The sequence below is a fragment of the Aureimonas sp. Leaf427 genome, from assembly GCF_001425485.1.
Lineage (GTDB): Bacteria > Pseudomonadota > Alphaproteobacteria > Rhizobiales > Rhizobiaceae > Plantimonas.
On the sequence record NZ_LMQW01000005.1, the window covers coordinates 1 to 54,694 of the forward strand.

The window sequence follows — 54,694 nt, forward strand, 5'->3', positions numbered from 1 at the left end:
CGAACGCGTCCCGACATCGCGAAGCGACGTCAATGCTTCGACGAACCGATCCCGGAAAACGGCGCTGTCGGCGACCGTGCCGAATATGTCGCGCTCCTCTAGAAACGACAGCGGTTCATCCCGCGAGCGCAAAGCCGCCGCGTGCAGACGGTCCGCGTTCACGTCGTTGAAAACGATCTCCCGGCCGCTGTCCGAAACACCTTCGAAATAGCGGCACCACAAGGCGGATAAGCTCAAGACGGAGGCATGCGCCAGATCTGCCGGCGTCTCATATCGAGTTCAACCGACGTTAGCCGCGGGCCGGGACGATCGTGATCAACTCGTCGTTCGGATAGACGGATTCGTAGAGAACGCCGTCGCCCGGCGCGAATTCGAGGATCGTCGCGCCGTCGCGGTCCGCCATGACCAGCGTGCCGTCGGCCCCCGATCGCCATTGGGCGATGCGGGAGAGGGAGGGGGAGGTCTTGCAGTCGCGGCCGAGCGGGACGTCGGTGAAGGTCGCACCAGCCGAACCCGCACCGTCGGCCTTGCAGGTCGTGCCGCTGCGAAGATCGATGAGCCGAAGCCCGTCTGGTCGCGTGCCCGTTGCAGAACCGATGCTCCCCGTCTCCACCGCGTCGAGATCATCGGACGTCAATGCGTTCGCCGCCAGCATGGGGGCGGCTTCGGCGACGGACGACGAGAGCGAGCCCTGCAGGTTGGATGCGAAGAACGAGCCGACGAGGCCGGTGGCGAGGGCAATGGTTGCGAAGCGCATGAGGGTTTCGACCTTTCTCCGGTGAGCGGCCCACATCCGGGCGGACCCGGTTGGACGACGCCGCGTCTTGAGCGGGCCGGATCGGTCTTGGTGGCCATCGGCCAGTCGCGATGCGCTCCGAACCTTCAACGATTCTCCTTCAGCCTATTCGTCCGGGATGGATCGAAGCTGACGTCGCGCGGGTCGATGGAAGCTGCATTCCAAAGCGCAGGATCGAGCAGCGCGCATTGAGAGCATCTCTCGGGAGATCGACCGGACTCGTCGAAGCGAAAGAGATGGATACTGATATCGAAGGCAGAAACGTCGCTGTTGCGCGAATGCCGTCGCTTCGCAGCCGACGGGTGAGGCTGAACCGAGCCGGAATCCCGTCGCCGCGTCGCGAGCGGGCGCCCGAGGGGCGACGTTGGCTGTGCCCACGTGGCCGGAAACCGCGCTTAGATAACCCGACCCTCGGGAAAATACGGGCGAAGGGTAGAGAAGGTTCGATCTGCCAAGCCGGAACCGCGGCCGAACCACCTTTTCCGTCGTATCAGCGCCACACGTCAGTTGCAGCCCGATCCGATCAGTCCGGGCTCGGCGACCCGCAGGATTGGCGGATCTTCAGCTCGGGGGTGATCAGTTCGAGCCGTCCCTCCGCGGGTTCGCCGCCGAGGCGCTTCAGGAGGGAGTCCGCGGCGCGACGGCCGACTTCGCTCTGGCCGTTGGCCACCGTCGTCAAGGGCGGCATGGCGATGACGGCCTCGTCGATATCGTCGTAGCCGGTGACGGCGACGTCGATGCCGGCGCGAAGGCCCGCGCGGCTGAGGCCGTACATGAAGCCGAGCGCGACGAGGTCCGAGAAGCAGGCGACGGCGGTCGGGCGGTCGGGCAGGGCGAGGAAATCCGCCGCCGCGTCGAAGCCGGAATGGCGACTGCGCGGGCCTGAAATCCGCCATTCCGGTTTCGGCTCGATGCCGGCTTCGAGGAGCGCCCGCCGATAGCCGGTCGCCCGGTCGCGGCCCGTGGAGGTCGTCTCGGCCCCGCCGACCATCGCGATCTTGCGATGGCCGAGCGAGAGAAGATGGCGAACGGCAAGACTCATTCCATAGGCGTCGTCGCCGCGAAAGCTGGTCACGCCCGCGCCCTCGACGCTGCGGGCGATGAGGACGACGGGAAGATCGTTCTCCTCGGCCAGACGAATGTCGCTCGCCGGCGTGCCGATGGCGGGCGACATGATCAGCCCGTCCGCGCCGAGCTGCAGCATCGTGTCGACGAAGGAACGCTGTTTGGTCAGATCGTCGTAGTGGTTGCAGAGGACGAAGGTCTGGCGGTGCCGATCCAGTTCGTTCTCGATCGACTTCAGGATTTCGCCGAAGAACGGGTTCATGATGTCGTGCACGCAGACGCCGACGATCCCCGAGCGCGAGGTGCGAAGGCTCGCGGCGCGGCGATTGTAGATATAGCCGGAGCTGCGCGCCTGCTCCTTGATGCGCTCGCGCGTGACCTCGGCGACGAGAGGGCTGTCGCGCAAGGCCAGCGAGACGGTGGCGGTGGAGAGCCCGAGCGCTTCGGCGATGGTGGAAAGCTTGACCTTCTGCGCCATCGGATCAGGCGCTCCGGCGCGAGCGGGGAAGAATGCGGGGCAAGCGCGAGGGACTCCGTCTGGTCGAAAAGGGCGAGCGGGCAGCGGCCATTCGGGTCACGCCGTCTCCGGTAGGTCGTCTGTGTCGTCGACCTCCGAGCCGAGATTGCGCTCCACCCGCTGCAGGAGCTTGCGCAGCGACTTGCGCTCCTTGTCGCTCAGCCCCTTCAGGGCCTCGCGTTCCACCGCCTTCTGCGCGATGCGCACCTCCTGCAGGAGAGCCAGACCCTTTTCCGTGAGAAAGGCGTGGCTCTGCCGGGCGTCGGTGGGGGAGGGCCGCTTTTCCAGGATGTCCTGCGAGGCGAGCCGGGCGACCGTCTTGGTGATGGTCGGCGGGCGCACGCTCAGCCGATCCGCCAGATCGCGCAGCGACAGCCCGTCCTCGGCGCCGAGAGCGAGAAGAACGGCATCCTGGCCGGGATAGACGTCGATCGCAGCCAGATGCGCGGAAAGCGCCGTACGGCTCGCCCGGGCGGAAAGGACGAGCTGCGTCATCGTCGATCGCTTGCGCTTGCGTCCTGCTGTCATGTCACCCGGTTCCGCCTCGGCGCCAAGATGAAGAAGAGGCCTTGCATTGTCCACCCGAGCAGCCGACCAACACGGGGGTGGAGGGCGTGTTTCGCCCCGGTTTTCGCCCGATGGGCCGGAGGTTTCCATGCATCGCCGCTTCGAGGAGCTGACGACGGTCGATCTTCGCGTGCTCGGCGCCTCGCTCGCCGGTGTCGTCGCGGTGCTTCCGGTCGCCGCGGTGGAGCAGCACGGGCCCCATCTGCCGCTCGGAACGGATGCGATGATCGCGGAGGGCATGATCGCCAAGCTCCTGGAGAAACTGGACGAGGCGGCGCCCGTCACCGTCCTGGAGCCGCTGCGGATCGGCGCCTCGATCGAGCACTCGAACTTCCCCGGCACGCTCGATCTCGGCTTCGCGCCGATGTCGGAGGCGATCGTCGCCATCGGCCGCTCGCTTCATGCGGCGGGGTTCCGGCGGCTGGCGGTGGTCAGCTCGCATGGCGGAAACACGCCCTCGGTCGATGCGGCGGCCCTCGTGCTGCGCCGCTCGCTCGGCCTCCTCGTGGCGACGGCGAGCTGGATGCGCTTCGGCGTGCCGGAGGGGCTTCTTCCCGCGGAGGAACTGGCGCACGGCATTCACGGCGGCGCGGTCGAGACCGCGCTCATGCTGCATTTCAGGCCCGATCTCGTGCGGTCCGATCGCATCGCGCCGGCGCCCTCGCTTCAGGCGCGACTGGAGCGGGACAACCTGCACCTGCGCGCCCATGGGCGGCTCGGCTTCGGCTGGATGGCGAGCGATCTCAATGCCTCCGGCGTGGTGGGGAACGCCGGGCTCGGCACGGCCGAGATGGGCCGGCGCATCGCCGAGCATCAGGCGGCCCGCTTCGCCGAGTTCCTCGGCGACGCCGCCCGCTTCGATCTCGCCGTCTTCGACTGAAGGGGCTGCGGCTCCCCCCGTGCATTTCGTCGCCGCGGCGCTTATATGCGGCCGACCATCAAGGAGACAGCTATGTCTGACACCTCTCGCGCTTCGGATGCCCAGATCCCCGTCACCGTTCTCACCGGCTATCTCGGCGCCGGCAAGACGACGCTGCTCAACCGGATTCTCTCCGAGAATCACGGCAAGCGCTACGCGGTCATCGTCAACGAGTTCGGCGAGATCGGCATCGACAACGATCTCATCGTGGAATCCGACGAGGAGATCTACGAGATGAACAATGGCTGCGTCTGTTGCACGGTGCGCGGCGATCTCGTGCGCGTGGTGGAAGGGCTGACCAAGCGTCCCGGCCGCTTCGACGCGATCATCGTGGAGACGACGGGCCTTGCCGATCCCGTGCCGGTCGCCCAGACCTTCTTCATGGACGAGGACGTGCGCGCCAAGACGCGGCTCGACGCCGTGGTCGCGCTGGTCGATGCCAAGCACCTGCCGCTGCGGCTGAAGGATTCGCGCGAGGCCGAGGATCAGATCGCGTTCGCCGACGTCATCATCCTCAACAAGACCGATCTCGTGACGCCGGAAGAACTCGCCAAGGTCGAGGCGACCGTGCGCGCCATCAATCCCGTCGCCCGCATCCACCGCACGACCCGGGCCGGCGTCGCGATCGACCGCGTTCTCGACCAGGGCGCCTTCGACCTCTCGCGCGTGCTCGATGCCGATCCGGAGTTCCTGAAGGAGGCCGAACAGGCGCATGACGAGCATGTCTGCGGCCCCGACTGCGACCACGACCATCATCATCACGACCATGCGCATCATGCGCACGATCACGATCACCGCCACGATCATGGCGGTCACGACCACCATGGCCATGATCACCACGGCCACGATCATCATGGGCATGACCATGCCCATCACGACGCGGCCTCGCCGATCCACGACGTGACGGTCGTCTCGATCTCGCTGCGGGCGGGCGAGATGGACCAGCGGCGCTTCTTCCCCTGGATTCAGACCCTGACGCAGGAGCAGGGGCCGAAGATCCTGCGCCTCAAGGGGATTATCGCCTTCGCCGGCGACGACGACCGCTATGTCGTGCAGGGCGTCCACATGATCGTGGAGGGCGACCACCAGCGGCCCTGGCGGGAAGGCGAGGCGCGCGAGAGCCGGCTCGTCTTCATCGGGCGCGATCTCGACGCTGCGGCTCTGAAGACGGAGTTCGAGGCCTGTATCGCCAAGGAGCGCCAGAAGGCCGACGCTTGATGCCATCGATCGCACCTTATGATTTCGGCGCTTACGTCGAATGGGCCGGCTTCCTTTCGGGGGAGCCGGTCTTCGCATTGGCCGACGGCACCGTTCGCTTTCCCGCAGGCGGCGAGCGCGTGGTCGAGGCCCATCGCGGCGGCCTTCTCACGGCGCGCTTCGATGCGGGCGCCGGCCGTCTTCTGACGGGCGGCGAGGATGGCCGGGTCGTCGCCATCGCCGGCGACGGGCCGGCGAAGGAACTCGCCTCGATCGGCCGCAAGTGGATCGGCGCCGTCGCGCCCGGACCCGGCGGCGCGGTGGGCTTCGCCTCCGGGCGAACCGCCTATGTCCTGCCGGCCTCCGGCCCGCTGCGGGAGTTCGTGCACCAGCGCTCGGTGGAGGACATCGCCTTCGCGCCGAAGGGCCTGCGCATCGCGACCGCGCGCTACGACGGCGCCTCGCTCTATTTCGCAGGGACCGACAGCCCGCCGGCCCATCTCGAATGGAAGGGCGCGCATATCGGCATCGCCTTCTCGCCGGACGGGCGCTTCCTCGTCACGCGCATGCAGGAGAACGCGCTTCACGGCTGGCGCGTCGAGGACGGCAAGCACATGAAGATGACGGGCTATCCCGCCAAGGTGAAGTCCTGGTCCTGGTCCGCCAAGGGCAAGTTCCTGGCGACCTCGGGCGCGCCGGCTGCGATCCTCTGGCCCTTCTCCGCCAAGGACGGCCCGATGGGCAAGGCTCCGCTGGAGCTCGGCACGCGCGGCACCATGCAGGTGACGGCCGTCTCCTGCCACCCCGCCGAGGATATGGTGGCGATCGGCTATGGCGACGGCATGATCCTCGCCGTCCGCTTCTCCGACGCGCGCGAGGCGCTGCTGCGGCGCGCGGGCAAGGGCGCGATCACGGCGCTCGGCTGGGACAAGCCCGGTGCCCGCCTCTCCTTCGGCGCGGAGGAGGGCGAGGCCGGGGTCATCGACATCGCGGGGTAAAGCGCCGGGCGAATGCTGCCGTCTTGCGGCCGGGGCCGGGGCCCCGTCGCAAGCGGCGGCTGCGGTCTTGCGGAGAGACCCGGCTTTTCCGCGCCTCGAAGGCTCCCGTCGTTCGAGGCGATTGACGGCGGGAAGCATCCTGTGGCAACACTTGGCTCGTGCTCCCGCACATCACGTCGTAAGCGTTAACGTCATGCAACGCGCCATCGAACCGCCGATATCATCGGCCGTTCGCACGACGGAGTCCGGGCATGATCGCCTTTCGCAAGCTTCCCTCTCGTTACAACGGCATCGTCCTGCCGTTCTTTCTGTCCCTGATGATGTGCTGCATCGTCTCCGGCATCTCCACGATGCGGGCGGTCGGGCTCGCCCCCGACCTCGCCGAGCAATGGCTGCGCGGCTGGGCGCTCTCCTGGCCCGTGGCCTTCCCCGTCCTCCTGCTGGTCATGCCCTTCGTGCGGCGCCTGACAGGATGGTTCGTGGAAGCGCCCAAGCGCTGAAACCAAGCAACGCCTTGCGTGCGATCCGTCCGCGCAAGGCGTTCTTTTGAGTGCCTGCAGCAATTCACCTCTCGAAAAACGGCAGCGAACCGAAATCGGCATCACCCGATCACGGGTTCTCCGCCATCGTCGTGGAGCGGGGCGTCGATGCGGCAGACGACGCCGGTCGGGTGGTAGTCGATCTGAACTTCGCCGCCGAACTCCATGGCGAGAGACTGTTCGATCAGGCGTGAGCCGAAGCCGCGCTTGGAGGGCGCCTGGACCGGCGGTCCGCCGCTCTCGCGCCATTCGAAGACGAGACGCGGGAGGCTTCCGCCTTCGATACGCCAGTCGATCTCGACCCGGCCTTCGTCGCCGGACAGCGCGCCGTATTTGGCCGCATTGGTCGCAAGCTCGTGCAGCGCCAGCGCGAGGGCGAGGCTCTGCTTGGCGTTCAGCCGAATATCGGGACCCGACCAGACGAAGCGCGTGCCGTCTTCCAGGCGGTGGCTTTCGAGGGACTGGGCGACGATCGCGCCGATCGGGGCGCTCGTCCAGGAGGTCTGCGTCAGGATATCGTGGGCATGGCTGAGCGCGATCAGCCGCGCAGAAAAGGCGGCGAGACCGTCCTGCACGTTGGCGGCGCGGCGCAGCGTCTGGTTGGCCAGCGCATTGACCATGGCGAGCGTGTTCTTCACGCGGTGCTGAAGCTCGCGCGTCAGGAGCAGCTGGCGCTCCTCGGCCTGCTTTTCTTCCGTGACGTCGCGCACCGCGCCGACGAAGCGCACGGTCTGGCCGGCGCGCACCACGGTCTGGCCGCTCGCATGGACATGGCGAAGCTTGCCGTCCTCGCGCCCGATCGTGCGGTAGACCGAGTCGAATTCGCCGGTGCCCGCGGGGTCGAGCGCGAGCGCGACTTCGGAGACCACGCGCTCGCGGTCTTCCGGATGCAGGCCGTCGAGGAACGTGCTCTCGTAGGTCACGACGGCGTCGTCGGACAGGCCGAAACAGGCCTTGCAGCGGGCGTCCCAGAGAAGCTCGTCGTTGACGAGATCGAGGTCGAACGTGCCGATATCGGCGGCTTCGTGGGCGAGACGCAGGCGCGTCTCGGCTTCGACGAGCGCCGTCTGCGTGCGCATCCGCTCCGAGAAGCTCCAGGCCCGGTTCAGCACCTCGCGGATGAAGGCGACGTCGTCCTCCGCCCAGCTTCGCACGCGCCGGTCGTGGAGGAAGAGGAGGACGCGAAGGCGCCCGTTCTCTATCACGGTGACATGGGCGGCCGAGCGCACGTCGAGCGCCGTGAAAGCCTGCGCGCCGGCCGAGGTCGCCGGATGCAGCGCGACATCCTCAACGAGAAGCGTTCCCGTGCGCAGGGCCGGCACGAAATCCGGCCCGAACCGGGCGAGATCGAAGCTGCGCGGCATCGGCGGGGTGCCGTTGCGGGTCCAGGCGCTGGCGGTCAGCGCGTTCTCCTCGGCGCCGTCGATGCGGGCATAGCCGACGCGGTCGAGTTCCAGCGTCTCGCCGAGGATTTCGAGCGCACGCATCTTGTAGTCGCTGGGGCCGCTGCCCGAGAGGAGGTCGTCGCCGATCTGGAGAAGCGCCGCCTGCCGCGCGGCGCTGCGGCGCTCGCTCGTAATGTCCACGACGGCGCCGGGAAAGCGCTCGGGCCGCCCGTTCGCGTCGAGGAAGCAGCGTCCGCAGGCGCGAACCCAGTGAAGCTCGCCCGAGGCGTCGATCGTGCGGTACTCCTCCGCGAAGGCGCTGCCGGACGTGAGGGCGGCCTCCACCGCCGCCGCGATGCGGCTGCGGTCCTCGGCGTGGATGCCGGACGCATAGGTGCCGAAGGGCACGCCGGCCGCGGCCCGCACCGGATCGACGCCGTAGAGATCGGCGAAGCGCCGGTCGGCATAGATGGTGTCGGCGGCGACGTCCCAGTCCCAGGTGCCGACGAGGGCGGAGGCGTCGAGGGCGAATTCCAGCCGCTCGCGGTTGACCTCGAGCTCGCGCCGGTCGGCCTCCTCGCGTGTCCGGTCTCGCAGGATCTTCAGGTAGCCGATCGGTTGGTTGTTGTCGTCGGTGAGCGGCGTCATCTGGCCGCTCGCGTAGAACTGGCCGCCTGCCTTCAGATGCCAGCGATTGTCCTTGGCCTTGCCCCGGCCGAGCGCCAGGCGCATCTCGTGCTCGTGCACGCCGGCTTCGAGATCCTGCGGCGTGAAGATCGAGCCGAGCGGCCGGCCGACCATCTCGGCCGCGGTCCAGCCGAAGATTCCCTCGGCCGCCTCGTTCCAGTCGGTGATGATGCCGGTCGTGTCCGCCGCGATGATGGCGTAGTCGACGGCGCTTTCGACGATGTGGCGATAGCGCTTCTCTTCGGCCGAAACGAGAGGGCGAACCGTCTCGGCGGCGAGACGCGCGAGCCTTTCCCGAAGCTCCTCGTTCTCTGCGCGCAGCGCGGACGCCTCGTCCTGTTCCCGAAAACCCATGCGCCGTATTCCGCAAACGTCGTCCCGTGCGGACGCGCCGCACGGGTTCTATCCCCGCTCTTCATGGACACGAGACGACGCAGGAGCACAAGCGCTCTTCGCGGCGCGGGCCGGCTAAGTCCCTCGCGCCGCGAAGAAACGCGCAAAACCGATCAGAAGCTTGCGCCGTTCGCCGCGCCGGATGCCGCGCGCGGGCGCTTGGCGGCCGGATTGAAGGCGCGCCGGCCGGTCGGCCGGATGAGACCGGCGGCGCCCGCCAGCGCGCCCTCGGCAAGCTCCAGGCCCAGCATGCGATGGCGCTCGAACGGGCCGGGCATGGCAAGGCCGGCCGCCGGCTCGGCCGAGAAGCCGAAGCGCCGGTAGTAGTCGGGATCGCCGACGAGGAGGATCGAGCGATGGCCGCGCCACTGCGCCTCGGCGATGGCCCGGCGCATGAGGGCCGAGCCGATGCCCGCGCCGTTCAGCGTGGGCTCGACGGCCAGCGGGCCGAGAAGAAGCGACGGCGTGCCGCCGTCGCCGGCCGCCACGTCCCAGAGCCGCACCGTGCCGAGAAGCGTGCCGTCCTCGGCGCGCGCGGAAAGGGCCAGCCCCTTGGAGGGCAGGCGGCCGCGGCGCAGGGCCTCCGAGGCCTTGCGGCGGCGCATCGGCCCCATCGCGCGGTCGAGCAGCGCCTCGCGCGCGAAGACCTCGCTCGAGGCCTCTGCGCCGATTGTGACGACCGGCGCCAGGAAGGCGCTGAAGGGAAGGGAGGCGGCGAGAGCGGACATTGGCTTGATCTGACCCGGGCAGGAGCACCGTCCGCCCTTCGGGGGCTGGGGTCGGCGCTCTGTCTCTAAGAACCCTCAGCATCCCGCGAGCCCGCCGAGGCGGGGCATGCGGGATTCTCGAAGGGAAGCGGGAATGCGCGCCGGCTGCAAAGGCTCCGGCGCGCGGGGAAGAACTCCCCGGCGACGGAGCGCCGGGGGTCAGATGACGTAGGCTCGCAACGGTTCGAAGCCGTTGAAGGCGACGGCCGAATAGGTCGTCGTGTAGGCGCCGGTGCCCTCGATCAGAACCTCGTCGCCGATCGTCAGCGTGATCGGCAGCGGGTAGGGCTTCTTCTCGTAGAGAACGTCGGCGCTGTCGCAGGTCGGACCGGCGAGGACGCAGGGCTCCATCGCGTCGCCGTCGCGCGCCGTCGTGATCGGGTAGCGGATGGCTTCGTCCATCGTCTCGGCGAGACCGCCGAACTTGCCGATGTCGAGGAAGATCCAGCGGTTCTCGTCGGTCGCCGACTTGCGGGAGACGAGGACGACCTCGGCCTTGATGACGCCGGCATTGCCGACCATGCCGCGGCCGGGCTCGATGATCGTCTCGGGCATGTGGTTGCCGAAGTGGCGAACCAGGCTGCCGTGGATCGAGCGGCCGTAGGCCTCCGCCGTCGGGATGTCCTTCAGGTAGCGCGTCGGGAAGCCGCCGCCCATGTTGACGAGCGTCAGGACGATGCCTTTCTCGGCCAGCGCCTGGAAGACGGAGCTGGCATCCGCGATCGCCGCGTCCCAGGCATTGGTGTCGCACTGCTGCGAGCCGACATGGAACGAGACGCCCGTGGCGACGAGGCCGAGGGACTGCGCGTAGACGAGAACGTCGATCGCCATGGCCGGCACGCAGCCGAACTTGCGCGACAGCGGCCATTCGGCGCCTTCGCCATTGGTGAGGACGCGGCAGAAGACGCGGGCGCCGGGCGCGGCGCGGGCGATCTTCTCGACCTCTTCGACGCTGTCCACGGCAAACAGCGACACGCCGAGATCGTGGGCGCGCGCGACGTCGCGCTCCTTCTTGATCGTGTTGCCGTAGGAGATGCGGTCGCAGGTCGCGCCGGCATCCATCGCCATCTCGATCTCGGCGACGGAGGCGCAGTCGAAATTGGAGCCGAGCGAGGCGAGAAGGCGCAGGACCTCGGGGGCCGGGTTGGCCTTCACGGCGTAGTAGATCGACGAATCGGGAAGCGCCTTGCGGAAGGCGCCGTAATTCTCTTCGACCACGTCGAGATCGACCACGAGGCAGGGGCCGGCCGGACGGCGGGTGGCGAGAAAGTCGATGATACGCTGCGTTGCCATCGGGGTTATCCCATGAATCCAAGGTTTAAGCATGTGCGGACGACGACGGCTCCGCGATCGCCTTCACGGCGCCTTGCGGAATCGTCGCTGACCGCGACGTGAGCAGGTCCGTTGCGCTGTCGAGCGCGACCGGACCGGATGTGTCTGCCTTGGCTTGGAGGGCTTGAACCCGCCGCACTTAGGGCAATGAGGGTGTGCCTCTTCAGAATTCCCGGATGTGGAGACCGGGAGAGACCAGAAAGGCCCGCACCGTCGTTGCTTTAAGGCGTCCTCGACTTCGCTGACGCGAAACCGACTGGAGGCTATCTCCAGGACCGTCCCGATGGCCTCGCATTTGAGGATCGGGGGACGCCCACAGGCTCGTGCGACTTTGGGCAACCGCGATGTATGAGCAGGCCCTGTCATACACAAGAGGAAAATTGCGCCGGGGACCGATTCCGCGCCCTCCGATCCGCGCTGCGTGACAGTGTGTCGATTCTGGGCAACAAAGCACAAGTTTCGCGCAAGCCCCGGCGCGGGACGATGGGGCGAAAAGGGATGCGGATGGCATGGATAGGCTGACATGGACACGCTGACGCGCATGCGCGCCTTCATCGCCGTCATCGAGAACGAGGGCTTTTCGGCAGCGGCGCGCAAGACCGGGCGCTCCAAGGCGCTTCTTTCCAAGTACGTGCGCGAGCTGGAGGACGAGCTCGGCGTCCTCCTCATCAACCGCACCACGCGCCAGATCGCGCTGACCGGCGCCGGGGAGGTCTATCTCTCGCGGGCCTCGGCGATTCTCGCCGATCTCGAGAGCTTGAACGAGGAGGCGCGCGAGGCGACCGGCGAGGCGAAGGGGCGCATCCGCATCTCCGCCGCGCGCACCTTCGGCGATGCCGAGTTCGGCCGCTCGCTGGTCGATTTCGCGGTGGAGCATCCCGCGATCTCGCTCGACATCCATCTCGACGACAATTTCGTCGATCTGGTGGAGGAGGGCTTCGACATGGCCGTGCGCATGACGCGTCTCAGCGATTCCGCCATGATCGCGCGGCGTCTGGCCCCGCTGGATTCGGTGCTCTGCGCCAGTCCCGACCTCGTGGCGAAGGTCGGGCGTCCGACCCATCCGAACCAGCTGTCCGACAAGCCGGCCGTCATCGATTCCAACTCGCGCATGTTCTCCAACTGGACCTTCCGCGATCCCGCCACCGGCGACCCGCTGCCCGTCGCCGTATCCGGCCAGTTCACGGCCAACAGTCCCGTCACCGTGCGCGCGGCCGTGCGCGCCGGGCTCGGCTTCGCGCTCATTCCTGAATTCGTCGTGCGCGCCGATATCGCGGCCGGCCGGCTCGTCACGGTTCTCGACGACTACATGCCCAAGGATGCCGGCATCTACGCCGTCTTCCCGCATCGCCGGCATCTTCCGACGCGCGTGCGCCTTCTCGTCGATTATCTGGCGATCTGGTTCCGCAAGTGCGACGGGGCGGAAGGGAAGTTGGAACGTTCGCTCTGTCTGGAGCCCTGATCGTCCGGCGGACGTGATTTGCAAACGCGCCGGAAACCTTCTTGCCCGAGGATGCCGTCGAACGGGCCGCCCGGGCCCCTGCCTTTCGAGGACCGCCATGCGCGCCATCCGATACGTCCTGACCGCCTCCCTCGCGCTGCTGCTTTCCGGCGCCGGCCTCGCCGAGGCGGCCGGCCGCGCCAAGCCCGCAGCCTTCGAGACCGACTTCTCCGGCGGCTACGAAGCGGGGACGATCGTCATCAAGACGGCCGAGCGCCGGCTCTATCTCGTCACCGGCCAGTCCAGCGCGCTGGCCTACGACATCGCCGTGGGCAAGCCGAGCGAGCAGTGGTTCGGACGCAGCTTCGTCTCCAAGAAGCGGCAGAACCCGACCTGGACGCCGACGCCTTCGATGCGCGAGAAGAACCCCGATCTGCCCCAGCAGGTCGGTCCCGGCCCGAAGAACCCGCTCGGCGTGCGCGCCATGAATCTGGGCTGGGGCACCTATCGCATCCACGGCACGAACTCGCCGCGCTCGATCGGCTCGGCCGCCTCCGCCGGCTGCTTCCGCATGCGCAATGCCGATGTCGCCGACCTCTTCGAGCGCGTCCATGTCGGCGCGCAGGTCGTGGTTCTCCAGTAGACGGGGAGAGGCGCCGGCCGCGATCCGGTCGCCCGCTCCCATTTCGGCCATTCTTCTTCCGTTGAAGGGGATGGTCGGTCGGAGCCAGGAAGCCTCACATGTCGAACAGTCCCCGCGGATGCCGGTCGATGCGCCGGCGCCGCACCGCGCTCGCTCTCGGCGGCGCGCTGGCCCTTCTCGGCGGCGCGGCCGGTTCAGCTTCCGCGCATCCGCACGTCTTCGCCGAGGCGCGCATGGAGATCGTCGGCGACACGGCCGGCAAGCTGACATCCATCCGCAACATCTGGCGCATGGACGAGCTCTTCTCGACGAGCGTCGTCCTCGACTACGACAAGAACGCCAACGGCATCCTCGACGACGACGAGCTTCAGGCCGTCGGCGATACGGTGAAGGAGTCGATCGCGGAATGGTCCTTCTACACCTTCGTGCGCGCCGACGGTAAGATCGTGCCGCTCGAGGCGCCCGCCGACATCCGCGCGCTCTACCAGGACAACCAGCTTCTCATGTTCTTCGAGATGAAGGTGAAGGACCCCGTCGATCTGAAGGCGCAGGCCGTCACCGTCTCCAATTTCGACGAGACCTTCTTCGTCGCCTTCGACTTCGCCGACGATGCGAGCTTCCAGCTCGTGGACATGCCGCAGAGCTGCACGCGGGCCGTGGTCGTGCCCGACGAGGACGAGGCGGCGAAGGAGTGGATGTCCTCCATCGCCTCGCTCGGCCCGGACGAGACCGTGCCGGCCGACGGTGTCGACTATGCGCAGGTTCTGGCGACGAGGGCCGAGATCAAATGCGGCTGACCCGGCTGTCCCCCACCGTCCTCGTTCTCCTCCTCGCCGGCCTCTGCCTCCTTGCAGGGCCCGAGGCGGCGCTGGCGAAATCCTCCCTCGGCATCGGCACGGCCGAGGTCGTGGTGCAGCCGAGCGGCCCCTTCGCCGGGCTGTTCATCGAGATCAATGCGATCCAGCGCTCCTTCTTCACGGAGCTGCGCCAGGCGCTGGTCGCGCTGAAGGGGGGGCCGCACGGGCTGATCGTCCTCGTCGGCCTGTCCTTCGCCTACGGCGTCTTCCATGCCGCCGGCCCCGGCCATGGCAAGGCGGTCATCTCCTCCTACGTGCTTGCCAACGAGGTGCAGCTCCGGCGCGGCATTCTCCTCTCCTTCGTCTCCGCGCTTCTCCAGGCGCTGACGGCACTTCTGGCGGTCGGGCTCGGCTGGTTCGTTCTGCGCGGCACGTCGGTGAAGCTGACGGACGCGACGAACTGGCTGGAGATCGCCTCCTATGCGCTGATTGCGGTCTTCGGCGGCTGGCTGCTCGCCAAGAAGCTCGCGCGCCTCGTCTCGCGGCGCAGCTCCCGTCTGTCGCTTGGCTTCGCGCCCTCCGGCCTCGCCTTCGCGGCCGCCGGTACGGCGGGGGGCACGGCCGAAGACGCGGACAGGCCGGCGCGCGGCGCTTCCTCGCTCATGCGGCCCGCCTCCGGCGGCATGGCGGCGTCCGTCTGCGAGGGCGACGAAGAGGATTGCGACTGCGGACAGGCCCATATGCCGGACCCCAGGCGCCTTTCGAGCGAGCGCCTGTCGATCGGCACGGCCACCTCGGCCGTCGTCGCGGTGGGCCTCCGGCCGTGTTCCGGCGCGATCGTGGTCCTCACCTTCGCGCTTCTGAACGGCCTCTATCTCGGCGGCGTCCTCTCCGTCCTCGCCATGGCGCTCGGCACGGCGATCACGGTCTCGGCGATTGCCGCCGTCGCCGTCTTCGCCAAGGGTTTCGCCATGCGGCTCGGCCGGGCCGGCGGCACGCCGCGCGGCGTGATGGAGACCGTGGAAATCCTCGGCGCCGCCCTCGTCCTTCTCTTCGGCCTCGCGCTTCTCGGCGGGGCGCTGGTCTGACGATCCGCCGGGTCGCGATCCGCCGGCTCGATCCGGTGCCTCGACCGGCCTGCGAGCGGTGGTGCGATGCTCGCATCTACAAGCAAATCCAAGCGAATCTCGGTTCGAGTGCGTCGGTCGTTGTTTTGAGATCGGGGCGAGTTCAGTCGTCAGGAATGCGTATAGTTAGAATTCAGGCTTTAGGCATGTTTTCGTTCGCTCGTTTTTGAAGATTGAGTTCAGTGACTTTGCCTGTAACGTGCCCTTCGACTTCGGTTGGAGGTGCGGGATGCTGAACATCAACAGACGGCAGGCTCTGCTCGGTCTCGGTGCGGCCGTCGGGAGCGCGATGCTGCCGGCGGAGGCCGAGGCCTTCACTTCGATCTACTACCGGGTTGCCGTGCCCGAGATCTTCGCCAACCTGCGTCTGCCCCCGACCTATACGCCGAACCTCGTCATCGGCTCCGGCTTCGGCGGCGCGATCTCGGCACTGCGGCTTGCGCAGGCCGGCGAGACGGTGACGGTGATCGAGCGCGGTTTCCGCTGGCCCAACGCGCCCTGGCGCGACATCTTCAGCAGCGACACGATTCCCGACGGCCGCGCCTTCTGGTTCCGCAACAGCGCCAAGATGATCGCAGGCAACACCGCCGTCTTCGACAAGTTCGGCGGCGTCATGGACGCGACCGAGTTTCCCAACATGACGGCCTGGCGCGCCGCCTGCGTCGGCGGCGGCTCTGTCGTCTTCACCGGCGTGATGATCCAGCCCAAGAAGACGCATTTCGATCTCCTCTTCAAGGGCGCTGTCCCCTACGACGAACTGGACCGGGTTCACTATCCGCGCGTCCGCAAGATGCTCAATCTCAATCCGATTCCGAGCGACGTCTACGGTTCGCAGGCCTTCGGCCATTCCCGCGAATGGGACCGGCAGGTGGCGAAGGCCGGCTACACGCCCGAGCGCATCGATTCCATTTTCGACTGGAACGTCCTGCGCTCGGAGATCGGCTTTCGCTCGCGCCCTTCCGCGACGGTGGGCCGGTCGAACCACGGCAATGCCAACAGCGCCAAGTTCGATCTGAACCTCAACTACATCCGGCAGGCCGAAGCGACCGGACGCGCGAAGGTCTATCCCGGCTTCGAAGTGCTCAGCATCGGGACAGACGGCAAGCGCTATGTCGTCAGCGGCTTGTTGCGCGATCCGACGGGCCGCGAACTCGGCCGCACCACGATCTCCTGCGACCGCCTCTTCCTCGGAGCGGGCTCCATCGGCACTTCCAGCCTTCTGGTCAAGGCGCGGGCGGAGAAGACCCTGCCCCATCTGAACGAGCATGTCGGGGAGGGCTGGGGCACCAACGGCGATGCGATCGTCGTGCGCAGCCTCGGCCGGATCACCGGCCTGACCGAGGGAACGCCGAGCGCCTCCAAGATCTTCGACACGCCGCTCGGCATGCCCACGACGTTCGAGAACTGGTATGTGCCCGGCGTGCCCGTGAACATCAGCATCATTCCGAGCCTCGGCATGGTGCTGGACGAGACCCATCGCGGCAGGTTCGTCTACGATCCCGCCAAGAAGAGCGTCACCATGAACTGGGCGGCGGAGGGCAATGCCGACGCCATCGCCGCGTGCCGGGCGATGAACAACAAGATCGCCGAAGCCTCCAAGACGATCCCCGGCGCCAATCCCTTCATCGCCGACGTGACGGGCAAGAACTGGACGGCCCATCCGCTGGGCGGCGCCGTCATCGGCAAGGCCACCGACGGCTACGGACGGGTCGTCGGCCATCCCGGCCTCTATGTGATGGACGGCGCCCTGCTTCCCGGCTCCGCCGGCGCGGTCAATCCCTCGCTGACCATCTCGGCGCTCGCCGAGCGCAATATCGAGAACATCATCGCCAGAAAGGGCTGACGGTCACGTCCGGCGCAGGACGGGGCGCCCTCGGCGCCCTTTCCGAAGGGTGATCAGCGGCCGGCGCGGTAGGCGCGGCACGCATCGCCGAAGGCCTGGAAGATGGCGGCCGAGGCCGCGTCGCTCTCCGCCCAGTATTCGGGATGCCACTGCACGCCCAGCGAAAAGCCGCCGGCATCGCGAACGCTGACGGCCTCGATCGTGCCGTCCGGTGCGGTGGCCTCCACGACCAGCCCGTCGCCGAGCCGGTCGATCGCCTGCCGGTGCAGCGAGTTCACCTGGATCTCCTCGCGCCCGAGAAGGCCGGCGAGGCACCCGCCGGCGACGGCATGGACCGGCTGGCGGATGGCGTAGCGCTCGGCTTGGTCGGGATGGACGGGCGCGCGATGATCCATGCGGCCTTCGAGGTCCTGGATCTCGGTCGCCAGCGTGCCGCCGGTCGCGACGTTAAGCTCCTGCAGGCCCCGGCAGATCGCGAGCATCGGGATCTTGCGCCGGATCGCGCCCCGGATCACCGCCATGGTCATGCCGTCGCGGTCGATATCGTAGGGCTCGTGCGCCTCGGAGGGTTCGACGCCGTAGAGCGAGGGATGGACGTTCGTCACCGAGCCCGTGACGAGAACGCCGTCGACGCGCGACAGAAGGGCGTCGACATCGACCGAGCCCGCCAGTGCCGGCACGATCACGGGAAGCCCGCCCGCAACCTTCAGCACGGCGGAAAGATAGCTCTCGGGCGCCGCATGCCAGCGATGGTTGCCGATCGTGCGGATATCGGCGGGAACGGCGACGAGGAAGGCGGTGTCCGACATGGGTTCGATCCGGGAAGCGCGGGGGAGGCCGAAGCTTCGCGATATCGGATCGCGCGCGCGGAGGATAGAGGCGAGGGAACCTCCGGCCGGCTGGAGGCTTCGACTTGCGTCCGGCGGAAACATGCCCCATCTGGCCGGCCAGAGGTCGACATGCCGCCGCTTTCGCGACGGACGGCGTTTCGCTGTGTTCGGTTGTCGCGCAGCCTGCCCGGGAGTTCAACGGTTTGGATCGTCGCTCGTTCATTCTGAAGGCCGGAACGGCCGGCATCGGCGCGGCCGCGAGCGCTGGGCTCGCCGCCCCGGCGCTGGCGCAGCCGGCCAAGACGACCGTCTGGCGTCTCGCCTCCGCCTTTCCGGAAACGCTGGACACGATCCACGGCGGCGCCGTCGATCTCGCCCGCTTCGTCTCGGAGGCGAGCGGCGGCGAGTTCACCATCGAGATCCTGCCGCAGGGCGATCCCGCCAAAAGCGTGCTCGATGTCGTGGCGGCCGGCGAGGCCGAACTCTGCCACACCGCGCCGCAGGATCACGTCAACCGCGACGCGACCTTCGCGCTGGCCGGCGCCGTGCCCTTCATGCTGAACGCGCGAGGCCTTCAGGCTTGGCTCTACCAGGGCGGCGGCATCGACAAGCTGAACGGCTTCTTCTCCCGCCAGGGCCTCGTCTACCTGCCGGGCGGCAATACCGGCACGCAGATGGGCGGCTGGTTCCGGCGCGAGATGACGGCGACCCAGGATTTCCGCGGCCTGAAGATGCGCATCACCGGGCTCGGCGCCGATGTCATGCGCCGCCTCGGCGTCGAGACGTTGCCGATCCCCGGCGCCGGCATCAAGGCCGCGCTGCAGGGCGGCTCCATCGATGCGGCCGAGTGGATCGGCCCGGCCGACGACGAGGTGCTGGGGCTCCTCTCGGTCGCGCCTTACTATTATTATCCCGGCTGGTGGGAGGGCAGCCTCGCCCCCGCCTTCCTCATTTCCAAGCCTGCGCACGAGGCGCTGTCGCCGGTCCACCGCAGCCTTCTGGCCACCGCCGCCCGCGCGGCCTCGGTGGAGATGCTGGCGAAATACGACGCCCGCAATCCGGCCGCGCTGCGGCGTCTCGTCGAGGCGGGGGCGGAGCTCCGGCCGTTCCCGCAGGACATTCTCAACGCCGCCTTCGATGCCGCGCAGGCGATCTATGCCGAGCTTCGCGGCGCGAACGCGCCCTTCCGCGAAATCTACGATTCGCTCGCGAGCTTCCGCAACGAGACCTTCCTCTATGCCCAGGTGGCGGAATACACGTTCGACACGTTCATGATGATCAAGCAGCGCGAGGGCGCCCTGACGGTCAAGGGATGAACGTTGCCAAGACGTTGAGCCGACAGGGGGCCGGTCAAGTTATTGAGATAACGTTAGCATAGCGAATTGCAGTCCAGCTTCGGGAAACGCACGAGCCTCAGAACTCGATGGTCGTCATCCGAGGCTTTTCGCGGGACCATCCGTGCGGAGCCAGATCGCCCTCTCGCTCCGTGAAAGGTCCCTTCGACCATGCTCCCCGTTATCTCCATCGGAACCCTGAAGACGTCCGGCACCACCACTTTGGCGCTGACCCTGGCCGGCGTCGCCGCCGCCGCCGATATCCCGGTCGTGCTGATCGATGCCGCGCGTGACCGCGACATCGTCGCCTGGAGCCAGAAGGGCGACCGTCCCTCGAAGATCACCGTCGAGTCCGCGGACGACGAGACGACGATGGAGCGCCTCGTGCGCGCCGCCCGCCGTCGCGGCGATCTCGCCATCATCGATGCCGGCACCAGCCCCGAGGCCATCCGCTCGGCCGCCAAGCTCGCGGACCGCTCGCTGATCCCCGTCCGCTTCTCGCCGCTCTCGGCCTATGCCGCCATCGCGACCGACCGCATGCTCGCCGCCGATCTCGGCAAGGGCCGCCGTGGCCGCGACTGGGCCTTCACCGCCAGCGCCGTGACGACCATTCCGAGCCGTATCGCCCGCGTCATCGAGACCGTCGTCCAGCAGAGCGGCACGCCGCGTCTCGAAATCGGTCTCGTGCTCCGCGCCGCCTACGAGGCGCCCTTCCTACACGGCGGCACGATCTTCAACCTCGCCGACGAGATCGCGCCCGGCCTCGACCGCGCCCGCGCGGAAGCCGCGACGCTCGCCTACGAGATCGGCATTCTCGGCCGTGCGAACACGCAGGACGAAATCCTGCCGACTCGGATCGCCGCCTGATCTTTTCGCGGCCTCGCTGATGACATAAGCCTCGCGACCTCCGAAAGGGGGTCCGGGGCTTTTGTCGTTTGGGAAGCCCTCATGCTCTTCAAGCCGGCGCCGTCCGGCGCTATCAAAGGCCATGATCAAGCCACCCGACCAGGATGGCCGCGCGCCGAGGCCCGCACGGCCGAAGCCGGTCACGGCGGACTGGCTCTTCCGCGCCGCCGCCCATTATCTCGAGCGCTATGCGAGCTCGACGGACAATCTCGCCCGCGTGCTCGAGCGCAAGATCGAGCGCCGCGTGCGGGCGGCGGAGGCAGCCGGCGAGCCCTTCGCGGATGAAGACGGGACCGCCTCCGCGCGCTACCGTGCCCTCGTCGAGGAAACGATCGGGAAGTTCGTGGAGCTGAAGCTTCTGGACGATCGCGCCTATGCCGAGGCCCGCTTCGCCTCGCTGCGCCGCCGGGGCACGTCCATGCGTCAGGCCACCGCCAAGCTCGGGCAGAAGGGCGTGCCGCGCGAGACGCTGGCCGCCGTCACCGCCGGCGACGAGATGGGCGATGCGGCCGCCGCGCTCGCCTACGCCAAACGCCGGCGTCTGGGGCCGCACCGCCTGCGCGAGCGCGAGGAGCGGCGCGACCGCGACATAGCCGCGATGATGCGCGCCGGCTTTTCCTATCGCGACAGCCTTGCGGCGATCGACGGGGCGGGCGACGATCCCGAGTGACCGTCGGCTTTGCGCCATTGCAAGGTCGAGGCCGGATCGTGTAAGTGCCGATTTGATTTTGACAGGGAGCGAGACGATGGCCGAACTGCAGGGTTACGAGACCACCAAGGCCGCGCAGATGGACTACGCCGCCCACAACCGGACCTATTCCGGCTTCATCGCCATGTTCAAATACGGCACGATCGCCGTCGTGGCGATCCTGATCCTGATGGCGATCTTCCTGCTCTGACACTCGGTCTCGCGCCTCGTCGACGGCGACGAGCGCTATCCTATCTCATGAAAAAAGCCCGCCGGATCGCTCCGGCGGGCTTTTTGCTGCGATCGAAACCGCTGGATCAGGGCTTGTAGACGACGTCGCCCTTCGGCGCATGTTCCAGCGTGAAGCGGGAAATGCCGGCCGTGGCGTTCAGGCCGAACTGCGCCTGGAGGCTGGTCGGCTGCAGCGTGAAGCCGTTGTCCGGTCCGCCGCCGAGGATCTTGGCGCCGCCGCCGGCCGCGACCGAGGCATCCGCCGAGACGCCGTAGTAATTGCCGGCGATCGAGGCCGGCTCGCCCGGCTGGGTGCTGCCCGCAAAGACGATCCAGGAGAGATCCTGCCGTCCCGTGATGCCGAGATCGACGCCGACCGTGTCGAGGCGCGCGACATAGGGCTCGGGCGCCGCGCCGCGATCGGCCGGCTTGAACACGCAGAGATAGTCCTTCGAGGACCCGATGACGTAGGCGAGGGCGCCGTCGCTCTGGCAGGTGAGAAGGCCGAGCCGCGTGCCGGCTTCGGCACCCGCGGGAAGGGCGAGGGCGCCGAGAAGGGCGGCGGCGGCGAGAAGGGCGGGACGTTTCATGACGCTACTCCGAAAAATGACTGTCGCTCGTCAACTCGTCGCAGCTCTTTCGGTTTCACGTTGCCTCTTCACGCCTTCGCACATGCGGTAACGCATCGTGCGCGAAGCCGGCGAATTGGGTCAGCTCGTGCGCGCCATGCCGTCCTTGGCCGGGCGATAGTTCGGATCGAGCTGCGCCGCACGCGCATAGGACTTGCGAGCCCGCGCCTTGTCGCCCTGCCGTTCGTAGACGATCGCCTGATTGGTCCAGTATTCCGCGCTCTTGTCGTCGAGCTTCAGCGCCATGTTGAAGTCGGTAAAGGCGTTCTCCTCGTCGTCGAGCGCGAGATAGGAGACGCCGCGGCCCGAATAGGGCTCGGGCGCATCGGCCTTCAGCGAGATCGCGTGGCTGAAATCCTCGATCGCCTGCTTGTGCTGGCCGTCGAGCTGATAGAGCAGGCCGCGATTGTGATAGGCGCGGGGGTCGGTCGTGTTGAGGTCGATCGCGCGCTGGAAGTCGGCGAGCGCCTCGCGGTTGCGTCCCGCCACGCGATAGATGTTGCCGCGCCCGATATAGGCGCTGTCGTAGTTCGGGTTGATCTTCAGCGCCGTGTTGTAGTCGGCGACGGCCTTCGCCCCCTCGTTCGTCTGGCGCAGGACGAGCGCCCGGTTGGCATAGGCCTGATAGAAGTTCGGATCGAGCTGGATCGCGGTCGTGAAGTCGGCGATGGCGCGGTCGTAGTCGCCGGCCCTGCCATAGGCGGTCCCGCGCACGTTGTAGGCTTCGGGATCGCGCGGATTGGCGTTGACGGTCGCGGTCAGCGAGGAAATGTTCTCCGCCGACCCCTGAGCCTGGTCGAGGCGGATCGCGTTGGCGTCGGGGCCGCCCGTCTGGCAGGCGCCGAGCGCGAAGAGAAGGCCGAGCACGCCGAGGCGCGCGGGCAGGAAGAAGGGCCGGGGAGGCCGGGCGGCGCGCTGCATGGCGTTATCCTTGCGGGCAGCGGCGTCGTAATGGGATGCCAAGCGTCCGGTCCTTCTCATCGTCTCGGAGACAGCCGGCCCCGGATCGGGCGCGGGGCCATCGAGACCTCATCGCAACGGATCGGGATGCTAGCGCATCCGGCCGTTGATAACATTGCAAATATCCGGGCCGATCCGAAGATCGAGGCCGTTTGCATGCGGAAATGCCACGAGCCCGGCCGGGGTCTCGCGGTATCGGTCGTGGAGATCGCGCCCGCGGCGGAAAGCCCCGAGAGCATCGGCTTCGATCCATCCATGCGAAAAAGGCGGCGGACCGTCAGGGCCGCGCCGCCTTCGCTGGACTGGAAAATAGCCCAAATCATGACGGGCAGGGCGCGTCCGCATCGCCTCAAGGAGGCGGCGTCCGGAACGCCTGAAATTGGGCCTTAGGCCGAGCGTCCGCCTGCCTTTGCGGCGGGCTTGGCGCTGGGCAGAAGGCCTTCGCGCTGGGCCGCCTTGCGGGCGTTCTTGCGGGCGCGGCTGATGGCGGCCTGCATGGCGCGCACGCGGCGCTCGGAAGGCTTCTCGTAGTGGTCGCGCTGCTTCATTTCGCGAAAGACACCTTCGCGCTGGAGCTTCTTCTTCAGGACGCGGAGAGCCTGGTCGACATTGTTGTCGCGGACGAGAACTTGCACGGGTTGTTCCGTTGAAAAGGATGGGCCGATCGGAGCCTCGCAACGGTTTCTCGAAAGGCCGGGTTCCGTCACGAAATTCGACGTGGGCCCTTACCATGAGTTCCCTCCTCTGTCGAGATGGCCGCAGGCGTCCCGATGCTCTTCCCCTCCTTCGCCTCCGGCGTCGCCCCGTCGATCGAGGCGATCACATGCGACAGGACGCCGAGCGCCAGGAGCGGATCGTCGGAGGCGGCGGAGAGGGCGCCGTCGCGCGTCCGCCGGGACAGATCGGGCGCGCGACGCCGCATGCTGGCGAGAAGGCCGGGCCGGCGAAGCGCGGCGATCCGGTCGCGCAGGGCCGCGATCGCCGCGAGGAGATCGTCCCGGCTTTCCGGCGGGATCGGCCTGTCGGAAAAGGCCCTCGCGAGCCGGCGGGTCCAGTAGGCGAGCGCCATGAAGCGCAGGAGCGCGATGCGGATGGGGCCGGGCTTGCGCACGAGGTTCCAGTGCGGCCCGAGCGCGCGGGCGGCCGTCGCGAGCGCCGCATAGCGGTGGTCGAGCCGGCGCGACAGGGCGAGGAGGCTGCGCCCGCTCCCCGTCTCCACCCGCTCGGCGGCGGCGCGCAGCATGTCGTCGAGCGCGTCGAGAAGGGCGGTGACGGCGGCCTCCGCGGTGGCGCTCGCACGCTGCGGCAGGACGGCGAAGGACACGAAGGCGCCGGCCAGCGCGCCGACCAGCGTCTCCTCCAGCCGCAGCACGAGGAGATCGACGGAGAACTGCCCGATCAGCCCGTACATCAGCGAGATGACCAGCGTCACGAAGAAGGTCATCGCGCCGTAGGAGATCTGGAGGAGGTAGAAGCCGGCGAAGACGAAGAGGATGGATAGGCCGATCGAGACCGGGACGTCGCCGCCGACGAGCGTGGCGAGGCCGATGCCGGCGACGATGCCGACCATCGTGCCGAGCGTCCGGTTCAGCGCCCGGAACACCGTGTCGCCCCGCGACTGCGTGTTGGTGAAGACGAGGAAGGCGGTGAGGATCGCCCAGAAGAAGCGCGTCTGCGAGACGAGAAGCCCGCCCGCCATCGCGATGGCGGCGGCGAGCGCCACCTGGATCGCGAGCCGCAGCTGCGGGTCGGTGATCAGCGCGCCTTCGGGCGCCGCGGGCATGGCGGGCGGCTTCTGCGCGGCGCGCAGGAAGGCCTCGCGCGGCGCGGCCCGCGCCCGCGCCTCGACGAGACGGCGGGCCTCGTCCAGCCGCTCGCCGGCCACCGTCCGGTGCTCGGCGGCCTCGACGCCGCTTTCGCCGTCGCCCGGCTCGGCAAGATCGGCGACGAGCAGACTTTCGGAGGCGAGATGGAGGTCGAAGAGCGCGACGGCGAGCTCGCCCATCGGCCCCCGCGTCGCCTCGCCGGACAGGGCCTCCGCCGGCATGTAGCCCTCCGCCGAGAGGATGGCGTCGCCGAGCTGCATCTGCCGGTTGACCGCCTCGCGCCTAGCCTCGACCGGCCAGCCCCGCCGCCGCCCGTCCTCGACCGCGTCCTTCAGCTCGTCGATCCGCTGCCCGACCGCCTCCACGGCGCGGCGGAAGTCGCTGTCGGGATGCTCCGGCAGGACATGGTTGCGGATGAGATGGGAGACCGTGCCCGACAGCGCGATGGCCAGCGCCACCGCCGGCAGATCGTTCGATGCGGGGTGGAGATAGACCGAGATGAAGTAGCACATGAAGGCGAACATCCCGACCGCGTTCCAGCGCGCGCCGTACTTGCGCCCATAGACCGCGGCGAAGACGAGCGCGACGAAGAGCGCGTCGGCGATGCGCGGCACGGGCTCCAGCGCCACCGCGAGCGCGGCGGCGGAAAAGCCGGCGAGGCCGCAGAGAAGCCGGGTGCGCAGCTGCGCTCTCGCATCCGCCTCGCGCACGGCGAGCGCGCCCTGCATGGCGGTGATCATCGCGATCCCGTAGGCCGAGGGCGGCAGGGCGAGCACGGCATGGGCGGCGAAGAGCGCGCAGACGACGAGCGCCAGCGTCAGCGTGACGCGGGACGCCATGCGCAGCTTGCCGAGGCCGGGATCGGAGGTCACGGCAAGGCGTGTCAGTCCGAAGGTCAGCGCTGTCGGCTGTCGATGGGGCATGGGCGGTCCCGTTGCGTCCCGATCCGTCGGGCCCGTCCATGTCGGTCATCCCCTCCGCGATGGCAACCCGGCCCCGCGCCGGGACAAAGCGTCAGAGCCCGTCGCAAAATGAGCATGATCGGCGGCTCAAAACGCTACACCCAATGCGAAGCGAGGCGGCTATCGGTCGCCACCCGGCGATCTCGATCCAAGGATGCTCGAATGCGACGTTTCTCAGCCTTCGCGCTGGCGCGTGAGGCCTTCCGGAACCATAGCGGCTGGGGCGAGCAATGGGCCTCGCCCGAGCCGCGCCGGCATTACGACGTCGTCATCGTGGGAGCCGGCGGACACGGCCTCGCCACCGCCTACTATCTCGCCAAGGTCCACGGCATCACCGATATCGCGGTGATCGAGAAGGGCTGGCTCGGCGGCGGCAACACCGGCCGCAACACGACGATCATCCGCTCGAACTATCTCTACGACGAGTCGGCCGCGCTCTATAACCACGCGCTGAACCTCTGGGAGGACCTGTCCCAGGACCTCAACTACAACGTCATGTTCTCCCCGCGCGGCGTCCTGATGCTCGCGCACAACGTCCACGACGTTCAGGTCGCCAAGCGCCACATTCATTCCAACCGGCTGAACGGCGTCGCCAACGAGTGGCTGACGGCCGAGGAGTGCAAGGCCTTCTGCCCGCCGCTCTATATCGGAGAGGACACGCGCTATCCGATCGTCGGCGGCGCGCTGCAGCGGCGGGGCGGCACGGCGCGTCACGACGCGGTGGCCTGGGGCTATGCGCGCGCGGCCTCCGCGAGGGGCGTCCACATCATCCAGAACTGCGCCGTCACCGGCATCCGCCGCGGCGCGGACGGCGCGGTGAAGGGCGTCGAGACCAGCCGCGGCTTCATCGGCGCCAAGAAGGTCGGCGTCGTCGCGGCGGGCTCCACCTCCACCGTCATGGAAATGGCCGATGTCCGCATGCCGCTGGAGAGCTTCCCGCTTCAGGCCCTGGTCTCGGAGCCGGTGAAACCCTGCTTCCCCTGCGTCGTCATGTCGAACACGGTCCACGCCTACATCTCGCAGTCCGACAAGGGCGAGCTGGTGATCGGCGCCGGCACCGACCAGTATCCGTCCTACAGCCAGGCCGGCAGCCTCCACATCCTCAACCACACGCTCGACGCCATTTCCGAGATGTTCCCGATGTTCCGCCGCATGAAGATGCTGCGCTCCTGGGGCGGCATCGTGGACGTGACGCCGGACCGCTCGCCGATCATCTCCAAGACGCCGGTCAAGGGCCTCTACGTGAACTGCGGCTGGGGCACCGGCGGCTTCAAGGCGACGCCCGGCTCGGGCCACGTCTTCGCCCACACGATCGCGCGCGACGAGCCGCACCGGATCAACGCGGCCTTCGACCTCGAACGCTTCACCACCGGGCGCTTCATCGACGAGGCGGCCGCCGCCGCCGTCGCGCACTGAAGGGGACGACGATGCTTCTCATCCACTGCCCCTATTGCGAGGAAGAGCGCCCGGAGCTGGAGTTCCGCCAGTCCGGCGAGGCGCATCTGAAGCGCCCGGAAGGCTCGGCCACCTTGAGCGACCGCGAGGCCGCCGAGCTTCTCTACTTCCGCACCAATTCGCGCGGCCTCGTCTTCGAGCGCTGGCGCCACATCCACGGCTGCGGGCGCTTCTTCAACGCCGTGCGCCATGCCGTGACCGACAAGTTCGTGAAGACCTACAAGGCCGGCCTGCCGAAGCCCGAGATCGACGCGGACGGGAGGCTGGCGGCGGCGGGCTCGAACGCGCCGACCTTCGACGCCAATGTCGAGCCGGACGTCATGGGCGATGCCGCCCACACACCCGTCGCCCGCACGGAGGCGCAGCAATAATGGCGTCCTATCGCACCACCACGCGCGGCCGGCTGAAGGGCGCAAAGCGCATTCCCTTCACCTTCGACGGCAATCGCTACGAGGGCCTGGAGGGCGACACCCTGGCCTCGGCGCTCCTGGCCAACGGCGTGCATCTGACCGGCCGGTCCTTCAAGTATCACCGCCCGCGCGGCATTCTCGGCGGCGGCTCGGAGGAGCCGAACGCGCTGATGGAGATCCGGCGCGACGAGGTGCGGCGCCAGCCGAACATCCGCGCGACGATGCAGCCGCTCTATGCCGGCCTGACGGCGACCAGCCAGAACCGCTTCCCCTCGCTCGCCTTCGACATCGGCGGCGTCAACGGCGCGCTGTCGCGCTTCCTCACGGCGGGCTTCTACTACAAGACCTTCATTTGGCCGAAGTCCTTCTGGCACAAGGTCTACGAGCCGAACATCCGCGCCGCCGCCGGCCTCGGCCGCGCGCCGACCGAGCCGGACACGGACGGCTATGCCAACCGCTTCGTCCATGTCGACACGCTCGTCGTCGGCGGCGGCGCGGCGGGTCTCTCCGCCGCCCTCGCGGCGGGGGAGCGCGGCGACAGCGTCATCCTCTGCGACGAGGGCTCGAGTTTCGGCGGCTGGCTGAAGGTCGAGAGCGCCGCCACGATCGACGGCGTCCCCGCCGCCGATTTCGTCGCCGACGCGGTGTCCCGTCTGGCCGGCATGCCGAACGTCCGCCTCATGACGCGCACGACGGCCTTCGGCTACTACGTGCAGAACATGGTGGCGCTGGCCGAGGAGCTGACGGACCATTTGGCCTCGCCCGATCCGCTCTCCCCGCGCGAGCGTCTCTGGCAGGTGCGCGCCAGGAAGGTCGTGCTCGCGACCGGCTCCATCGAGCGCCCGCTCGTCTTCCCCGACAACGACCGCCCCGGCATCATGCTGGCCTCGGCCGGCCGCCTCTACCTCAACCATTACGGCGTGAAGCCCGGCAACCGCGTGGTCGTCTTCACCGCGCACGACGCGGCCTACGCGGCCGCCTTCGACCTGAAGCGCGCCGGCGTCGAGGTTCCCGCGATCGTCGATCTGCGACCCTCGCCGGACGATGCGCTGGTGCGCGAGGCCCGCGCGCTCGGCATCCTGGTCCTGGCGGGCTACGAGATCGTCAAGGTCAAGGGCTTCAAGCGCGTCCGCGGCGTCTTCGCGGCGGAGCTCGGCACCGGCATCGACCGCCAGGGCTTCGACTGCGACGCCGTGCTCATGTCCGGCGGCTTCACGCCCTCCGTCCACCTCTTCTCGCAGTCGCGCGGCAAGGTGACGTTCGACGCGGACCTCCATGCCTACGTGCCCGGCGAGACCGCGCAGGACTGCGTCTCGGTCGGCGCCTGCAACGGCGATTTCGATCTCGCCTCCACGATCTCCGCCGCCCGCGCGGCCGGCGGCGCGGAGGCGGGCGGCGCGGTCGCCACCTCCGGCCTCTCCGGCACCACCGGCGGCATGGCGGGCGCGACGCCTGCCGCAGGCCCCGGCACGTTCGGCAAGGCCTTCGTCGACTGGCAGAACGACGTGACCGCCAAGGACATCCGCTTCGCCACGCAGGAGGGCTTCCGCTCGGTCGAGCACATCAAGCGCTTCACGACCAACGGCATGGCGACCGACCAGGGCAAGACGTCCAACATCCACGGCATCGGCGTCGCCGCCATCGAGCTGGGCACCTCCATGCCGCAGGTCGGCCTCACGACGTTCCGCGCGCCCTTCACGCCCGTCACCTTCGGCACGATCGCCGGCTACGGGCGCGACGCGCTCTTCGACCCCACGCGAAAGACCCCGATCCACGAGAGCGCGGCGGCCGAGGGCGCCGTCTTCGAGGATGTCGGCAACTGGAAGCGCGCCTGGTACTTCCCGCGCGGCGACGACATGCACGCGGCGGTGAAGCGGGAATGCCGCGCCGTGCGCGAGGCCGCCGGGCTCTTCGACGCCTCGACGCTCGGCAAGATCGAGGTGACGGGCCCGGACGCCGCCGAGTTCCTCGATCTGATCTACGCGACGCCGATCGCGAGTCTGGCCGTCGGCAAGTGCCGCTATGCGATCATGCTGTCGGAGGCGGGCTACGTCATGGACGACGGCATCGTCGCCCGCATCGACGAGCATCGCTATCACGTCACGACGACGACCGGCGGCGCGCCGCGCGTGCTCAACCACATGGAGGACTACCTCCAGACCGAGTTCCCGCATCTGAAGGTCTGGCTGACCTCGATCACCGAGGAATGGGCCACGATCGCGATCCAGGGCCCGAAGGCGCGCGAGATCGTGACGCCCCATGTCGGCGGCATCGACATCTCGCCCGAAGCCTTCCCGCATATGTCGGTGGCGACAGGCACCTTCATGGGCGTTCCCTGCCGCTTCTTCCGCGTCTCCTTCACCGGCGACACCGGCTTCGAGATCAACGTGCCGGCGCCCTACGGCCGGGCCGTCTGGGATGCCTTGCGCGAGCTCGGCCGCCCGCACGGCGTCGAGCCCTACGGCACCGAGACGATGCACGTCCTTCGAGCCGAGAAGGGCTACATCATCGTCGGCCAGGAAACGGATGGAACCGTCACGCCCGCCGACGCCGCGCTATCCTGGGCGGTCTCGAAGAAGAAGGCGGACTTCGTCGGCAAGCGCGGCATGCAGCGCCCCGATCTCGTGCGCGCCGGGCGCAAGCAGCTCGTCGGTCTCCTCACGCAGAACCCTCTGACGGTTCTGGAGGAGGGCGCGCAGATCGTCGCCGATCCGAACCAGCCGATCCCGATGACCATGATCGGCCACGTCACGTCGAGCTACTGGTCGGAAACGCTCGGCCGCTCCATCGCGCTCGCGCTGGTGCGCGACGGCCGCGCGCTGAAGGGCAAGACGCTCTACGTGCCGATGGCCAAGGAAACGATCGGCGTGGAGGTCACGGCTCCGATCTTCTTCGATCCGGAAGGGGAGCGCCTCCATGGTTGAGTCGACCGCAGCGACCGCCACCATGTCCCTGCGGGCCATGTCGCCGCTGGACGGGCGCTATGCCAGCGCCGCCGGCGTCACCCTCTCGCCGATCGCCCCGCGCACGCGGCTCGCGCTCCGCGCCGGCGAGGGCGACCTCGCCGCGATCGAAGCCGCCCTCGGCTTCGCTCTGCCCCGGCGGCCGAAGACGGTGACGGGCGAGGGCGTGGTCTCCGCCCTCTGGCTCGGGCCTGACGACTGGCTCCTCGTCGACGAAAGCGAGGGCCGCGATCCGCTGGCGCTCCGCTCGCCGCTCGCCGAGCGTTTCGACGCCGTCACGGCGCCCTTCTCGCTGGTCGACGTGACCAACCGGAGCGTCGCCCTGTCGCTGGACGGGCCGGCGGCGGAAGCGGTCATCTCCGCCGGCTGCGCCCAGGACATCCGCCTCCAGACCTTCCCGGTCGGCTCGGCCACGCGCACAATCCTCACCAAGGCCGACATCGTCCTCTGGCGCCGCGCCGAACACCGTTTCGAAATCGCCTGCTGGCGCTCCTTCGCCGACTACGTCTGGACACTCCTGACGGTGGCGGCCCGCGCACCGGCGGTGTGAGACGCGCCGCTCGCAGAGCATCGTTTCCACATGGCCGAACTTGCTGCTCTCTCGCACAGTGTGTACGTTGATACACATTGTGCGGAGCGGTCGTGACCAAGAGCCTGTCGAGCCGAGATGTGATCCGCCTGTTGGAAGCGGATGGTTGGGTCCTGCTGAGAGCGACCGGCGATCATCATCATTTCAAGCACCCGACGAAGACGGGCAAAGTCACCGTCACGCTTCCGGTCAAGACCATTCCCATCGGAACGCTGCGATCGGTCTATCGGCAAGCCGGTTGGAATTGGAGCGAGAGGAGCTGAGGATGCGGGTCGTCGCGCTGATCCATAAGGACGATGGTACCGATTACGGCGTGTCGTTTCCGGACTTTCCCGGCTGCATCAGCGGCGGCGCAAGTCTCGACGAGGCGCTCGCCCGCTCGACGGAAGCCTTGAACGCCCACATTGCCGTCATGCTGGAGGACGGCGATCCCATTCCGACGCCGAGGGCACTCGACGATCTCAAGGCCGATCCAGACTATGCGGTCGATTTCGATGGCGCCGTCATCGCCACCGTCCCCGCCTTCGTCGCCGGCCGCCGCTCGCAGCGCGTGAACGTCACGATCGACGGCGATCTCCTGGAGGAGATCGACGCCGCGGCAAAGGCATTTCCCGGTGGACGCAGCGGGTTCCTGGCGCAGGCCGCGCGCGAGAAGATCGCCAACGCCCGCTGAAAGCGCGAGCCGACCTCGTTCTTCGTGCATGCGGTTCTCGTTGCCAGCCTGTACGCCCCGCAGGCCTTTCCGGTAGACCCGAATGCTGAGCTTGTCGAAGCACGAGGGTGAGACCGAAGCTCGACGACCTATCGCCGCCGTAAGCGGGATCAGGTCGGTGGCGCGCTGCCGATCCTACGATAACGCCAGAATGTGATTGTCCCACAGCACTTTACGGCTCGGCATGAGCTGGGTGTCGTCGGCCAGCATGACGATGTCGCCCTGGCCGCTCGTGGCGAGGAAGTCGCCGCCGGAGGGGGCGAGGCCGCAGCCGTCCTTCAGCGTGTGGTGGGCGGCGACGGTGGCGGTGGCGGCGTCGAGGACGAGGAGGCGGTTGCCGACCGGGGAGGAGAGGGCGATGCGCGCGCCGTCCGCGCTGGCCGCGACCGAGCCGACATAGTTGGAGAGGGCGGCAAGTTCGGGGCGCGGCAGTTCGATCAGCCGGGGCGTCTCGCCGAGGCTCGCGAAACCGACGAGCTGCGGCGCGTCGGCGGGGTTGCCCTCGTATTGGCAGCCGAACCAGACGCGGGACCGGCCGTCGATCGCCAGATGCCGGATCGAGAGCTGGTGGAGCTTGGCGTCCAGCCGCTGCTGCTCGCGGATCTCGCCGCTCCGGCGGTCGAGAAAGACGAGCGAGGGTTCCATCGTCGCAATGTTCAGCTTCTGGCGGCCGAAGGTCGGATCGGTCTCGATGCCGCCATTGGCGACGACGATCGTCTCCCCGTCCGGCATCAGAAGCGCCTCGTGCGGGTCCATGCCGCCGGTCCGGAACTCGCCGATCCGTCGGAAATCGTCGGCCGTGTCGTAGAGGCCGATCAGGCCTTCGGCCGTCTCGATCTCGTTCTCCGTCGCATAGAGAAGAGCCCCGTCCGGCGAGAAGAAGCCGTGGCCGAAGAAGTGCCGCCCCTTCGCCGAGAGGATGGTCTTCAAGGTCCGGCCGCTCGCGGGGTCGAAGACGACCGCGAAGTTGCGCGGGCGGCGGGCGAAGGCGACGGCGCGCCCGGAGACGGGATCGAAGGTCACGTCGTGCCCGCGATCGGGAAGCTCGACCAGCGAAAGGACCTCGCCGCGTTCGGAAAAGACCGCGCAGCCGTAGCGCCCTTCCGCGACCTGACAGGCGGCGCCGTAGACCGTGTCCGTGCGCGCCAGGGCCTCCGCCGCGCGTGGCGAGAGGGCGCTCGCGAAGCTGGCGCCGGCCCCGAGAAGAAAGGCGCGGCGATCGACGAGGTGCATCGTCAGTCTCCGTCGAGCGAGGAGAAGCCGGCCTGGAGGCCGACCGCCGGGGCGAACTGGTCGGCGAAGAGGTCCTGCAGGCTGTGCGTCACGATGAGGAGATAGCCGACGCGATCGCGGCGCTCGGGATCGCCGGCCGCCACCGCCAGCGGCACGGTGAGCGCCTGGAAGGCTTTCCCGGCATTGGCGAACTCGAAGTCGATCGAGGCGTCCATCCCGTGCTGGGCCGGCGGAAGAAGGCTGCCGATCCCGGAGCGGTCGTAGAGTTCGGAGAGTCCTGAGAAATTGGCCTGGAGGCTCGCTTCCGTCAGCTCCGAACGCTGGTAGAGCCAGCCCTTCGGATTGGCCTCCGCGATCGTGTCGCCATAGCCGGGCTGGATGCGCAGATCCCGGATCGCCTCGAAGGCATGAACGAGCGTGCCGATGATCTCGTCGAGCGAATCGTCGATCTGGCGATAGGCGGGGCTGTCCGCGCTCGGATGCGTCATCGCCTTCGCGATGCCCTCCGGATCGTCCCAGCCCTTGGCGATCTCGCCCGAGGTCGCACTAACGCTGGTCGCGATCGCCGCGCCGTAGCGGCAGCGGAAGCTGCCGTCCGGGGTCGTCAGACTGTCGGCATTCGTGCCGAAGAGCACGAATTCCAGCGCGTTCAGCCCCTGCACCGCGACGCTCTTGGCGCGCAGGCCCTCGACCGTCGTCGCCGCCTCGTCCTTGGCCACGAGCAGCGCCTGAACCTGGCGGAGCGCGACGCCGCGCCGGTCGGGCCAGAAGAGGAACCGGTCGATGCGGTTGTCCTGCATGATCGGTCCGAAGCGCACGAACTCGATCCGCGAGAAGGCGGTGACGAGCCCGGCGAAGCCTTGGCGCGCGGCGAGCAGCGCCGCCTCGGACGGCGCCTTGCAGAGCGCGTCTTCCGCCGCCGCCATCTCCCCGGCCCGCGCCGCGAGATCGCGATAGGCCGGGCGGAAGACGTCGTCGATCGCGCGCTGGACGACCGCGACCCTGTCCGGGTTCTCCGCCGCCCGGCCGGGCGCGGCCGCGAGCAGGGCGGCACCTAGGAGGAGAAGGCCGGCGGCTCGGCTCCGATGGATCATCAAAGCGACTCCAGAAAGGCGTGAAGGGCGTCCCGGTCGGCCTTGTCCATGGCCGCATAGGCATCGCGGGAGGCCTGCGCCTCGCCGCCGTGCCAGAGGATCGCCTCGGTGAGGTCGCGGGCGCGCCCGTCATGCAGGAAGAGCGTGTGCCCGTTGACGATCTTCGTCAGCCCGATGCCCCAGAGCGGCTGCGTGCGCCATTCGCGCGGGCCGGCATCGCCGATGGTCGAACCGTCGGCCAGTCCGTCGCCCATGTCGTGCAGCAGGAAGTCGGAATAGGGCCAGATCAGCTGGAAGCGCTGCGCCTTGTCGAGCGCCTCGCGGCTCGTCACGAATTTCGGCGTGTGGCAGGAGGCGCAGCCCGCGCCGTAGAAGAGGCCCTTGCCCTTCAGGACCTCCGGTGCGCCGACGTCGCGGCGGGCCGGCACGGCCAGATTCTGCGAATAGAAGGTGACGAGGTCGAGCACGGGATCGGGCGCCTCCACCTCGCCGAGCCGCGGCTGCACGCCGCTCGGCGCGTCGCGGCAGACGCGCTGGGCAAGCGAGCATTCGCCGAAACTGTCGGTCACGAGCGGCGTCGAGATGCCGATATCGCCGGAGAAGGCCTCCGCCGACTGGACCTTGATGGAGGGCGCGCTCGCCTTCCAGCCGAAGCGGCCGAGCACCGTCTCCCCCGTCTCGGGATCGCGCACCAGCGAGGCCTTGCCGGAAATGCCGTCGCCGTCGCGATCCTCCGGGTCGGCATGGGCGAGGATGTCCTCCGGCGCGATGGCCTCGACGAGCCCGAGCCCGATCATCGGCGGCGCGACGCGCGGCGAGAGGCGAACGTCCGGCGCGAGCGGGCCGTATTTGAGGTCGGCGACGCCATAGGTCGGGTGGCGCATGGGAACCAGCGTCCCGTCGCCGAGCGTCACCGACCGCTCGTCGTAGCGGATGGTCATCTGGCCTTCAGGCTCGACGCCGGGCACGGCGAAATTCTGCAGCTGGCCGCCATAGGTCGGCTCGGGAATGCGCAGCATCGTGCGCTCGGCCAGCGCCTTCCTCTCGTCTTCGCTATGGGCGGGAACGGAGAGGCGCAGGAACATCGAGACCGCCGCCTCGCCATCCGTCGGGGGATGGCCGCGCCCGTCCTTCAGATGGCAGCTCTGGCAGGAGCGCGCGTTGAAGAGGGGGCCGAGCCCGTCCGAGGCTTCCGTCGAGGAGGGCGAGGAGACCCAGAACTTGCGAAACAGCGCGTTGCCGAGCTTGAACGTGTCCTCGCCCGCAAAATCCTGGTTAGCCGAAACCTGGCTGAAGGAGTCGCGGTTGACGAGCTTCGTCGTGGTGCCGCCCCCGCCCTGCATCTGCTCGAAGGCCTCGGGCTTGGAGAAGTCGCTCGTCGGCTCCGTCACGGCTTCGACCCGCGCCAGATCCTTCGGCGTCAGGTCCGTGCGGACGGCCATCGTCTCCGCGACGACGGCGACGGCCGGCAGGAGAGCCACGCCGGCGAGGATCGAGGCGAGGAGCGCGAGGGAGCGAAGGGCGGCCATGGGCCTCACAGCGAACGGGATGCAGCGGTGTCGTCGTCGATCGGTCGCTCGAGGCGCGATTCACGCGGCGCGGGTTTGTTCATGTCGCAGGGATGGCGCAAAGGCACGGCGCGGATCGCCGCACCATGCCGTCCCATTCCCGCTCTTACGCCGGAGCACGCTTTACTGGAAGACCGCGTTGACGTTGTCGAGGCTGTCGGAGCCCTCGATCTTCACGTCCTTCACCTCGAGCGCGGCGACCGCCCGCTCGATCGTGCGGGTCTGGGCGATCAGCCCGTCGATCGCGGCCTGGACGCGGGCGTTTCCGGCCGCGTTGCCCTCGCCAATCTGCTGATCGTAAGCCTCGCCCCCCTCGGCAGCCTTGGCGACCGCCTCCATCGCGACGACCGTCGCGTCGAGCTTGGTGCGCAGTTCCGCGTCCACCTCGGGCGTCTTCGCCTTCACGAGATCGGAGACCGAGGGGCCTTCGACCACCGAGCCGTCCAGCCGCACGTAATGGCCGGTATAGACGTTGCGGATTCCGATCGCGTCGTTGAGATGTGAGACGTGGGTGTTGTCGGAGAAGCAGTCGTGCTCCTCCTCCGGGTCGTGCAGGAGAAGGCCGAGCTTCATACGCTCGCCCGCCAGTTCGCCGTAGGAGAGCGAACCCATGCCGGTGAGGACGGCGGCGACGCCGGCCTTCGGATCGTCCGTCAGATGCTTGCGCGCGGCTCCTTCGGCCTTCCAGTTGCCGACCATCTCCTCGAGATCGGCGACGAGGAGATCGCTCGCGGCCTTCAGGAAGGCGGCGCGGCGGTCGCAGTTTCCATTGGTGCACTCAGCCTTGGAATAGTCGCTCCAGGGGCGCTCGCCGGCGCCGGGCCCGGTGCCGTGCAGGTCCTGGCCCCAGAGCAGGAATTCGATCGCGTGATAGCCCGTGGCGACGTTCGCCTCGACGCCGCCGGCCTCCTGGAGCTTGTCCTTCAGGAACTCGGGCGTGATCTCGGTGGCGTCCAGCGTCTCGCCGCCGACGGTGATCTTGGGGTTGGCGATGACGTTGGCGACGTAGAAGGCGTTGGAGTCGCTCTCGGCGCCGTAGCTCGGCGCGACATAGTCGATGAGACCCTCGTCCAGCGGCCAGGCGTTCACGCGGCCTTCCCAGTCGTCGACGATCGGGTTGCCGAAGCGGAAGGCTTCCGTCTGCTGGTAGGAGGGGCGGGCGGCCTTCCAGGCGGCGCGGGCGGCGAGGAGCGTCTCCTCCGACGGCTTGGCGATCAGCGCGTCCACGGCCGCGTCCAGCGTCTTGGCGGAGGTCAGCGCGTCCTCGTAGCCGGCAAGGGCGAGGTCGGAATAGGTGGCGATGACGGCAGCCTCGCTCGGCGCCTGCGCGCGCGCGGCACCGGAGAGAAGGCCGAGCATGGCGACCGAGGCGGCGAGGCCTGCGAGCGTGCGGCGGGCTGTCGGACGGGAACGAGTCATAAGGCCTCCATCGGGGTGCGATGCCCCTGTCGTGATGGCTGCCGGAGGCCTTCGGCGAAAGCGCGGCGGCGGCTATGCCGGCGAAGGGCTAGGAGCCGCCCGCGACCTTGTCAATCCGCCTCGTCTTGTTTGGAGGCGTTCTATATTGGAACGATTCTGATCTCCGATAGTCGAGCCAAGCATCGGCGATGCCGATGGCAAGATTTCAGTACGATCAAGGCTTGGTGGCGCCCGCGAGATCGATCAGGCCGGTCGGCTCGATCGAGAGCCCTTCCACGTCGGGCGCGACCACCATGCCGATCCGGCTTTCCACGACGAAGGCAAAGGGCGCGTCCTCGTGCACGATGCGCTGGATCTCGGCATAGAGCCTGGCGCGGGTCGCCGGATCGCCCGTGCGCCGTGCCTCCTCCAGCCGCCTGTCCACCTCCGGATTGGCGTAGCCGCCGGCATTGAAGCCGCCGATGCCGGGCTTTGCGGTCGAGCGCAGGGCGAGGAAGGGAAGCGTGTCGGGGTCGAACACGGTCCAGGCCATCTCCGCCATGTCGGCCTTGCCGGCAAGGCCGGGATTCACGTTGGAGAGAAAGGTGTTCCATTCGTAGGTCTGGATCTTGGCGTCGAGGCCGGCCGCCGAAAGGTCCGCCGCGATGCGCTGGGCCATGGTCACCGGCTCCAGCATGCCGCTGCCCCCTTGCGCGACCAGAAAAGTGACGCTCTTTCCCTCCGCGCCGGCTTCCCGGATGAGGGCTCGGGCCTTGCCGGGATCGTGGGCATAGGGAGCGACATCGCCGGCCGATGCGCCGAAGGCGGACGGGATGGGGCCGGATGCCAGACGCGCGCCGCCCCCCAGCGTCTCCTCCGCGATGGCCTGCCGATCGATCGCATAGTTCGCCGCCTGCCGGACGCGCCTGTCGGAAAAGACGCCCTCCTTCGTGTTGAGGATCAGGAACCAGAGATGGGGCGCGGTCGTCTCGGCGAGGATCGGCCCGCCGGTCCGACCTTTGCGAAGGGCGGGCAGGGCGTCGTGCGCCGGCTCCGTCATCGCGTCGATCCGCCCGGCCTTCAGCGCGGCCAGCCGCTCGACGGGATCGGGAATGGCCTGGAACTCGGCCTTCGCCAGACCGGCCGCCTCGCCGCGATAGGCGGCGCTGCGCTCCAGTTCGACGGCGGAGCCGGTTTTCCATGTCCCGAGCCTGTACGGACCCGTGCCCACCGGATGGCGGGAGAGCGCTGCGCCCTGCGTCTTGATGGCGCTCGGCGAGAGGATGAAGCCCGTCGGCGTCGCAAGGCTCGCCAGGATCGGCGCATAGGGAAGGCGGAGCTTGAAGGCCACCGTGTCCTCGTCCACCGCGCGGACGCTCTCGATGGGCGCGAAGATGAAGGCGAGAGGAAAGGTTCCGGCATCGGCGAGCGCGGGGTCCAGCAGCCGCTCGAAGGTCGCGACGACCGCCGCAGAATCGAGCGGCGTACCATCTTGGAAGCGGATGCCGGCCTTCAGGTCGAAACTGTAGGTCAAGCCGTCCGGCGAGACGGTCCAGCGCTCGGCGAGCGCGGGCTCGACGTCCATCGAGCCGGCCTTGAACCGAACGAGCCCTTCGAAGATCGCGGAGAGGATGCGGAACTCCGCCGGGCTCGTCGCAGCCTGCGGATCGAGCGTCGCGGGCGCCGCGATGTCGCCGACCACCAGCGTGTCGGCCGGCGTGGCGCCGAGGGCCGGGGCGACGGCGACGAACGATCCGAGAATCAGGCAGGCGAGAAGGCGCGGTACGTCGAAGGGCAAAGCGGATCTCCGGGGGAATGGCGCGCCCGGAGAAGACGAAGAATGTGGTCCGAGAGTGGGGAGGCGGCCCGCAAAGCGACCACGGCGGGGAACGATCGCGTTACCGGATGTCGAGGAAGTAGCCGAGGGCGGCGAGCAGAAGGCCGACGACCATGGCGGTTACCACGACGCTCTGCGGCTCGCGGCAGACCGGCTCCTCGTTGTCAGGCGCATCTGCCAGAAGCTGCGGCCGGAAGCCGCCGGAGGCGAAGCCGAGGCTCGGCTGCGTTCCGGGCTCCGCCGACGGCGCCGCCGATGCCGCAAGGCCGCCGACGAGAAACGGGCCGGGAACATAGGTGGAGCAGGTCTCCGCGGTATCGGCCGGGCTCGTCGCCAATGCCGACGAGCTTCCTCTGCGTTCGTTCGCGGCGATCGTGTGCATCGCAACAACGTCTGACCCGACGCCATTGGAAAAGTCCAGCACGGCACGCATCGACCAACTCCAATTGCCAAGCTAATGTCCCAACGTGCGAACCGAATATTGGTTCAAACCGGTGGAAATACTTGGTGTTCGGCGAGGCGATCGAGGGCGGCCGCCGAGGATGTCGGCCGAAGCCGCGATCGGGTTGCCCATCGCGGCGGATGGTCGAGCGACCGCGAAGACCACGCGGTGTTCGCTCACCCACGCTCTCTCGCTCAAGCGTGATCGCCGCGTCCGCCATCGTCCGAGGACAGGGGCGGTGCTTCGTGCAAGGATGCTGCGGGATGGGGAGACTGCCGTGCGAACAGGGCGAGGGGCGGCTGTCGGGCCGCGAAGGGCGGCGAGTTTCGGCCTTCTCGCCGCATGGCTTGCGATCCTGCCGACCGGCGGGCAAGCCGCCGAGCTCCTGATGTTCGAGCAGAAGGCCTGTCCCTTCTGCGAGGCCTTCAACCGGGAGATCGCGCCGGACTATCCGGAGAGCGCGGCCGGCCGGGCGGCGCCGCTGCGTCACGTCGATATCTGGCAGAGCCGGACCGGCGGCGTCGAGAGCCTCGATCCCGCCGTCTTCACGCCGACCTTCGTGCTCGTGGAGAACGGCCGGGAGATCGGCCGGCTGATGGGCTACCCCGGCCGGCGATATTTCTACCAGGAGATCGAACCGCTGATCGCCCGCCTCGGAAAGCCGCCCGCGACGCCGTGACCTCGAGACGCCGCCGCCGCGCCGAGGGCTTTCGAAAGCCCGTCCGGCGCGGCGGTCGGTCCTGCGATGGCGACTACTGCGCCGGGTCGCCCGTCTCGCCAAAGGTCTTCAAATAGGCGATGACATTGGCGATATCCTCGGGTTTCTTAAGTCCGGGAAAGGCCATCTTGGTCTTCGGCACTTCGGCCTTCGGATTGGTCAGCCAAGCCGTCAGCGTCGGCTCGTCCCAGGCGGGATGCGCCTTGGCATATTCCACGAGGCCGGGCGAGAAGGCGTAGCCCTCCACCGAGGCCACGGCCTCTCCGAAGATCCCGTTCAGCTCCGGCCCGATCTTGTTGGCCGCTCCCGGTCCGACCGCGTGGCAGGCCTGACACTTCTTGAACACGGCCTTGCCGGCCTCGGCATCTCCCGCGCCCTGCGCGGCGGCGGGACCGGCCAGGGCCGCGCCGATGAAGAGGGCGGCCACCGTTTGACGTTTCAGCATGTTTCCTCCGACTGCGTATGCGGTGCCTCCGGGAGCGATCATAGGGCGACATCGCCGACGCTGACAATCGAGCGGATAGGCGCAGGCGGCCGGCCGCCGATAGGCGGTGCAACGGTCGGAAAACGGTTGGCGCACCCATGGAGAGGCCGATGCATGCCATCCCGACGACCTCACGGCGTCGTGAAAATGCAGTTTTTTCGAGGGCGCTGCAACGCGTCTGAACCTGATGATAGATCAACGATATCAATTCATTGACAGCTCAATGACGTCACCGAGCTCGCCGGGAAAACGGCCAAATCGTGGCATGTCCGCAACAGACTGTTTTGCTGATCGTCCGGCAGGCTTGTCGGTTGGGCCGCCATGCCCGATCTTCTCGTCATGGAAGGCCGAGGGGTCGGTGCTTCGCGCAGTGCGAGCATCGGGCCATCGGCGAAGCCGCCCACGAATGATCTTCGCCGAAGAGCGAAGCACGGAGTATCGACCATGAAGCGTTTTGCCATCCTCTTCGCCACCACGGCCTTCGTCACGCCCGCCATCGCCGCCGACGTCGTCTATGAAGAGCCGCCGGCGCCGGTCGCCGTCGTCGCCGCTCCGACCTGGACCGGCTTCTACGTCGGTATCCAGGGCGGCGCCGCCTTCAACCCCGAAGATCCCGATGCGCTCGACATCTCGTCCACCTTCGGCAACGACGCGGTCATCCCGCTGAACGCACTCGGCACGCTTGGCACGATCAACGGCGCCTTCGGCCCAGGCCGTTCGTCCGAGTTCGACGAGAGCTTCGCCGGCGGCGCCCATGTCGGCTACGACTACCAGATCGATCAGTTCGTTCTCGGCGGCATCATCGACATCAACGCGCTCGACGTCTCGCAGTCGCAGACGGCCTTCTCGACCACGCCGGCCTTCTACACCGCCGAGCGCAGCCTCGATTACCTCGCGACCGCCCGTCTTCGCGCCGGCTACGCCGTCACCCCGACGGCGCTCGCCTATGTCACCGGTGGTCTCGCCTATGGCGAAGTCGACTACTCCTTCTCGAGCAATTCGGGCGCGATCAACGCCGCCACCCCGGCCCAGGTCTTCGAGGACGAGGACGACTTCGGCTACACGGTCGGCGCCGGCATGGAAGTCATGGTCGCCGAGAACGTCTCGTTCGGCGCCGAGTACCTCTACACCAACCTCGGCGGTGATTCCTTCACCCGCCTGAACGGTGGTCCTTTCGACGGAAACGGTCTTGCTGGCGTGAACCTTGCCGGTTCCACCGACTTCTCGTCGAACGGCGATTTCGACTTCCACACGGTCACCGCGAAGCTGTCCTACCGCTTCAAGTAAGCCGTTTTCGGCGGGCTTGAGCCCGCTGACGATGACGTGAGAACCCGCCGGCCCCTGGGGCTCGGCGGGTTTTTTAATGGAAAATCAACGACCCGAGCTTAGGAAGGATTCACCAACGCGGTGGTGGACCGGCCATGTGGCAGACCTGCAACAGCGTCGTGGGGAACGAGATCGCCGGTGCAACCCGGACCCTTCGAACCACATTTGGACCATAACCGAGGCGCATCGGGCCTCTGTCTGAAATTCGGCGGCTCGATGAGGGACGGGCCGTCGGACGAACGTCGCACAAGAGCGACAACACTGGAGTATCACCATGAAGCGTTTTGCACTTCTCCTCGCGACGACCGCCTTCGTCACGCCCGCCATCGCCGCGGACGTCGTCTACGAAGAGCCGCCGGCTCCCGCCGCCGTCTACGAGGCCCCGACCCCGTCCTGGACCGGCTTCTACGTCGGTGGCCAGGCTGGCGTTGCCTTCAACCGCGATTCCGGCGCCTTCTCCTCGTCCAACTCGTCCTTCGTGGGCGGCAATGACGGCGAAGAGAGCGGCTTCATCGGCGGCGGTCACGTCGGCTACGACTACCAGATCAACAACTTCATCATCGGCGCCGTCGCCGACCTGAACTACATCGACGCTTCCGCTTCGACGTCCTACACGCTCCCGAACAACCTCGGCGGCACGACGACCTTCGGCGCCGATCAGGACATCGACTACGTCGGCACCGTTCGCGCCAAGGCCGGCGTCGCCATGGATCGCTTCGCGGTCTACGCGACGGGCGGTCTCGCCTATGCGGGCATCGACAACAAGTTCAACGGCTCGTCGACCTACATCAACAGCGCCGGCCAGGGCTTCAACGTCAGCGCCCGCGGCGATGAGGACGACATCGGCTACGCCGTCGGCGCCGGCTTCGACGTTCTCGCGACCCAGAACATCTCGTTCGGTCTCGAGTACCTCTACACCGACCTCGGCGAGTCCAAGATGGACGTGACCTACACCCCCGCGATCACGGGTGCCGGCACGACCTTCACGACGGGTTCGAACACCGACCTCGACTTCCACTCGGTGATGGCGAAGGCCTCCTACCGTTTCAACTAAGACCCTTGGCGGCTCCCCCCGGAGCCGCCCTTCGGTCCTGACATGAAAGAGCCCGCCGCATCCGAAAGGACGCGGCGGGCTCTTTTTCGTTTCAAGCCTCGCTCGGGCAGGTTCGTTCAGTGCGCGGCACCGAGCGGCGGCAGGCCGAGATCGCCGCGGCGGGGCAGGTCGGCGCCGCGCCGCGAGCAGGTGACGGCGGCGGCCCGGACGGCGAAGCCGACGAGAGCGTCGAGCGAGTCGCGGTCGAGCCCGCCGATCGCCGAGCGCGACAGGATGCGCTTCTCCTGAAGCTGCGAGAGGAGGGCGGCCTGGAACGTGTCGCCGGCCCCGACCGTGTCGACGACCTGAACCTCCACGCCCTCCACCGCCGACTGGATGCCGGATGCGGCATAGGCCAGCGCCCCGTGCTCGCCGCGCGTCACGACGCCGAGCGCCACGCCCTGGTCCATCCAGTCCGCGATCACGGCATCCGCCGTCCGGCCGGGATAGAGCTGTTCGAGATCCTCCTCGCTCGCCTTCACCATGGCGACGAGCGGCACCGTGGCGGCGACGCGCGCGCGCCAGACGTCGAGATCGGGCTGGATGGAGGAGCGGATGTTGGGATCGTAGGAGACGAAGCGCTGCGTCGTCTCCTGGGCGATCAGCTGCGCCAGCGAGGAGGCCGTTGGCTCCGAGACTGTCGAATAGGACCCACCGATATGGATGGCCTCGAGCGAGGTCGGAAAGCTCTGCGGAACCTCGTCCGCCTCGATCGACCGGTCGGCCGTGCCCTCGATGTAGAAGGAGTATTCCGCGCTGCCGCTTTCGGAGAGCGAGACCATGGCGAGCGTCGTGTTGCGATCGGTGTCGATGAGGAAGCGCTGGTCGATGCCCTCGCGCTGCATGTAGGCGCGGATGCGCCGGCCGTAGAGATCACCCGACATCTTGCTGAAGAAGGCGGACTCGTGGCCGAGGCGGGCAAGGCCGAGCGCGACATTGAGGGCGGAGCCGCCGACGCGCGCGTTCAGCGTGATCTTCGAGACGTCGGGATCGGGTTCGGCGAAGACGTCGAACAAGGCATCGCCGCAACTCAGGAACATCATATCTCTCCCTGTCAATTCGAACCGGCGGTAGCAGGAAATGGCGTCCGGGAAAACCTCGTCGCCTCTCCAAAAAAGGCAGTTCACACGGGATCGGGCCTCAAGGCATAGGTGCCGAAGGCCGGGATCTTGATCGCCAGCCGAAGCGGATCGATGCCAGCGACGAGGCCGAGGAAGTTGACCTCCAGCCCCGAGCCGAGGCCGATGACGGCGCCCGCATAGCCGAAGAGCGAAAGCCGGATGTCCTCGCGGTCTCGGTCGTAGAAGACGAGCTGCCCCTCCGACGGATAGTCCCGCCCGACCGCCACCGGCGACAGCACCGTGGAAAGGCCGGGCACATGGCGCAGGACATGGGCGACGAACGTGTTCGAGTTCGGCCCGGGAAAGATGCGATAGCCGCCCGCGGCAGCGTAGGGGTAGGAGGCGATCGCCGCGCGGAAGGCCGGCAGCAGGGCCTCCGCCTCCGCCCCGAAGCGCGCGAAGACGATGCGCGGCTCGTTGGAGTACCAGCGACCGTCGGCGGGATAACCGTTGCGCCGGATCGGCGAGCCCCAGCCCACCTTGTCCCAGCGCTCGTAGGTCCGGGCGCCCGCGTCCTTCAGGACGATCCAGGAATGTTCGGAGACCGAGCCCTTCAGCCCGCCCGTGCGCGCGGAGAGAACGTAGACCGCCGCCTCCGGCGTCTCGCCGGGCTGCGGCAGGAGCTTGGCGCTCGCCCAGTTCGCGTCGCGCCATGTGCCGGGATGTTCGCCGATCTTCCAGAGGGCCGCCGAAAGCGCCGCCGGCAGGACGAAGACGAGGAGAAGGGCGAGAAGAGCGAGTTTGACGATCTGCATCGGGCTTTCGGACATGGGAGCGAAACGGGTAGAGGTCCATCGGGAAAACGGGCGTCCGCTGAAAATGGTGGGCGCGCTGCGGCAAAATGAGGACGTCCATGTCGAACAATCCGGTTCTGGCCGAAGTGACGCGGGGAACGCGTGTGGAAAGCCGCCATCGCGGCGCGGTGGCGGTGGTGGACGGGGACGGGCGCGACGTCCTGGCGCTCGGCGATGTCGAGGCTTCGGTCTTCCCCCGCTCGGCCGTGAAGGTCTTCCAGGGCATACCGCTGATCGAGACGGGGGCGGCCGATGCGCTCGGCCTCACGACGGCCGAACTCTCGCTCGCCGTCGCCTCCCATTCCGGCGAGCCCGGCCATGTCGAACTGGCCGCGTCCATGCTGCGGCGCGTGGGTCTCGACGGCGGCGCCCTCGAATGCGGCTGCCACTGGCCCTTCGACCAGCCGGTGGCGCTCGAACTGGCGCGGAGCGGCGCCGTTCCGACCGCGCTCCACAACAACTGCTCGGGCAAGCATGCCGGCTTCCTCTGCACGGCGGTCCATTGCGACGAGGCGACGCCCGGCTATGTCGGCGCCGAGCATCCCGTGCAGGCGCGCGCCCGCGCCGTCATCGAGGATCTGACCGGCACGCGGCTCGCGCCCGATGCCGGCGGCATCGACGGCTGCTCGATCCCCACCTATGCCGCCCCGCTCCGCAGCTTCGCCGCGGGCTTCGCCAAGCTCGTCTCCGGTCAGCGCGTCGCCGCAAGCCGCGCCGCGGCCGGGCGCCGGCTGATCGAGGCGGGCATGGCCGAGCCCTGGTACATGGCCGGAACCGGCCGCGCCTGCGTCGCGCTGATGGAGGCCGCCCCCGGCCGCGTCTTCGCCAAGACCGGCGCGGAGGGCGTCTTCTGCGGCGCCGTCCCCGAACTCGGCCTCGGCTTCGCCCTGAAGATCGACGACGGTACCACCCGCGCCGCCGAATGCGCCGTCGCCGCGACGCTGGCTGCGATCTTCCGCCGCGAGGGAGACCCGGTCGCGGAGGCCTACGACCGATTGGCCGCGAGCGAGATTTTCAACTGGGAGAAGACGAAGGTCGGCTCGATCCGGCCGGCGGGCTTCTGACGGGACGGGGGCATGAGTGAGGAAGCCGGTCGCGAGAGGCACCCCCCTCTGCCTGCCGGCATCTCCCCCGCAAGGGGAGAGATCAGGCTCATCGCGAACGGCTAAGGTTTCGAGCGACCGCCGAAGCTGCCGATCTCCCTCCTTGCGGGGGAGATGTCCGGCAGGACAGAGGGGGGTGCCTCACGCAAACCCCCATCATCTCATCTTGCCGAAAGCTCAGGCGTTGCCGAGCGGCCGGCGTTTGCGCGGTGCGGGCTTGGGGGCCGCCGGATCGGCAGGCTTGGCAATCGCCGCCGGAACCGGAGCGGTCGCGGGCGATGCGGTCCCGCCCGATGTCGGGGCGGCAGCGACCGGGCGCTTGGCCGGCGCGGCGGCCGGGGCGCCTGCCGTCTGTCCCGAAGCCGGCTTCGCCTCGGCCGGTGCCTTCTGCGGCGCCGCCTTTCCTTCGGCGGGAGCCTTGCCCTCCACCGGAGCCTTCGCCGGCGCGCCGGCCTTCGGCCCGGACGCCTTTGCCTCCGCCGGCTTGCGGCTGCGGCGCGCGGGCGCCTTGGCGGCCGGCGCGGTCGCGGCGGCGACGCTGGCCGCCAACTCCGCCGGCGACAGAAGCGCGACGGGGCTCGGCGTCTCCGACACCACCGGCGCGGCGGCGGACGGCTTCGGCTCGGAGGCGACCGGAGCCGGCATCGGAGCCGGGACGGGCGCCTTCGCCGTCGCCGTCGCAACGGCGGCTGCGGGCCTGGCGGCGACCGGCTCCGCGCCCTTGCGCTCGCCGGTCTGCTTCAACCGGATGCGGATCGAGCCGCCCTCGGGATGGTCGATGTCGAAGACGCCCGACTTGCGCACGAGGTCGGAGAGCTTCTTGTGCCCGTAGGTGCGCGGATCGAAGTCGGTGTAGAGCGTCTGCAGCTGCTTGCCGAACGTGCCGAGATTCACCCAGCCGTCCTCGCTCTCCATCTGGTCGATGACGCGCTTCAGCATGGGCGTCACCGCGCTCGGCGGCGCGAGCGGGGCCGCGACCGTCTCCGCGCCGCGGCCGGGCGCGATGCGCTCGGGGAGAAGGTTCTCGGTGTAGATGAAGCGGCGGCAGGCCTGCCGGAAGCTTTCCGGCGTCTTCTGCTCGCCGAAGCCGTAGACGTCGAGCCCCTCCTCGCGGATGCGGGAGGCGAGGCGCGTGAAGTCGCTGTCGGAGGAGACGAGGCAGAAGCCGTCGAAGCGCCCGGAATGGACGAGGTCCATCGCGTCGATCACCAGCGTGATGTCGGAGGCGTTCTTGCCGGTCGTGTAGGCGAACTGCTGCTGCGGGATGATCGCGTGGCGGGCGAGGATGTCCGTCCAGCCCTTCATGCGCTGGGTGGAGAAGTCGCCGTAGATCCGGCGCACGCTCGCCTCGCCGATCTTGGCGATCTCCTCGAAGAGCCCGTCGGCGATCTTGGCGGATGCGTTGTCCGCATCGATCAGCACCGCGAGGCGGGCGGAACGGCCGTCGTTCATAGGTCTGGTCCTCAAAGAAAAAGGGCTGGGGCAGCTCGTTGCGACCAGTTAGGGCCGAATGCCGCATTCCGACAGACGTTAGGCGGGCGCCGTTCGCCTCGTCCACGTCATTCTTGCATCCGGCGCGTCATTGCCGGGTTCCCGAGCCCGCCGATGCAGCGCGCGGCGGCACCTTACCTTAGTTTAATGCGCTCGACCTTCCCCTCGTCGGAACCTCGTTGTAGGCTGTGGGTTGGGCACCTATCGATACCAGACCGGCGATCAAGCCGGTTGCACACTTGGGAGCTGCATGATGGCCTGGAAGAAGCCCGTTCTCGTCGAAGTCTGCGTCGCGATGGAAATCAACGGCTATATGCCGATCGAATTCTGATCGATCGATTCCTGATTGACGACATCGACCCTGAGCCGCGGGCGGGATGAAACCCGCCTGCGGCTTCTCGTTTTAGGTTCGGCCGCCGGTGGCGGGTTTCCGCAGTGGAACTGCCTTTGCGAGGTCTGCAGGCTTGCCTGGGCCGGGGATTCCCGGGTCGAGGCACGCAGCCAGTCCTCCATAGCAGCGTCCGCCGACGGCGTGCATTGGCTCCTCCTCAACGCCTCGCCCGACCTGCGCGCGCAACTCACAAGCTCGGTCCTGATGGGCGCAGGCGCGAGAAGCGGCGGGCCGCAGAAGCGCGCCTCGCCGATTTCCGCCGTGCTCGTGACGAATGGCGACGTCGATCACGTCGCCGGCCTCCTGACGCTGCGCGAGAAGCAGGCCTTCGACCTCTACGGCACGTCCGGCGTTCTCGACGTCGTCGCCGCGAACCCGATCTTCTCCGTGCTCGATCCGGCCTTCGTCGCCGTGAAGCCGGTGCCGGCGGGCTCCGCGTTCCAGCCCGTGCCGGGCCTCGAGGTCGAGATCTTCCCCGTGCCCGGCAAGGTGCCGCTCTACCTGGAGACGGGCGAGGTCGAGATCGGCGCCGAGGGTGAGATGACGGTGGGCGTCAGGCTTTCGGCGGGCGGGCGCACGGCCTTCTACATTCCCGGCTGCGCGGCCGTGCCGGCGCATCTGCGCGAACGCCTGCGCGGCGCCGACGCGCTTCTCTTTGACGGCACGGTCTTCGAGGACGACGAGATGGAGCGGGCGGGCGTCGGGGCGAAGACCGGGCGGCGCATGGGCCATCTGCCGATCGCGGGCGAGGGCGGCAGCCTTCATGCCTTCGATGGTCTCGATATCGCCGAGCGCACCTATATTCATATCAACAACACCAATCCGATCCTCGTCGAAGGGTCGGAGCCGCGGCGGATCGTCGAGGCGGCGGGATGGCGGGTCGCGCGCGACGGGATGGAGATCGAGCTATGAACGCGATGATGACGTCGGACGATTTCGTCGCCGCGCTTCGCGAGATCGGCGCGACGCGCTACCACCACCTTCATCCCTTCCAGCTGAAGCTCCAGTCCGGCGAGCTTTCGAAGGCGCAGGTCCAGGCCTGGGCGCTGAACCGCTACTACTACCAGTCCAAGATTCCCGTGAAGGACGCCTATATCCTGGCCCGGATGGAGACGTCCGAGCTGCGCCGGGAGTGGCGCGAGCGGATCGTCGATCATGACGGTGATGCCGCAAATCCCGGTGGCATCGAGAAATGGATCGCGCTGACCGACGGCGTCGGGCTCGATCGCGACTACGTCCTGTCCGGCGAGGGCATCCTGCCCGGCACCCGCTTTGCGGTGGACGCCTACGTGACCTTCGTGCGCGAGCGCTCTCTCCTGGAGGCCATCGCCTCCTCGCTGACCGAACTCTTCTCGCCCAATGTCATCGGGATGCGCGTCCGCGGCATGCTGGAGCATTACGACTTCATTTCGCCGGAGACGCTGGCCTATTTCGACAAGCGCCCCGTCCAGGCCAAGCGCGACTCCGATTTCGCGCTCGACTACTGCGTCCGCCATGCCCGCCGGGCGGAGGAGCAACTCGCCGTTCTCGATGCGCTGCGCTTCAAATGTTCGGTTCTCTGGGCGCAGCTCGACGCCTTGGACCACGCCTATGTCGAGCCGGGCCGGCCGCCCTTCGACGTCTGGCAGCCAGGCCTGGGAGGGACATCGCCATGAGCCCCGTCTTAAGTACCACGATCGACGATGCCGTCGTTCCGCGCTTCCCGCACGGCGTCCGCTTTCGCGAGGACAAGGCGAGGGGGCGTTTCATCCTCGTCGGCCCCGAGCGCATCTTCAACGCCGACGACGTGGCGACCGAGATCCTGAAGCGCTGCGACGGCAGGAAAAGCTTCGGCGAGATCCTCTTCGAGCTGACGGAGGTCTTCACCGCCGAGGCGAGCGTGATCCGGCCCGATGTCGAGAGCTTCCTCGGCGATCTCCGCGACAAGGGGATGGTGGAGCTATGAACGAGATCGTCTTTCCCGCGCCCTCGGCCGCCGAAAGCACCAGAGTGCCGCCCCCGCCGCCGCTCGGCATCCTCGCGGAGCTGACCCACCGCTGCCCGCTCCGCTGCACCTATTGCTCGAACCCCTTGGAGCTCGACCAGCGCTCCGCCGAGCTCGACACCGAGACCTGGAAGCGCGTCTTCACCGAGGCGGCCGAGCTCGGCGTGATCCACATCCACCTCTCCGGCGGCGAGCCGACGGCGCGCAAGGACATCGTCGAGCTGACGCGCCACGCGGCCGAGGTCGGGCTCTACACCAACCTGATCACGTCGGGCATCGGCGTCTCCACGGCCACGCTCGACGGGCTCTACGAGGCCGGCCTCGACCATATCCAGCTCTCCCTTCAGGGCGCAGATGCCGCCGTCACGGAGGCCGTCGGCGGCTATCGCGGCGGCTTCGAGCGCAAGGAGGCTTTCGCGGCCGAGGTCGTGAAGCGCGGCTTTCCGCTGACGCTGAACGCGGTCATCCACCGCACCAACATCCATCAGGTTCCGGCGATGATCGAGAAGGCCGTCGCCTTCGGCGCCAAGCGCCTGGAAATCGCGCACACGCAATATTACGGCTGGGCGCTGAAGAACCGGGCGCAGCTCATGCCGGCCCGCGAGGATGTGGACCGCACGATCCTGGAGGTCGAGGCGGCGCGCGAGCGGCTGAAGGGCGTCCTCGTCATCGACGCGGTCTTCCCCGACTATTACGCGCGCTATCCCAAGACCTGCAACGGCGGCTGGGGCCAGCGCACCTTCAGCGTCACGCCGGCCGGCCTCGTCCTGCCCTGCCACGCCGCGCAGACGATCAAGCATCTCGACTTTCCGTCCGTGAGGAACCAATCGCTGGCCGAGATCTGGGCGTCCGCGCCCGCCTTCGAGGCCTATCGCGGCACCGACTGGATGCCCGAGCCCTGCCGCTCCTGCGAGCGCAAGGCGGTCGATTTCGGCGGCTGCCGCTGCCAGGCGCTGGCGCTGACGGGCGACGCGGCCGCGACCGACCCGGCCTGCATCAAGTCGCCCATGCACATGACGCTCGGCGAAATCGCGGCCCGCGAGGCTTCGGCCGCCGTCGTTCCGGGCGCCGCGACCTATCGCGGCTTCGGCGGCGGAGCCTGAAGCGTCAGAGCCAGTTCTTGTAGCGGAAGAAGACGAGCGGCAGCACGGCCGAGACGATCATGGCGACGAGCGCCAGGGGATAGCCGTGCGCCCAGTGCAGCTCCGGCATGATCTCGAAGTTCATGCCGTAGATCGAGGCGATCAGCGTCGGGGGCATGAAGCCGACGGCGGCGACCGAGAAGATCTTGATGATGGCGTTCTGCTCGATCGAGATCATGCCGACCGTCGTGTCCAGCAGGAAGGTCGTCTTGTTGGAGAGGAACGAGACGAAATCGTTGAGCGAGGTGATGTCGCGGTTCATCGCCTTCACCCGGAACCTGGAATCCTTGCCGGCCTTGCGCCCCTCCAGCACGAACTGGAGATAGGGCATCATCCGGTCGAGCGTCGCCAGGCTCTCGCGCGTGCGCGAGGCGAGATCGCCGGCCGCGCCGATGCGCCGGAGCAGCTCTTTGAACTCGTGGTTCGCGATCGGCTTCTTGTCCTTGGAGGAGGCGAAGATGTCGGTGGCGATATGGTCGAGATCGGCGGCGATCGCCTCCAGCATGTCGGCGACGCGGTCGATCACCGTCTCCAGAAGCCCGATCAGGATGCTGTCGGCGGTCGGGATGCGCGGGCCGTTCTTGGAACTCGGCGCGCTGGCCGGCGTCTGCGGCTCGCGCTCGTCGGCGCCGAGAACGTGGGCGAGGGCGGCGCTCGTCTCCGTCTGTCCCCGGCAGAGCTTGGCGGAATAGATCGCGAAGCTCTTCGGCTCGGTGTAGCGCAGCGTCACGAGCCGGCTGCCGGTCAGGATGAAGGTCACGGGCGCGAAGGCCGGGCGCCCGCTGTCGAGGCCGAACACGACGGAGGCCGTCATGAAGTCCGCGCCGTCTTCCGAATAGAGCCGGCTCGACACCTCGATCTCGCGCATTTCCTCGCGCGTCGGAACCTCGATCGCGCAAAGCCGCTCGACCGCCTGCTCCTCTTGCTTGGACGGATTGATCAGGTCGATCCAGATCGCCTCGTCCGGAATGGCGTCCGCCGCCACCCGGTCGCCGCGAACCTGCGTCGCATCGGCACGATAGACCTCGATCATGGGCTTGGACTCCGGCACGCCGCGCGGGCCTGAAGAGCCGCCCCGCGGCGCGTCACTGCACCCCGCCGGCCGGTTTCGCAAGCGCGAAACGAAGCAAGCGACCCTTTGCTTTTCTCAGCCGAGAGGGACCGTGAAATCGCGGAACCATCGCGCGGCATTGTCCTCGCCGATCAGCCCGGCCGCGACGTCCATGACAAACTGAACGACCTCGGCATTGGTGGCATCGATCTGGAAGCCGTTGATAAAGAGAAACGTATAGGCCGCCAGGAATCCCGTCCGCTTGTTTCCATCGGAAAAGGGATGGTTGCGGACGATCCCGAAGAGGTAGGCCGCTGCCAGATCGTGGATGTCGGGCGTTTCATAGGCAGCCTTGTTCAGAGGGCGCGCCAGAGAGGCCTCCAGCGCGTTCTCGTCCTTGATGCCGGAAAGCCCGCCATGCTCGATGAGCTGCTCGTCGTGTATGGCCTCGAGCGCTTGGCGCGTGAGCCAGTGGACGTTCATTTGGCCAGTTCGCGCAGCGCGTCGTGATACTTCTTCATGCCCTCGTGGGCCGCCCGCATCTGTTTGGCGAAGTCGGTATCCGGCCGAACGAGCTGCAACCCGTCCCGGGTCTCCACGATGTCCAGCCGGTCGCCCGCGGAAACGCCCAGTCGTTCCAGCACCTCCTTCGGCAGGATGACGCCCTCGGAATTGCCGATCTTGCGCACGACGGTGTTCATGGTCTCGCTCCTTGGTCCGGAGTCGAAGTTATAACCCACGTTCTCACGATGGCAAGAGGCAATGACGCAGCGTCACTGCGACAAGACGGTGTCCTTCGGCGCGGTCAGTTGCCAGATGACGCCGGTCGGCGCGTAGCGCATGTCGACTTCGCCGCCGAGGCCGCGCGCGGTCATCTTCTGCGTCACCAGCGTGCCGAAGCCGGAGCGCTTGGGCTCGACCACGGGCGGGCCGCCGATCTCGCGCCAGGAGAGGCGGAACGCGTCGTCGAGCTTCCAGCGGATTTCCACCGTGCCGCCGGAGACCGACAGGGCGCCGTATTTCGCCGCGTTGGTCGCCAGCTCGTGCAGCGCGAGGCCCACCGTCTGGGCGGAGGTCGGGTTCAGCTTCACGAGCGGACCGGAGGCGCCGATCTGGTGGCCGGGGCCGACACCGAAGGCCTTCAACTGCGTGGCGACGAGATCGGACATGGAGGCGCTATCCCAGCCCTTGCCGGCCAGGAGATCGGCGGAGCGGGCGAGGGAGGAGAGCGCTTCGGAAAGCGTGGCGAGAAACTCGTTGGTACTGGAGCTTTCCTTGGCCGCGCGCCGCGCGATGGCGCCGATCAGCGCATACTGGTTCTTAGCGCGATGGTTCATCTCGCGCATCAGGAAGCGGTTCTGCTCCTCCGCCTCGCGCCGGTCGCGCGAGGCCTGCGCGAGCACCTTGGAGACGCCGCCGACCTCTTCGATATTGGTGTGGACGGGCAGAGCCGGCTCGCCGCGGCCGATTGCCTGCGCCTGATCGGCGAGCTTGAGAATGGGCGCGGCGAGGCGGCGCCCGAAGACGACGGCCAGAAGCACGGAGAAGAAGAGGAGCGCGACGCCCATGCCGACGAGAAGCAGCCAGGAGCGCTTGATCGGCTGGCCGATCACGGCATCCGGCACGGCGACGGTCGTGGTCCAGCCGGAAAGCGGCGATGTGTGCGTGGCCTCGATCAGGTCGCGGTTCAGGCTCTCGCCGAGCGATTCCGCCAGCGAGGGGCCGTCCACGACGCTCGTCGCGCCGCGCCGCATCTGCCCGTTGCTGGCGATGACGGCCGTCACCTTGGCCCCGTCGCGGTCGCGGATCATCGCGCTCCAGGCCTCCGGCAGGTTTCGCGCGCTGATGAGATGCGTGAGATCGGCCGTGTCGCGGCTCACCGCGAGGACGAAGATCACGCGGTCGCCCCGGAAGACCGGAACGGCGACGTGGAACACGAACTCCTCCGCGCCCGGCGCGAGGAAGGCGCCGGAAATCTGCGTGCGCCGCATCGCGAAGGCGGCCTCCACGGTCGCCGTGTGGTCGAGCCGCCCGAGGGGCGCGTTGTCGGCGCGCGCGGTGTCGACGACGACGCGCAGCGAGGGATCGACCAGCTGCGCGGTCGAGCCGCTCGGTCCCAGCGCCGAGCGGGCGCGCGCGCCGAAGAGCTGCGTGTCCTCTTCGTCGAGGAAGGGCGAGGAGGCCAGCACCTTGGCGGCGCTGATCATGCCGTAGAGTTCGCGGTCGATCCCGTCGGAGATGATCTCGGCGGCATCGGAGACCTGGCTCGCCGCGATCGCCTTCTGCTGCTGAGAGAACTGCAGCACGAGGAAGGCGCTGAACAGGAGCGCGGGCACGAGGACGATGACCGCAAAGCCCATGAGATGGACGAGCAGGGGCGGGCGGCGCCGAAGCCGCATCAGGCGTATGAGCCATTGCTGGCGCGCGCGCGCCATGCGGGGCCGGCCGATATCTGCCTCTGCGGTCATTCAGGATGGGTCCGTCGTTCCGCCTTCGAAAATCCGCAGCCGGAGCGGCTGGCGTCCGAATGGCGGGGATCGACGCCAACTATAGGTGAGCGTCGATCCGCTTCCAAGGTCGAGGGGCCAAGGTCATGGCCCTTCTGATGATCAGGCGAACTGAGCGAGACCCGGCGTCGTCGCGATGACGCGGTCGACGGTCTCCGCGCCGGCATGGGTCTTGGCGAAGGCGACGAGCTCGGTGGCGACCAGACGCATCTGGCCCATGTCGAGGCCGAGGCCCATCAGCTTAGAGCCGAGGCCCATGATCCCGCCGGGGCCGGCCTCGCCGGATGCGGCCAGCGCCTCGCTCGCGCCGGGCGTGGCTTCCAGCATCTGGCCGACGGCCGGGTCCGTTCCTTCCGCCTGCATGTAGGCGAGGATGTGGCCGATCGCCTGACGGGCGGCGTCGGTGGAA

52 protein-coding genes and 3 pseudogenes (1 of these 55 cut by a window edge) are annotated in these 54,694 nt (G+C 68.2%); 28 read left to right on the forward strand and 27 right to left on the reverse strand.

All coding sequences use genetic code 11. From position 1 onward, the window contains the following. From ASG62_RS25310 to ASG62_RS05150, 4 genes and pseudogenes are all read right to left on the reverse strand, one after another. A pseudogene (locus ASG62_RS25310) lies at positions 1-255 on the reverse strand (mannitol dehydrogenase family protein); the annotation flags it as partial. Positions 256-289: 34 nt separating this feature from the next. Next, positions 290-757 (reverse strand): hypothetical protein, encoded by a 468-nt coding sequence (locus tag ASG62_RS05140; RefSeq protein ID WP_056696013.1) that lies wholly within the window; start codon positions 755-757, stop codon positions 290-292. Between the two features lie 562 nt (positions 758-1,319). Then, positions 1,320-2,339: a LacI family DNA-binding transcriptional regulator gene (locus ASG62_RS05145; protein WP_056696015.1), complete on the reverse strand. Its 1,020-nt coding sequence runs from the start codon at positions 2,337-2,339 to the stop codon at positions 1,320-1,322. Between the two features lie 96 nt (positions 2,340-2,435). Continuing rightward, a complete protein-coding gene (locus ASG62_RS05150) occupies positions 2,436-2,906 on the reverse strand; it encodes a MarR family winged helix-turn-helix transcriptional regulator (RefSeq protein ID WP_056696018.1) in 471 nt (156 codons plus the stop codon). Between the two features lie 127 nt (positions 2,907-3,033). On the opposite strand from ASG62_RS05150, the gene ASG62_RS05155 reads away from it, so the two are divergent. The 4 genes from ASG62_RS05155 (at position 3,034) to ASG62_RS05170 (ending at position 6,559) form a co-directional block, all read left to right on the forward strand. Then, a complete protein-coding gene (locus ASG62_RS05155; RefSeq protein ID WP_056696020.1) occupies positions 3,034-3,825 on the forward strand; it encodes a creatininase family protein in 792 nt (263 codons plus the stop codon). A 72-nt stretch (positions 3,826-3,897) separates the two neighbouring features. Further along, positions 3,898-5,082 carry a CobW family GTP-binding protein gene (locus ASG62_RS05160; RefSeq protein WP_056696022.1) on the forward strand — a complete coding sequence of 395 codons (1,185 nt, stop codon included), beginning with the start codon at positions 3,898-3,900 and terminating at the stop codon, positions 5,080-5,082. Next, positions 5,082-6,059, forward strand: coding sequence for a WD40 repeat domain-containing protein (locus tag ASG62_RS05165; protein ID WP_056696024.1), 978 nt, complete (start codon positions 5,082-5,084; stop codon positions 6,057-6,059). Before ASG62_RS05160 ends, ASG62_RS05165 begins: the two co-directional genes overlap by 1 nt. A gap of 251 nt (positions 6,060-6,310) precedes the next feature. Continuing rightward, the gene (locus ASG62_RS05170) at positions 6,311-6,559 is read left to right on the forward strand and encodes a DUF2798 domain-containing protein (RefSeq protein ID WP_056696026.1); all 249 of its coding nucleotides are present in this window, start codon (positions 6,311-6,313) and stop codon (positions 6,557-6,559) included. A gap of 101 nt (positions 6,560-6,660) precedes the next feature. On the opposite strand, the gene ASG62_RS05175 is transcribed toward ASG62_RS05170, so the two are convergent. The 3 genes from ASG62_RS05175 to odc2 all read right to left on the reverse strand — a co-directional run bounded on the left by ASG62_RS05175 (position 6,661) and on the right by odc2 (position 11,123). Beyond that, entirely contained in the window at positions 6,661-9,024 is a 2,364-nt protein-coding gene (locus ASG62_RS05175; RefSeq protein WP_056696028.1) for a PAS domain-containing protein, read from the reverse strand. Positions 9,025-9,176: 152 nt separating this feature from the next. Then, positions 9,177-9,791 (reverse strand): GNAT family N-acetyltransferase, encoded by a 615-nt coding sequence (locus tag ASG62_RS05180; protein WP_056696029.1) that lies wholly within the window; start codon positions 9,789-9,791, stop codon positions 9,177-9,179. 198 nt (positions 9,792-9,989) lie between these two features. Further along, positions 9,990-11,123 (reverse strand): ornithine/lysine decarboxylase, encoded by a 1,134-nt coding sequence (gene odc2, locus ASG62_RS05185; RefSeq protein ID WP_056696030.1) that lies wholly within the window; start codon positions 11,121-11,123, stop codon positions 9,990-9,992. A 562-nt stretch (positions 11,124-11,685) separates the two neighbouring features. Between odc2 and ASG62_RS05190 the strand changes: the two genes are divergently transcribed. From ASG62_RS05190 to ASG62_RS27800, 5 genes are all read left to right on the forward strand, one after another. Next, complete coding sequence (locus ASG62_RS05190; protein ID WP_056696031.1) at positions 11,686-12,624, forward strand: LysR family transcriptional regulator; 939 nt, start codon at positions 11,686-11,688, stop codon at positions 12,622-12,624. A 97-nt stretch (positions 12,625-12,721) separates the two neighbouring features. Next, positions 12,722-13,246, forward strand: a complete 525-nt coding sequence (locus tag ASG62_RS05195) for a L,D-transpeptidase (RefSeq protein WP_056696032.1) — start codon at positions 12,722-12,724, stop codon at positions 13,244-13,246. 98 nt (positions 13,247-13,344) lie between these two features. After that, the gene (locus ASG62_RS05200; RefSeq protein ID WP_244487615.1) at positions 13,345-14,043 is read left to right on the forward strand and encodes a DUF1007 family protein; all 699 of its coding nucleotides are present in this window, start codon (positions 13,345-13,347) and stop codon (positions 14,041-14,043) included. Next, on the forward strand, positions 14,034-15,131 hold the full coding sequence (locus ASG62_RS05205; protein WP_056696034.1) for a nickel/cobalt transporter: 1,098 nt from the start codon (positions 14,034-14,036) through the stop codon (positions 15,129-15,131). Before ASG62_RS05200 ends, ASG62_RS05205 begins: the two co-directional genes overlap by 10 nt. A gap of 268 nt (positions 15,132-15,399) precedes the next feature. After that, positions 15,400-17,013, forward strand: a complete 1,614-nt coding sequence (locus ASG62_RS27800; protein ID WP_056696035.1) for a GMC oxidoreductase — start codon at positions 15,400-15,402, stop codon at positions 17,011-17,013. Positions 17,014-17,066: 53 nt separating this feature from the next. Here the strand turns inward: ASG62_RS27800 and ASG62_RS05215 are convergent, their stop codons facing one another. Continuing rightward, on the reverse strand, positions 17,067-17,822 hold the full coding sequence (locus ASG62_RS05215) for a gamma-glutamyl-gamma-aminobutyrate hydrolase family protein (protein ID WP_056696036.1): 756 nt from the start codon (positions 17,820-17,822) through the stop codon (positions 17,067-17,069). A 224-nt stretch (positions 17,823-18,046) separates the two neighbouring features. On the opposite strand from ASG62_RS05215, the gene ASG62_RS05220 reads away from it, so the two are divergent. The 4 genes from ASG62_RS05220 to ASG62_RS05235 all read left to right on the forward strand — a co-directional run bounded on the left by ASG62_RS05220 (position 18,047) and on the right by ASG62_RS05235 (position 20,982). Next, positions 18,047-19,159 carry a TRAP transporter substrate-binding protein gene (locus tag ASG62_RS05220; protein ID WP_056696037.1) on the forward strand — a complete coding sequence of 371 codons (1,113 nt, stop codon included), beginning with the start codon at positions 18,047-18,049 and terminating at the stop codon, positions 19,157-19,159. Between the two features lie 189 nt (positions 19,160-19,348). Then, positions 19,349-20,044, forward strand: a complete 696-nt coding sequence (locus ASG62_RS05225) for a hypothetical protein (protein WP_056696038.1) — start codon at positions 19,349-19,351, stop codon at positions 20,042-20,044. Between the two features lie 121 nt (positions 20,045-20,165). Continuing rightward, positions 20,166-20,753, forward strand: a complete 588-nt coding sequence (locus tag ASG62_RS05230; RefSeq protein ID WP_056696039.1) for a regulatory protein RecX — start codon at positions 20,166-20,168, stop codon at positions 20,751-20,753. Between the two features lie 76 nt (positions 20,754-20,829). Continuing rightward, positions 20,830-20,982 (forward strand): aa3-type cytochrome c oxidase subunit IV, encoded by a 153-nt coding sequence (locus tag ASG62_RS05235; protein WP_056696041.1) that lies wholly within the window; start codon positions 20,830-20,832, stop codon positions 20,980-20,982. 106 nt (positions 20,983-21,088) lie between these two features. Here the strand turns inward: ASG62_RS05235 and ASG62_RS05240 are convergent, their stop codons facing one another. Together ASG62_RS05240 and ASG62_RS05245 are read right to left on the reverse strand one after the other, a co-directional pair. Continuing rightward, positions 21,089-21,592 carry a DUF992 domain-containing protein gene (locus ASG62_RS05240; protein ID WP_056696043.1) on the reverse strand — a complete coding sequence of 168 codons (504 nt, stop codon included), beginning with the start codon at positions 21,590-21,592 and terminating at the stop codon, positions 21,089-21,091. A 120-nt stretch (positions 21,593-21,712) separates the two neighbouring features. Beyond that, on the reverse strand, positions 21,713-22,552 hold the full coding sequence (locus ASG62_RS05245; protein ID WP_056696045.1) for a tetratricopeptide repeat protein: 840 nt from the start codon (positions 22,550-22,552) through the stop codon (positions 21,713-21,715). Between the two features lie 126 nt (positions 22,553-22,678). On the opposite strand from ASG62_RS05245, the gene ASG62_RS05250 reads away from it, so the two are divergent. Continuing rightward, entirely contained in the window at positions 22,679-22,981 is a 303-nt protein-coding gene (locus tag ASG62_RS05250; RefSeq protein ID WP_057180309.1) for a hypothetical protein, read from the forward strand. Here the strand turns inward: ASG62_RS05250 and rpsU are convergent. Together rpsU and ASG62_RS05260 are read right to left on the reverse strand one after the other, a co-directional pair. Next, on the reverse strand, positions 22,978-23,226 hold the full coding sequence (rpsU, locus tag ASG62_RS05255) for a 30S ribosomal protein S21 (RefSeq protein WP_056696047.1): 249 nt from the start codon (positions 23,224-23,226) through the stop codon (positions 22,978-22,980). The genes ASG62_RS05250 and rpsU overlap by 4 nt on opposite strands. Positions 23,227-23,294: 68 nt before the next feature. Then, on the reverse strand, positions 23,295-25,340 hold the full coding sequence (locus ASG62_RS05260; protein ID WP_056696049.1) for an FUSC family protein: 2,046 nt from the start codon (positions 25,338-25,340) through the stop codon (positions 23,295-23,297). Between the two features lie 201 nt (positions 25,341-25,541). Between ASG62_RS05260 and ASG62_RS05265 the strand changes: the two genes are divergently transcribed. The 6 genes from ASG62_RS05265 to ASG62_RS05290 all read left to right on the forward strand — a co-directional run bounded on the left by ASG62_RS05265 (position 25,542) and on the right by ASG62_RS05290 (position 31,469). Then, a complete protein-coding gene (locus ASG62_RS05265) occupies positions 25,542-26,795 on the forward strand; it encodes a sarcosine oxidase subunit beta family protein (protein ID WP_056696051.1) in 1,254 nt (417 codons plus the stop codon). A gap of 11 nt (positions 26,796-26,806) precedes the next feature. Further along, a complete protein-coding gene (locus ASG62_RS05270; RefSeq protein ID WP_082537309.1) occupies positions 26,807-27,205 on the forward strand; it encodes a sarcosine oxidase subunit delta in 399 nt (132 codons plus the stop codon). Then, a complete protein-coding gene (locus tag ASG62_RS05275) occupies positions 27,202-30,168 on the forward strand; it encodes a sarcosine oxidase subunit alpha family protein (protein WP_413814177.1) in 2,967 nt (988 codons plus the stop codon). Before ASG62_RS05270 ends, ASG62_RS05275 begins: the two co-directional genes overlap by 4 nt. Then, on the forward strand, positions 30,161-30,757 hold the full coding sequence (locus ASG62_RS05280; RefSeq protein ID WP_082537310.1) for a sarcosine oxidase subunit gamma: 597 nt from the start codon (positions 30,161-30,163) through the stop codon (positions 30,755-30,757). Before ASG62_RS05275 ends, ASG62_RS05280 begins: the two co-directional genes overlap by 8 nt. A gap of 92 nt (positions 30,758-30,849) precedes the next feature. Continuing rightward, positions 30,850-31,059 carry a type II toxin-antitoxin system HicA family toxin gene (locus ASG62_RS05285; protein ID WP_244487616.1) on the forward strand — a complete coding sequence of 70 codons (210 nt, stop codon included), beginning with the start codon at positions 30,850-30,852 and terminating at the stop codon, positions 31,057-31,059. Between the two features lie 2 nt (positions 31,060-31,061). Next, positions 31,062-31,469 (forward strand): type II toxin-antitoxin system HicB family antitoxin, encoded by a 408-nt coding sequence (locus ASG62_RS05290; protein ID WP_056696054.1) that lies wholly within the window; start codon positions 31,062-31,064, stop codon positions 31,467-31,469. A 174-nt stretch (positions 31,470-31,643) separates the two neighbouring features. On the opposite strand, the gene ASG62_RS05295 is transcribed toward ASG62_RS05290, so the two are convergent. The 6 genes from ASG62_RS05295 to ASG62_RS05320 all read right to left on the reverse strand — a co-directional run bounded on the left by ASG62_RS05295 (position 31,644) and on the right by ASG62_RS05320 (position 38,975). After that, positions 31,644-32,741 carry a DUF1513 domain-containing protein gene (locus ASG62_RS05295; RefSeq protein WP_056696056.1) on the reverse strand — a complete coding sequence of 366 codons (1,098 nt, stop codon included), beginning with the start codon at positions 32,739-32,741 and terminating at the stop codon, positions 31,644-31,646. Positions 32,742-32,743: 2 nt separating this feature from the next. Further along, on the reverse strand, positions 32,744-33,835 hold the full coding sequence (locus ASG62_RS05300) for an imelysin family protein (protein ID WP_056696057.1): 1,092 nt from the start codon (positions 33,833-33,835) through the stop codon (positions 32,744-32,746). Beyond that, the gene (locus tag ASG62_RS05305) at positions 33,835-35,364 is read right to left on the reverse strand and encodes a di-heme oxidoredictase family protein (protein ID WP_056696060.1); all 1,530 of its coding nucleotides are present in this window, start codon (positions 35,362-35,364) and stop codon (positions 33,835-33,837) included. The genes ASG62_RS05300 and ASG62_RS05305 overlap by 1 nt, the downstream gene beginning before the upstream one ends. A gap of 162 nt (positions 35,365-35,526) precedes the next feature. Continuing rightward, complete coding sequence (locus ASG62_RS05310) at positions 35,527-36,822, reverse strand: imelysin family protein (RefSeq protein ID WP_056696062.1); 1,296 nt, start codon at positions 36,820-36,822, stop codon at positions 35,527-35,529. 214 nt (positions 36,823-37,036) lie between these two features. Next, positions 37,037-38,599 (reverse strand): ABC transporter substrate-binding protein, encoded by a 1,563-nt coding sequence (locus tag ASG62_RS05315; protein WP_056696064.1) that lies wholly within the window; start codon positions 38,597-38,599, stop codon positions 37,037-37,039. Between the two features lie 100 nt (positions 38,600-38,699). After that, complete coding sequence (locus ASG62_RS05320) at positions 38,700-38,975, reverse strand: hypothetical protein (RefSeq protein WP_056696066.1); 276 nt, start codon at positions 38,973-38,975, stop codon at positions 38,700-38,702. A 382-nt stretch (positions 38,976-39,357) separates the two neighbouring features. Between ASG62_RS05320 and ASG62_RS05325 the strand changes: the two genes are divergently transcribed. After that, complete coding sequence (locus ASG62_RS05325) at positions 39,358-39,759, forward strand: thioredoxin family protein (protein ID WP_056696211.1); 402 nt, start codon at positions 39,358-39,360, stop codon at positions 39,757-39,759. A 73-nt stretch (positions 39,760-39,832) separates the two neighbouring features. Here the strand turns inward: ASG62_RS05325 and ASG62_RS05330 are convergent, their stop codons facing one another. Next, positions 39,833-40,243, reverse strand: a complete 411-nt coding sequence (locus ASG62_RS05330) for a c-type cytochrome (protein WP_056696068.1) — start codon at positions 40,241-40,243, stop codon at positions 39,833-39,835. 483 nt (positions 40,244-40,726) lie between these two features. Between ASG62_RS05330 and ASG62_RS05335 the strand changes: the two genes are divergently transcribed. After that, positions 40,727-41,569, forward strand: a complete 843-nt coding sequence (locus ASG62_RS05335) for an outer membrane protein (RefSeq protein WP_056696071.1) — start codon at positions 40,727-40,729, stop codon at positions 41,567-41,569. A 313-nt stretch (positions 41,570-41,882) separates the two neighbouring features. After that, a complete protein-coding gene (locus ASG62_RS05340) occupies positions 41,883-42,662 on the forward strand; it encodes an outer membrane protein (protein ID WP_056696073.1) in 780 nt (259 codons plus the stop codon). Positions 42,663-42,778: 116 nt separating this feature from the next. Here the strand turns inward: ASG62_RS05340 and ASG62_RS05345 are convergent, their stop codons facing one another. Both ASG62_RS05345 and ASG62_RS05350 read right to left on the reverse strand, forming a co-directional pair. Further along, entirely contained in the window at positions 42,779-43,744 is a 966-nt protein-coding gene (locus tag ASG62_RS05345; protein WP_244487617.1) for a carbohydrate kinase family protein, read from the reverse strand. An 80-nt stretch (positions 43,745-43,824) separates the two neighbouring features. Beyond that, a complete protein-coding gene (locus ASG62_RS05350; protein ID WP_056696078.1) occupies positions 43,825-44,577 on the reverse strand; it encodes a DUF3750 domain-containing protein in 753 nt (250 codons plus the stop codon). Positions 44,578-44,675: 98 nt separating this feature from the next. Here ASG62_RS05350 and ASG62_RS05355 point away from each other — a divergent pair, with 98 nt between their 5' ends. Next, positions 44,676-45,680: an asparaginase gene (locus ASG62_RS05355; protein ID WP_056696079.1), complete on the forward strand. Its 1,005-nt coding sequence runs from the start codon at positions 44,676-44,678 to the stop codon at positions 45,678-45,680. A gap of 696 nt (positions 45,681-46,376) precedes the next feature. Here ASG62_RS05355 and ASG62_RS05360 read toward each other — a convergent pair. Next, positions 46,377-47,171: pseudogene (locus ASG62_RS05360) on the reverse strand (NYN domain-containing protein); the annotation flags it as partial. 292 nt (positions 47,172-47,463) lie between these two features. On the opposite strand from ASG62_RS05360, the gene pqqA reads away from it, so the two are divergent. The 4 genes and pseudogenes from pqqA (at position 47,464) to pqqE (ending at position 50,688) form a co-directional block, all read left to right on the forward strand. Next, entirely contained in the window at positions 47,464-47,541 is a 78-nt protein-coding gene (gene pqqA / locus ASG62_RS27985) for a pyrroloquinoline quinone precursor peptide PqqA (RefSeq protein ID WP_156381978.1), read from the forward strand. Positions 47,542-47,598: 57 nt separating this feature from the next. Further along, the gene (pqqB, locus tag ASG62_RS05365) at positions 47,599-48,513 is read left to right on the forward strand and encodes a pyrroloquinoline quinone biosynthesis protein PqqB (protein ID WP_056696212.1); all 915 of its coding nucleotides are present in this window, start codon (positions 47,599-47,601) and stop codon (positions 48,511-48,513) included. Continuing rightward, positions 48,474-49,546: pseudogene (gene pqqC, locus ASG62_RS05370) on the forward strand (pyrroloquinoline-quinone synthase PqqC). The gene pqqB and the pseudogene pqqC overlap by 40 nt, the downstream one beginning before the upstream one ends. After that, positions 49,543-50,688: a pyrroloquinoline quinone biosynthesis protein PqqE gene (pqqE, locus tag ASG62_RS05380; RefSeq protein ID WP_056696085.1), complete on the forward strand. Its 1,146-nt coding sequence runs from the start codon at positions 49,543-49,545 to the stop codon at positions 50,686-50,688. The pseudogene pqqC and the gene pqqE overlap by 4 nt, the downstream one beginning before the upstream one ends. Positions 50,689-50,692: 4 nt before the next feature. Here pqqE and ASG62_RS05385 read toward each other — a convergent pair whose 3' ends face one another. The 5 genes from ASG62_RS05385 to ASG62_RS05405 all read right to left on the reverse strand — a co-directional run. Continuing rightward, complete coding sequence (locus ASG62_RS05385; protein WP_056696087.1) at positions 50,693-51,760, reverse strand: magnesium transporter CorA family protein; 1,068 nt, start codon at positions 51,758-51,760, stop codon at positions 50,693-50,695. Between the two features lie 114 nt (positions 51,761-51,874). Then, complete coding sequence (locus ASG62_RS05390; RefSeq protein ID WP_056696089.1) at positions 51,875-52,261, reverse strand: type II toxin-antitoxin system death-on-curing family toxin; 387 nt, start codon at positions 52,259-52,261, stop codon at positions 51,875-51,877. After that, positions 52,258-52,479 (reverse strand): AbrB/MazE/SpoVT family DNA-binding domain-containing protein, encoded by a 222-nt coding sequence (locus tag ASG62_RS05395; protein WP_056696091.1) that lies wholly within the window; start codon positions 52,477-52,479, stop codon positions 52,258-52,260. Before ASG62_RS05395 ends, ASG62_RS05390 begins: the two co-directional genes overlap by 4 nt. Before the next feature lie 72 nt (positions 52,480-52,551). Beyond that, entirely contained in the window at positions 52,552-54,246 is a 1,695-nt protein-coding gene (locus ASG62_RS05400) for a sensor histidine kinase (protein WP_056696093.1), read from the reverse strand. Positions 54,247-54,387: 141 nt separating this feature from the next. Continuing rightward, on the reverse strand, positions 54,388-54,694 hold the 3' portion of the coding sequence (locus tag ASG62_RS05405; protein WP_056696214.1) for a hypothetical protein. The gene runs 41 nt beyond the window's last position; only the last 307 of its 348 coding nucleotides appear in the window; the start codon falls outside the window, past its right edge — the gene reads right to left on this strand; its stop codon occupies positions 54,388-54,390.

Excerpts from the sequence above, each read along its gene's own strand:
- ASG62_RS05140 (WP_056696013.1), bottom strand. The coding sequence starts at position 757 with ATGCGCTTCGCAACCATTGCCCTCGCCACCGGCCTCGTCGGCTCGTTC.
- ASG62_RS05145 (WP_056696015.1), bottom strand. The coding sequence starts at position 2,339 with ATGGCGCAGAAGGTCAAGCTTTCCACCATCGCCGAAGCGCTCGGGCTC.
- ASG62_RS05150 (WP_056696018.1), bottom strand. The coding sequence starts at position 2,906 with ATGACAGCAGGACGCAAGCGCAAGCGATCGACGATGACGCAGCTCGTC.
- ASG62_RS05155 (WP_056696020.1), top strand. The coding sequence starts at position 3,034 with ATGCATCGCCGCTTCGAGGAGCTGACGACGGTCGATCTTCGCGTGCTC.
- ASG62_RS05160 (WP_056696022.1), top strand. The coding sequence starts at position 3,898 with ATGTCTGACACCTCTCGCGCTTCGGATGCCCAGATCCCCGTCACCGTT.
- ASG62_RS05165 (WP_056696024.1), top strand. The coding sequence starts at position 5,082 with ATGCCATCGATCGCACCTTATGATTTCGGCGCTTACGTCGAATGGGCC.
- ASG62_RS05170 (WP_056696026.1), top strand. The coding sequence starts at position 6,311 with ATGATCGCCTTTCGCAAGCTTCCCTCTCGTTACAACGGCATCGTCCTG.
- ASG62_RS05175 (WP_056696028.1), bottom strand. The coding sequence starts at position 9,024 with ATGGGTTTTCGGGAACAGGACGAGGCGTCCGCGCTGCGCGCAGAGAAC.
- ASG62_RS05180 (WP_056696029.1), bottom strand. The coding sequence starts at position 9,791 with ATGTCCGCTCTCGCCGCCTCCCTTCCCTTCAGCGCCTTCCTGGCGCCG.
- odc2 (WP_056696030.1), bottom strand. The coding sequence starts at position 11,123 with ATGGCAACGCAGCGTATCATCGACTTTCTCGCCACCCGCCGTCCGGCC.
- ASG62_RS05190 (WP_056696031.1), top strand. The coding sequence starts at position 11,686 with ATGGACACGCTGACGCGCATGCGCGCCTTCATCGCCGTCATCGAGAAC.
- ASG62_RS05195 (WP_056696032.1), top strand. The coding sequence starts at position 12,722 with ATGCGCGCCATCCGATACGTCCTGACCGCCTCCCTCGCGCTGCTGCTT.
- ASG62_RS05200 (WP_244487615.1), top strand. The coding sequence starts at position 13,345 with ATGTCGAACAGTCCCCGCGGATGCCGGTCGATGCGCCGGCGCCGCACC.
- ASG62_RS05205 (WP_056696034.1), top strand. The coding sequence starts at position 14,034 with ATGCGGCTGACCCGGCTGTCCCCCACCGTCCTCGTTCTCCTCCTCGCC.
- ASG62_RS27800 (WP_056696035.1), top strand. The coding sequence starts at position 15,400 with ATGCTGAACATCAACAGACGGCAGGCTCTGCTCGGTCTCGGTGCGGCC.
- ASG62_RS05215 (WP_056696036.1), bottom strand. The coding sequence starts at position 17,822 with ATGTCGGACACCGCCTTCCTCGTCGCCGTTCCCGCCGATATCCGCACG.
- ASG62_RS05225 (WP_056696038.1), top strand. The coding sequence starts at position 19,349 with ATGCTCCCCGTTATCTCCATCGGAACCCTGAAGACGTCCGGCACCACC.
- ASG62_RS05230 (WP_056696039.1), top strand. The coding sequence starts at position 20,166 with ATGATCAAGCCACCCGACCAGGATGGCCGCGCGCCGAGGCCCGCACGG.
- ASG62_RS05235 (WP_056696041.1), top strand. The coding sequence starts at position 20,830 with ATGGCCGAACTGCAGGGTTACGAGACCACCAAGGCCGCGCAGATGGAC.
- ASG62_RS05240 (WP_056696043.1), bottom strand. The coding sequence starts at position 21,592 with ATGAAACGTCCCGCCCTTCTCGCCGCCGCCGCCCTTCTCGGCGCCCTC.
- ASG62_RS05245 (WP_056696045.1), bottom strand. The coding sequence starts at position 22,552 with ATGCAGCGCGCCGCCCGGCCTCCCCGGCCCTTCTTCCTGCCCGCGCGC.
- ASG62_RS05250 (WP_057180309.1), top strand. The coding sequence starts at position 22,679 with ATGCTAGCGCATCCGGCCGTTGATAACATTGCAAATATCCGGGCCGAT.
- ASG62_RS05260 (WP_056696049.1), bottom strand. The coding sequence starts at position 25,340 with ATGCCCCATCGACAGCCGACAGCGCTGACCTTCGGACTGACACGCCTT.
- ASG62_RS05265 (WP_056696051.1), top strand. The coding sequence starts at position 25,542 with ATGCGACGTTTCTCAGCCTTCGCGCTGGCGCGTGAGGCCTTCCGGAAC.
- ASG62_RS05270 (WP_082537309.1), top strand. The coding sequence starts at position 26,807 with ATGCTTCTCATCCACTGCCCCTATTGCGAGGAAGAGCGCCCGGAGCTG.
- ASG62_RS05280 (WP_082537310.1), top strand. The coding sequence starts at position 30,161 with ATGGTTGAGTCGACCGCAGCGACCGCCACCATGTCCCTGCGGGCCATG.
- ASG62_RS05290 (WP_056696054.1), top strand. The coding sequence starts at position 31,062 with ATGCGGGTCGTCGCGCTGATCCATAAGGACGATGGTACCGATTACGGC.
- ASG62_RS05295 (WP_056696056.1), bottom strand. The coding sequence starts at position 32,741 with ATGCACCTCGTCGATCGCCGCGCCTTTCTTCTCGGGGCCGGCGCCAGC.
- ASG62_RS05300 (WP_056696057.1), bottom strand. The coding sequence starts at position 33,835 with ATGATCCATCGGAGCCGAGCCGCCGGCCTTCTCCTCCTAGGTGCCGCC.
- ASG62_RS05305 (WP_056696060.1), bottom strand. The coding sequence starts at position 35,364 with ATGGCCGCCCTTCGCTCCCTCGCGCTCCTCGCCTCGATCCTCGCCGGC.
- ASG62_RS05310 (WP_056696062.1), bottom strand. The coding sequence starts at position 36,822 with ATGACTCGTTCCCGTCCGACAGCCCGCCGCACGCTCGCAGGCCTCGCC.
- ASG62_RS05330 (WP_056696068.1), bottom strand. The coding sequence starts at position 40,243 with ATGCTGAAACGTCAAACGGTGGCCGCCCTCTTCATCGGCGCGGCCCTG.
- ASG62_RS05335 (WP_056696071.1), top strand. The coding sequence starts at position 40,727 with ATGAAGCGTTTTGCCATCCTCTTCGCCACCACGGCCTTCGTCACGCCC.
- ASG62_RS05340 (WP_056696073.1), top strand. The coding sequence starts at position 41,883 with ATGAAGCGTTTTGCACTTCTCCTCGCGACGACCGCCTTCGTCACGCCC.
- ASG62_RS05345 (WP_244487617.1), bottom strand. The coding sequence starts at position 43,744 with ATGATGTTCCTGAGTTGCGGCGATGCCTTGTTCGACGTCTTCGCCGAA.
- ASG62_RS05350 (WP_056696078.1), bottom strand. The coding sequence starts at position 44,577 with ATGCAGATCGTCAAACTCGCTCTTCTCGCCCTTCTCCTCGTCTTCGTC.
- ASG62_RS05355 (WP_056696079.1), top strand. The coding sequence starts at position 44,676 with ATGTCGAACAATCCGGTTCTGGCCGAAGTGACGCGGGGAACGCGTGTG.
- pqqA (WP_156381978.1), top strand. The coding sequence starts at position 47,464 with ATGGCCTGGAAGAAGCCCGTTCTCGTCGAAGTCTGCGTCGCGATGGAA.
- pqqE (WP_056696085.1), top strand. The coding sequence starts at position 49,543 with ATGAACGAGATCGTCTTTCCCGCGCCCTCGGCCGCCGAAAGCACCAGA.
- ASG62_RS05385 (WP_056696087.1), bottom strand. The coding sequence starts at position 51,760 with ATGATCGAGGTCTATCGTGCCGATGCGACGCAGGTTCGCGGCGACCGG.
- ASG62_RS05390 (WP_056696089.1), bottom strand. The coding sequence starts at position 52,261 with ATGAACGTCCACTGGCTCACGCGCCAAGCGCTCGAGGCCATACACGAC.
- ASG62_RS05395 (WP_056696091.1), bottom strand. The coding sequence starts at position 52,479 with ATGAACACCGTCGTGCGCAAGATCGGCAATTCCGAGGGCGTCATCCTG.
- ASG62_RS05400 (WP_056696093.1), bottom strand. The coding sequence starts at position 54,246 with ATGACCGCAGAGGCAGATATCGGCCGGCCCCGCATGGCGCGCGCGCGC.